This window comes from Jeotgalicoccus nanhaiensis (genome assembly GCF_015235105.1).
In the GTDB taxonomy this organism is placed as follows: domain Bacteria; phylum Bacillota; class Bacilli; order Staphylococcales; family Salinicoccaceae; genus Jeotgalicoccus; species Jeotgalicoccus nanhaiensis.
The window spans coordinates 57672-115342 of record NZ_JADGLW010000003.1 but is presented as its reverse complement, the minus strand read 5'-3'; the positions used below and the strand labels follow the sequence as shown (position 1 = coordinate 115342).

Below are 57671 nucleotides of genomic sequence, written 5' to 3'. Positions count from 1 at the left end.
AAGACGATATTAAGATTGAAGTAATCGACGGCGGGAGCGGCGGTTTCTTAGGTTTTGGCAGACGCGATGCTGAAGTGAAACTGACAATCATCAATCCGGAATTAAAAACATACGGTTCCATCGATGCGATGCTTGAACAGCGGTCTCGGAAGGTGCAGAGACAGCTTGAAGAAGCTGAAGAACCGGCAAAGCCTGAACCTGCAATAACAGAAAAGATGCCTGAAAGAGCGGAAGCTCCAAACCAGGAAGCTCCGGCAGCTGAGTTTCGTCCTGAAACTGAAGACGGTGCCGAGGATGAAGAAACGCTGTACGAATCCTCGATTAATAGTGCGGCGGATGACACAGCAGCTTATATTTCCAGCGTCGTACGTGAAATGAATATTCCAAACGACATTGAAGTGAGTGTTAAAAACACAACGGTCACAATTGAATTTCATGCAGAGCTTGCAGCTAAAATTATCGGCAAACGCGGGCAGACTTTAAACGCGCTGCAGGAACTCGCGCAAAACTACTTCAATACGATATATAAAAGTTACGGCACAGTCCTTCTGGACGTAGAAAATTACCGTGCAAAACGGCGCGAAACGCTGGAGAGTCTCGCTATTAATATGTCGAAAAAAGCAATGCGCACGGGCGAACCGGTTAAAATGGAACCGATGCCTTCATTCGAACGTAAAATAATGCATCATGTCTTAAGCAGGGTAAAACATATAGATACGTATTCAGAAGGACGGGAACCGAACCGCTACGTCGTGATAACTAAGAAATAAAAGGAGTTTTTAACATGCAATTTGAAACGATCTCAAGCATCTCCACACCGGTTGGTGAAGGGGCGATTGCCATCGTTCGTTTATCAGGTGAAGATGCGATTGAAATTGCAGACCGTCTGTATAAAGGGGCGAAAAAGTTAAGCGATACTGACAGCCACACGATTAATTACGGACATATTATCGATCCGAAAACTGGTGAAACGGTCGAAGAAGTTATGGTGGCTTTAATGCGCGCACCGAAGACTTACACGAGAGAAGACATCGTGGAAATTAATTGCCACGGCGGTATTCATACAGTGAACCGTGTGCTGCAGCTGACGCTGAACAACGGTGCGAGAATGGCGGAACCTGGTGAATTTACGAAGCGCGCCTTTTTAAACGGCCGGGTAGACTTATCGCAGGCTGAAGCGGTCATGGACTTTATCCGCGCGAAAACGAACGAAGCATCTAAAGTTGCGAACCAGCAAGTGCAGGGACGCTTGAAAACGTATATTGAAGAACTCCGTCAGAGCATTTTAAATATTCTTGCCCAGGTCGAAGTGAACATCGACTATCCGGAATACGATGACGTCGAAGAAGCGACGACATCATTTCTGCTGTCTGAAGCGAAAAAGGTCAGTGATAATATCGATAAACTGCTGAAATCGAGTACGGAAGGTCGTATTTTACGCGAAGGTTTAAGCACGGTTATCGTCGGCAAGCCGAACGTCGGAAAAAGTTCTTTATTAAACTACTTAATTCAGGATAATAAAGCAATCGTTACTGATGTTGCGGGCACGACGCGCGATATTTTAGAAGAATATGTTAATGTCAACGGCATTCCGTTGAAACTCGTGGATACCGCCGGTATCCGCGAAACGGATGATATCGTTGAAAAAATCGGTGTGGAACGTTCGCGTGAAGCACTTAAAGACGCGGAACTGATTTTATACGTGATGAACAACAACGATGAGCTGACACCGGAAGATCTCGAACTACTCGAATCTGCGGACGATAAAAAGGTCATCGGTATCGTAAATAAGCTCGACCTCGAAAATAAACTGGATATTAATTATCTGGAGGAACATTTTAAAATACCATTAATTAAAACATCCATTATAAATGGTGAAGGTGTCGACGATTTGGAAAACGAAATCCAGGAGATGTTTTTCGAAGGCAGCCTCTCATCGACGGATTCGACTTACGTGTCGAATAACCGTCACATTAATTTGCTCGAGCAGGCAAAAACAGCAATTGAAGATGCAATCTCTTCGGCTGAAATGGACGTGCCCGTGGATATTATCCAAATTGATCTTATAAAAACATGGGAACTGCTCGGAGAAGTTATCGGAGAAGACGTATCGGAACAATTAATAGATAAACTCTTTAGTCAATTCTGTCTAGGGAAGTAAATACAGGAGGTTAAATAATGACCGGCAATATTAAATATGATGTGATAGTTATCGGCGCAGGTCACGCTGGTGTTGAAGCGGGGCTTGCAGCAAGCCGTAAAGGATTAAAAACACTGATGCTGACGATTAATCTGGATAACATCGCATTTATGCCATGTAACCCTTCAGTCGGAGGTCCGGCAAAAGGAATCGTCGTGCGCGAAGTGGATGCATTAGGCGGCCAGATGGCCAAAGTAATAGACAAAACTCATATCCAAATGAGAATGCTGAATACAGGTAAAGGACCTGCGGTGCGTGCACTGCGCGCTCAGGCTGATAAAGTCCTCTATCAGCAGGAAATGAAATCGGTGCTTGAACAGGAGCCGAACCTCGACATACTGCAGGGACTGGTTGATGAACTCATTATAGAAGATGACGTTATCCGCGGTGTGAAAACGAATGTCGGCACCGTATACGATGCTGATGCAGTAATTATTACAACAGGGACTTTCCTGCGCGGTGAAATTATTTTAGGCGACTTAAAATATTCAAGCGGACCGAATCATCAGATTCCGTCACTTGCGCTTGCAGATCAGCTGAAAGAGCTCGGTTTTGAAATTATCCGTTTTAAAACGGGAACACCGCCGCGCGTTAACGCGGATTCTATCGATTACTCGAAAACTGAAATCCAGCCGGGGGACGATGTACCGCGCGCTTTCAGCTTCGATACGACAGAATTCATTATGGATCAGCTGCCATGCTGGTTAACATACACATCACAGGAAACACACGAAATTATTACAGCAAACCTGCACCTGTCTGCTATGTATTCAGGTGTGGTTCAGGGAACAGGTCCGAGATACTGTCCTTCAATTGAAGACAAGATTGTCCGTTTTAACGATAAACCGCGCCACCAGATTTTCCTTGAGCCGGAAGGCCGCAACACGAAGGAAGTTTACGTCCAGGGCTTATCAACAAGTATGCCGGAAAGTGTGCAGCGCGATATGGTAACGAGCATACCGGGACTTGAAAATGCACGGATGATGCGCGCAGGCTACGCAATTGAGTACGATGCATTAGTACCGACCCAGCTGTGGCCGACGCTTGAAACGAAGAAAATTAAAAATCTTTATACGGCAGGGCAGATCAACGGCACGAGCGGTTATGAAGAAGCAGCCGGTCAGGGTTTGATTGCGGGCATTAACGCGGCGAACAATCTACTCGGTAAAGAAGAGTTAATTTTAAGCCGTACAGATGCATATATCGGCGTACTGATTGATGATCTGGTAACGAAAGGGACCAATGAACCGTACCGCCTCTTAACATCACGTGCAGAACACAGATTGCTGCTCCGTCATGACAACGCGGACATCCGCCTGACTGAAATCGGTTATGATAACGGCCTGATCAGCGAAGAGCGTCTGGCTCGTTTCAATAAGAAAAAAGCAAACATCGACGCGGAACTGGAACGCCTGCAGAAAGTGCGCATTAAACCGAATGAGCACACGCAGAATATCGTTTCAGAGCGCGGCGGCACAGCGCTGAAAGACGGCATTCTCGCTGCGGACTTATTAAGACGTCCGGAAATGGATTATGCGTCAATCATGGAAATTTTAAATGAAGAGATTACGCTGAACCAGGAAGAATACGAACAGGTTGAAGTACAGATTAAATACGATGGTTATATTAAAAAATCATTACAGCAAGTCGATAAAATGAAACGTATGGAAGAAAAGGCTATACCTGAAAACATCGATTACGATGCAGTGCACTCAATCGCGACAGAAGCGCGCATGAAACTGAAAGAAGTTAAGCCGCTGAATATCGCTCAGGCATCCCGTATTTCAGGAGTTAATCCGGCAGATATTTCCATTCTGCTTGTCTATATCGAACAAGGTAATGTGAAAAGGGTAGAAGCATGAACGAAACAGAATTCATAAACACTTTAAAAGATAAAGGAATTGAGCTGTCCGCGGTACAAATCGGCCAGTTCAAGACCTATTACAAGATGCTTGTAGAATGGAATGAAAAGATTAACTTAACTGCTGTAACCGAACTCGAAGAAGTCTATTTAAAACACTTCTACGATTCCATTACACCGCTTTTCTACGCGGATATTGAAGAAGGCGCGAGCCTTTGCGATGTAGGCGCAGGTGCCGGTTTTCCGAGCATTCCAATGAAAATTATCCGTCCGGACTTAAAAATTACAATCGTTGATTCTTTGAATAAGCGCATTACGTTTTTAAATGAATTAACTGCTGTGCTCGGCCTCGATAAAATACACCTGGTGCACGACAGAGCGGAAACGTTCGGCCAGCACCAGGCGAGACATATGTTTGATGTGGTAACGGCACGTGCTGTTGCCCAGCTGAATGTCTTATCTGAGCTGTGTCTGCCGCTCGTCCGCACAGGCGGCCAGTTTATTGTGATGAAAGGCAAGAAAGCGCAGGAGGAGCTCGATGAGAGCAAATTTGCGCTGGACCTGCTCGGCGGAGAACTGACAAAGATTCATCAGCTGTCGCTGCCTGAGGAAGAAAGCGACCGTTATATTATGATCATCGACAAAAAACGTAAAACACCTAAGAAATACCCGCGCAAACCGGGTACGCCTAACAAATCCCCATTAAAATAAAAGGATGGTGGAATGTGTGAAAAAACCATTTTCAAAATTATTTAATCTAATAGATAAAAGCGAAACGCGTTCTGATGATGATTCGCTGGTGACTGTGTCTGTAGAACATATCGTCCCGAACCAGTACCAGCCGCGTACTGTATTTAATCATCAGCGCATTGAGGAACTCGCACATTCCATCAAAGCGCACGGACTGCTGCAGCCGATTACCCTGCGTCCTATCGAAGAGGGCATGTATGAAATTATTGCAGGCGAGCGCAGGTTCAGAGCCTTGAAACATTTGGGTTACGAAGACACTCAGGCAATCGTTAAGTATTTAACAGACCAGGAATCAGCAGCAATTGCTCTGATTGAAAATATACAGCGGGAAAACTTATCGAGTATCGAAGAAGCGAGAGCTTATAAACAGCTGCTCGCAATGGATGATATTACACAGAAAGATCTCGCAGAGAGTATCGGGAAAAGCCAGTCTTTTATCGCCAATAAATTAAGGCTTTTGAAGCTCTCTAACGACGTTATAACAGCGCTCGAAAAAGATGATATCACCGAAAGACACGCGCGGGCACTGCTTATACTCGATAACGATACCCAATGCGACGTTTTAAAAAATATCGTTAAGGATAATTTGACGGTAAAAGAAACAGAGCTCGCTGTGAAGAACCGGAAGAAGGTCCGCATCGAGCAGATTAACTTTAATGACGATGTTGCTTTTATGCTGAATGACTTTGAGCGTGACATTAAGAAGCTGCAGGACAAAGGTATCGATGTCAATATTGAGACGTCTGAAACCGATGAGCTGCATGAAGTCACGATACGTATATACAAATAGTGCTCACACATGACAGTGTGAGTTCTTTTTTGACTTACAAACAGTAAGGTTGCTGTTATAATTGAACTGTATTTTAACTATATAAAGTCGGTGAGATTACGGTGGAAATTATAGAACTGCCCCTTAAGGATATCCGCAAAAATCCATACCAGCCGAGACAGACTTTTGACGAAGATAAGCTGGAAGATTTAAAAAACAGTATTTTAATTCACGGCGTAATGCAGCCGATTACCGTCAGAAAGTCGGTAAAAGGCTATACGCTGGTTGCAGGAGAGCGGCGGCTCCGGGCCAGTATGAAAGCGGGACTAGAGAAAATTCCTGCGATTATTACCGGCATGTCCGATAAGGAAATGATGGAACTTGCGATTATAGAAAACCTGCAGCGGGAAGATTTAAGTGCGCTTGAAGAGGCGGAAAGCTACAGGGAACTTATGACCAAAGCAGAACTCACTCAGGATGAACTGTCGCAGCGGCTCGGCAAATCGAGATCTTATATCGCGAATATGCTCCGGCTGTTAAATTTGCCGGCTGCGGTAAAGCGGGCTATGAACGAGCAGAAGCTGAGCAGCGCGCACGGCAGAACCCTGCTGTCGCTGAAAGATCCGCTGTTAATGGAACAGGTGGCAGAAGAAGCGATTAAAGGGAATATGAGTGTACGGTCGCTTGAAGCGTATGTGAAAACGTTCGATAAAAAGAAAAAAATTAAAAGAACGGCTAAAAAGCTGAAATTTTTACAAGGCTATGAAAATCAGCTGAAAGAATATTACGGTACAAATGTGGAAATCAAAAAAGTAAAAAATAAAGGAATGATTCAGCTGGAGTTTACGTCTCAGGAAGAGTTTGAGAGAATCCTTGCGATGCTCCAGAAAAAATAAAGAAAGAGGCTTTAATATATGCGTTTTTTAACTTTACTTAGTACAGCAGATTCTGAAGACCCGATAGGGTTTGTACAGGAACTTATGGAGAAATTTAAGGATCCTGAGATATGGGCTACTATTGGCAAGAATATTTTATTTGCATTAATTTTTATAATTGCCGGATATATTTTAACTAAAGTTATGAACCGGCTGATTGATAATTTCTTTAAATATAAATCAAAATCCCGCCTGAAAGGTTCGGATAAGCGCAATCAGACCTTAATTAACGTGCTGCAGAACGGGGCCACCATTTTTATTTGGTTCTTCGTTATCGTAGGGGTGCTGGAACTGTTCAGCATTCCGGTTGCTACACTCCTTGCCGGTGCCGGGGTCGTTGGTCTGGCCATCGGTTTTGGTGCACAAAGCTTAGTGAAAGATATGATTACCGGGTTCTTTATCATTTTGGAAAACCAGTTCGATAAAGGTGATTTCGTCAGGGTAAATACTTCAGGTACTACTGTTGCCGAAGGCGAAGTGTTATCATTAGGATTGCGCTCATCCCGTATTCAAGGCTACGAAGGCGAATTGTATATGATTCCGAACGGCACGATTAACGAAGTCATTAACTTTTCACGCTACAATTCAATCTCATATCTCGACATGAACTTTTCTATTCAGGAAGATCTGGATAAGGTCGAAGAGACGATGAATCAATATTTCGAAAGCCATTGGCGCGAAGAGGAAGTGCTCGTCGAGCAGCCGGCAATATTAGGCGTGCAGGATATTCAGCAGGGTGAGGCTACAATCCGAGTTATGCTGACCACCCAGCCGATGGAGCATTTCGGTGCGACGAGACGCATGCGCAGACGCCTGAAACAGTATCTCGAGTCACAAGGAGTATTTGTATCTGTACCTACTATGGACATTAACGATTTCGATCAAAATGATGCCGGGGAGTAAGTAATTATGGAGAAAAAATACGATTTAAATAATATTGTAGAGATGAAAAAACCGCATCCCTGCGGCACAAACAGTTTCCAGATTGTGCGGATGGGTGCGGACATAAAAATCAGATGTACGAATTGCGAACGGACGATTATGATGCCGCGCAGAGATTTTGATAAACGACTTAAAAAAGTAATTATAAACTAAAGGAGCAACTATTATGTCTTTAACTGCAGGAATTGTCGGATTGCCGAACGTCGGTAAATCAACACTCTTTAATGCAATAACGAAAGCGGGCGCACTTGCTGCCAACTACCCGTTCGCAACAATTGACCCGAACGTCGGTATCGTTGAAGTGCCGGATGAGCGTCTGAATGTTTTAACACAAATTGTCGAGCCTAAAAAAACAGTCCCGACAGCATTTGAATTTACGGATATTGCCGGAATTGTAAAGGGAGCGTCAAAAGGTGAAGGCCTTGGAAACAAGTTCTTAGCCAACATTCGCGAAGTCGATGCAATTTGTCAGGTCGTCCGCGCTTTCGATGATGATAATGTGACTCACGTCTCAGGTAAAGTCAATCCGCTGGATGATATTGAAGTCATTAACATGGAATTGATCTTTGCCGATCTTGAAAGTGTTGATAAACGTCTGCCGAAGGTGGAAAAAATGGCGAAGCAGAAAGATAAAGATGCGATGGCTGAAGCAAAAATTCTGACGAAAATTAAAGAAGGACTGGAAGAAGGAACACCTGTCCGCGCACTTGATTTTTCCGATGAAGAAATTAAATCAGTGAAGCATTTCCACCTGCTGACTCAAAAACCGACACTGTATGTGGCGAACGTTTCTGAAGATGATTTATCATCACTTGAAGACAACGAACATTTATCAGCAATTAAAAAATATGCTGAAGAAGAAGGTTCGGAAGTTATTGTGATTTCAGCAAAAGTGGAAGAAGAAATCGCAGCTCTTGATGACGATGAAAAAGAAATGTTCTTAGAAGAACTCGGCCTCGAGGAATCAGGACTTGATAAACTCGTCAGAGCTTCTTACGATCTCCTTGGTTTGGCAACATACTTCACTGCAGGAGTGCAGGAAGTCAGAGCCTGGACATTTAAAAAAGGCATGACGGCTCCGGAATGTGCCGGAATCATTCATACCGATTTCCAAAAAGGATTTATCCGTGCTGAGACTGTTGGTTACGAAGACTTAGTAGAAGCGGGTAACGAAGCAAAAGCGAAAGAAGCAGGTAAAGTCCGCCTTGAAGGTAAAGATTACATTATGAAAGACGGCGACGTCGTTCACTTCAGATTTAACGTTTAATATAATAAGTGCTGCGCAGTCTATTTTAGGATTCCGCAGTTTTTTTTGTGGGCTCCGGATACATATGAGTTTTTGTCATGGCAATCCTGTGAGTTCCGGATACACATGAGTTTTTGTCATGGCAACCCTGTGAGCCCCGGATACACATGAGTTTTTGTCATGGCAACCCTGTGAGCTCCGGATACATATGAGTTTGTATCATGCCAACCCCATGAGCTCCGGATACACATGAGTTTGTGTCATGGCAACCCCGTGAGTCTGGGATACACATGAGCTCGTGTCATACCAATCCCGTGAGCTCCGGATACATATGAACCCCTGTCATGCCAATCCCGTGAGCTCCGGATACATATGAACCCCTGTCATGCCAATCCCGTGAGCTCCGGATACATATGAACCCCTGTCATACCAATCCCAACAAAAACCCCCGCAAAAAAATCACAAACACCGCAAAAATTTAAAGACAATTACAGCGTATCTATTGTAAAAAACTTATTTTATTGCTATAATTTCTGATTGTGAGTAATGAAAATTATTCCTTGCTGAAAATGTGTGTTTTCGGCCGCAAAGACCATAAGGAGGTGCAGAAGATGAGATCATATGAAATTTTATATGTAATCCGCCCGGATATTGAAGAAGAAGCTAAAGCAACGTTAGTTAAACGTTTTGATGAGGTTCTTACTAACAATGGCGCGGAAATCGTCGAATCTAAAGAGTGGGGTAAACGCCGTCTGGCTTACGAAATCGAAGATTTCAAAGATGGATACTACCAAATCATTAAGTATAACGGTGACAGTGCCGCTGCTGATGAGTTTGACCGCTTAGCGAAGATCAACAATGACATTATCCGTCATATCGTTGTTCGTGACGAACAAGCTGAAGATAAAAAATAAGTTAAATATTGAGTGGAGTTGATTACATGCTAAACCGTGTAGTTTTAGTTGGTCGCTTAACAAGAGACCCTGAACTTAGAGTCAGTCAAAACAATGTTGCTGTCGCTACTTTCAACTTAGCTGTAAACCGTCCTTTTACCGGTGCGAATGGTGAGAGAGGCGCTGACTTTATCAACTGTGTCGTTTTCCGCAAACAGGCAGAGAATGTTAATCAGTATGTTAAAAAAGGCAGTTTAGTTGGTATCGACGGCAGAATTCAAACTCGTAACTACGAGAATAAAGACGGGCAAAGAGTATATGTAACTGAAGTTGTGTGTGAAAGTGTTCAGTTCTTAGAGCCTAAAGGCAGCGGTAATCAATCTCAAGGCAATAATGATTATAACTCTGCTGACTCTTATCAAAACGCGTACGGCGGCAACCAGTCGACTGGCAATCAGTCAACAGGACGCAGCCAGCAGCGTCAGGATAACGCAGAAGAAAATCCATTTGCAAACTCTAAAGGTCCAGTAGACATCAGCGATGATGATCTACCATTCTAAATAAAATATAACAATCCAGACTTTGTTATCGTGTGTTTTATTAATGTGTGTGAAATGTGTGAAAAACCTGAGATACTGTATCTCAGGTTTTTATTTTAATTTTGGAGAAAATCATAATACATAAGCAACTTTTATCGTCTTTATAATTATATATTGGTGTAGTTTTGAGCTCATAGTGTTTATAATAAAATATATACAATTTTTTATGTAGGAGCGAAATCGCAATGATTAGAAAAAATGTCCTCGGATGGGCACTTTTACTATCGCTGTGCGTGATTTTAGCAGCTTGTAGTAATAATGACGAATCTTCTGATAATGAGTCGGAAACTGACGAAACCCAGGAAACCGAAAAGAGTACAGAGGAAGAAGCTGAAGATGCAATAGAAGAGGCAGATCAATCTGTCGGAGAAGAGCCGGTCGCTGAAGAGGATGAAGTTGTACATATTACTGCCGAGCAGAGCCTCGAAGATGTAATGGATGAACTGATCGCCCTCTTTGAAGAAAATAACGAAGGTATTAAAGTTGACGTTCAATATGGTCATACAGAAAAACTGACTGAAGATTTAATAGAAGGCAATGACCAGGATATGGATATTTATTTCTCAAGTGATGATGCAGGGTACGAATCGCTCGTCGAAGCGGGTATTTTAAATCAGCTTGCAACTAAATATCTGCTCATCAATGAACTTGTACTTGTTACAGGAACTGATAATGAAGATATCAACCGATACAACGATATTTTTAATAATGATGATGTCTCATTGACAATTGTCGATCCGGAGCATTCTTTATCCGGTACCTATGCTGAAGAACTCCTTAATCAGGAAGAGGAAAAAAATCTGAACGCCGACAGCATCGAAACAGCAGCAGATGCAGAAACTGCTGTTAAAAACATAGCACAAGGCGATACAGATGCAGGATTCCTCCTCAGAACAGATATTTCAGACGATGATGGTCTGCGTATAATTTCACGTGCGCCGCGTTCAATTCTGGAACCGTTTGTTTACGGACTAGGCTTGTCCGACAGCGTTGAAGACGGCAGTGCTGCCCGTGCCTTCTACGATTATTTACAATCGTCAGAAGCTCTGGAAATCTTTACGAATTACGGATATATCGTTTAATATATAATATTTAAACAGGCCCTTTAGTGATAAAGGGCCTGTTTTTTTAATGCGTTTACTTTTATAAACTAAAAGTCTAATATTGATTTAAATACAGGTTTTGAGAGGACAATCGACATGAATCACTTTAATAAAATGAGACTGGCTGTGTTTTTTTGTTCATTATCAGTACTCATCATTTTGTCGGCGTGCGGCAGTGACGAAACAGACGGCGAGGAGGAGTCTGTTACATTAATGATTTCAGCAGCAGCAAGCCTGACAGATGCACTCGAGGAAGCAGCAGATGTCTTTCATGAATCGCACCCTGAAATTAAAGCAGATTTTAACTTTGGCGGCTCAGGCGCTCTGCAGCAGCAAATTTCACAAGGAGCGCCTGCAGACCTGTTCTTTTCTGCATCAGAAAGTGATTTTAATATGTTGATTGATAACGGCAGTATCGCTGAAGAGAACTCGGTCAATCTGCTGAGGAATAGTCTTGTGCTGGTTGCGCCGGCAAACAGCGGTAATGTAAAGTCCTTTAATGATATTACAAAAGCCGATCAAATTGCTGTCGGCACACCGGAGTCAGTACCGGCAGGAAAATACAGTATGCAGACATTTAATTCTCTTGGGATTAAAGAAGATATTGAACCTTTACTCGTATATGCAGAAGACGTTCGTGCGGTGTTAACTTACGTAGAGCGCGGTGAAGTTGATGCGGGACTGGTGTACAGAACAGATGCCCTGACGAGCGACAAAGTTGAGATTGTTGATACGGCTCGGAAAGAATGGCATGAACCGATAGTTTATCCTGCAGGCTTAATTACTGAGTCAGAAAAAGCTGAAGCGGCAGAAATATTTTACGAATTTCTGCAGTCGGAAGAAGCTTTAACAATATTTGAAGATTATGGTTTTACCCGTGAGTAACTACGGCATCACAGCAGAAGAATTTCTGACACCGGTCCTTTTGTCACTGCGGGTTGCGTTCATTGCCCTGATACTATCATTTGTCTTCGGAACATTAATCGCGCATATTATGACGCGGAAAAAATTTAAAGGAAAAATCATTTTAGAAACAATTATTATGCTGCCGATTGTGCTGCCGCCGACGGTGGTCGGTTTTATTCTTATTGTGATTTTCGGGAATAACAGCATCGCGGGTAATATTGTTGAATGGATCTTCAGTCAGTCGATTATTTTTACCTGGTATGCCGCAGTGCTTGCAAGTACAGTAGTATCATTTCCACTGATGTATCAGGCTGCGAAAACCGGATTTTTAAGTATCGATAAAAATATAGAAGATGCAGCGAGAGTCGACGGGGCTGGAAATTTTCAGGTGTTCATGAAAATTACACTGCCGCTGGCATCCGTGCCGCTGATGACCGGTGCTATACTGAGCTTTGCCCGTGCACTCGGAGAATTCGGAGCGACTTTAATGATTGCAGGAAACATACCCGGACGCACACAGACATTGCCGACTGCTATATACGTGGCGCTTCAGTCAGGCAATATGCAGCTCGCCTGGCTCTGGGTCATTACAATAATTGTGATTTCATTTATAATGCTGCTGTTTGTGAGGACGAAATCAACAGATTGAATATTGAAAGTGGGAAACCCGGCTCGGTGGAGCCGGGTTTTTCTTGTTTTAAGGATTTGGATCCCTTCATGGATTTAGTGACGGGTTCCGTGTTATGTCGAATCCCTTTATGACTTCCTCGGAGGAATCCAAAGATAAAAAAACAACTATCTTTTTATATAAGATAGTTGACGCAGCAACCAGAATATAGTATCTTTTATTACATGATAGTCAAACAAACGGCTGTCTTTTTAAATAACTAACTATCTTTTAATATAACATAGTTAGATTAGGAGGTCAGTGATGTCGGTCAGCGATCAGATAATGAAAGGCCTGTTGGACGGTGCGATACTGGGGTTAATTTCCCAGGGTGAGACGTACGGTTATGAAATTACGAAAAAGCTGGAAGACCATAATTTTCCGGATATCAGTGAAGGGAGTATTTATCCAGTGCTGCTCAGGCTGAGTAAAAAAGGTTATGTGAGCACACGGATGGTCAAGTCGGATACCGGCGGACCTAAAAGAAAATATTATTCCATCAGTGAAACAGGAAGAGAAGAATTGAAAATATTTAAGGATAAATGGGAAAAACTAAACTCAGGCATGAATAGTCTGGTAAGAGGTGAGTAGTATGTTAAGTAAAGAAGCAGAAAAATTTTTAACAGAGTTTAGATTAGAAATGATGGCACATGGTAAACAGGATGAAGCGATTGATGATATGGAAGCGGAGTTGGAAGACCACTTGATTCAGGCGGAACAGGACGGAAAATCAGTCAAAGATGTAACAGGCGGATCAGTTAAAGAGTATATTAAAAATATTTCTGGAGAGATGCCTGTTGTGAATAATATAAAACGGTATATTACTTTGTTTATCGTGTATCTTGCCGGCATATTGACAGTCCCTAGTTTAATCAGTGGTGATTTTGATTGGACTTTAAGTAATATTCTTTATTATGCAGCTATAATTATACTGGGTCCCTTACTTATTTATTACGGTTTTAAATATGTACTGGTTAACTTTGCCAGCTTTAAGTCAGAGAAAATTGAACTGAAAGGCACTATATTAATCTTTGTTTTCAGTTTCTTGTATATGGGACTTTTAGTCGGATCTCTATTGCTTGTAAGAAATTATCCGCTCGTGACTTTCTTCGACCCATCAAGCAGCTTTAACATTACAATAGGATTTATCCTGCTTGCAGTTCTGGTCATCGGTTCTTTAATTATGAGGCAGTGGTTCTACGCGTTTCTTGCATTCGGCCTGGCAGCACCGGAAATTATCGCACAGATATTTGCTGACGGCGGACCGCAGAGTGAAAATTATATTATCATTTCAAGCATTGTCTTATTAGTGTTTGCAACATTATTATTCGTTGGAATGTATCTCAAAAACCGGAAGGATGCACAAAAAAATAATTGACTTTTTACCACAAAAGTTGTAATATATATCGTGCACATACACACATTATAAAACACACGTTTAGTAAATAACTAAGTTATGGATTATCAAATTCGATCCACACAGTCGAATACAATAATCTGTAGAGGAGGGCTTACTATGGCAGGTCCAAGAAGAGGCGGTCGTCGTCGTAAAAAAGTTTGTTATTTCACAGCAAACGGCATTACGCACATCGACTACAAAGAAGTAGAACTTCTTAAAAAGTTCATTTCTGAACGTGGGAAAATTCTTCCTAGACGTGTAACAGGTACTTCAGCGAAGTATCAGCGTCAGTTAACTGGTGCTATCAAACGTGCACGTCACATGGCATTATTACCATACGTTAAAGAAGAGCAGTAAGAAATTACTGAACTCCTGATATCTCTGATATCAGGAGTTTTTCTTTTATACCGGGCTATGCTGTCAGTTCAAAGCTTTCCGCAATTAAATCTTTAATGCTATTAATACTGTTTACCTCATTTTCTTTAGTCGCTTATTTTACTTTGCGGCATTTTACTAATAAAAACGGCGGAAAAGTCTGGAGTTTCTGCACTCTTTCTTCTGAATAATTGTCAAAGACTTCAGGTGAATCTCCGAGATCTTTAACTGCCTCTATTGTTAAACCGTTCTGGATAAGACTGTTTAAAATTGTATCTATTTTATGATGATATTTTTTAATAACAATCCCGTTACGCCATTCGGAATCCCGAAGGCTTTCCTTAAAATAATGGTCAACACGCGCGTATATCCCATGCTTATCTTTCATGACAAGGTCTTCTTCAGTGGCGGTCTGAATCGGGTGTTCAATCGTAAACAGCAGATGACCGTTATCGTTAAGAAGGCTGTACAGTTTTTTAGCGAGAGCATCAAAATCCTCAATATAATGAAAAACTAGTGAAGAAACAACGACATCATATTTGCGGTTGAATACTGCCGATAAAATATCTCCCTGTATAAAGGTAACGTCCTTCAAATCATTATCTTTCCGGCAATGGGCTGTCATTTTTTCTGAAGCATCAAGACCTGTCATAGTCTTCGGTTCGAACCTTTGTATGTATTTTAATAGATGGCCAAAACCGGAGCCGATATCAAGAACGTGTTTATTGTGAAGAGCCGGCATATGGCGTTTAATTTCCGGAAACTCAACAATTTCATTATAGCTTAAAGGAGAATAGCGTATTTCTTTATACATATTAAAGAAAATTTCTTCATCGTACTGATCGTTCATTCTCATTCCTCCTTAAAAAATCTCCTATAAAATTTATAGGAGATTACGCTGTTGATCTTCTTATTTGCTGTCTTCTGTTTCCGTCAGCTCTTCCTTCAGGTTAACGATCGTAAATGATTTGCCTTCCAGTTCTACGGTGCGTCTGCTGCCGTCTTCATGAATAATCTGTGCAGCATCTGTATAACTGTCATGTTTTTTCTTCGCTTTGTCTTTCGTTTCTTCCGGTATTTTTTCAATTTGAAGCGGCTGTTCTGACTGCAGCCCGTAAGCTTTCATCGCTTCGCTCTGAGTTTCGATGTCGCCAGCCGCTGCTTCTTCCTGCTTCGCTTTCTCTTCTTCTGTACGTACGAGCAGTAATATTTCTCCATTGTCGACAGCGTTTCTGAACTTCGTATGGTCTTCTCCTGTCAAATTCAATTGTTCTGCAACGCGCTCTTTCGAGTTTTCATCTAAAAACTTCGCAGCAACCTTATCCCACATCGTACCGTCTGCTTTTTTAAACGGAACACGTGTGTATCTTAGAAATGCTGCGTCAAAACGATTTTTGGCAACGACCGTCATATTATTATCCTTCACACCTTCTGCACGGAGATTGTAGATTTTATCGCTGAGTTCATTGGTATTTGAATATATTTCAACTGTTGTCATACTCAATCCTCCATCACGTTCTTTTATTTTCTTTATACCCTAATTGAATTATGCAAAACTTTTATTGATATTCATTATTGACATATATTTCAAATTAACTATATTTGTAAATAAGGGGGAAATTTATGCAAATAAACAATTCAGCAATTATATCGCGCCGTATAGAATACGGTATGTCTCAAAAGTCTTTAGCACTAAAAACTAGAGTGCCAAGTTCAACGATTAGCCGGCTCGAAAAAGGGGAGAATGTCGGCTTTATCTACGTTGTAAAAATAATGACGGCACTGGACTTAACCATTGAAGATATAACCATTAAATTGACACCTGCTGTGGATATGAAAATAGTGAAAGAGCTTGATAGGATTAGAGATCACTCTGCTCTGCATTTAATTGAGGGAGTGCTGAACAAATTAACGGTTCAGGAATGGCGGAGCAATAAGAAACTGTCTATCTATTACGACTGGCATAAAGCGATTTTATTTAAGCAGGAAGAAAAATATGAAGATGCACTTAAGTGTCTCGACAAGGCACTTACTTTGATTGAAAATAAAAATTCTCTGGAATATTTAAAAGCGGATTTGTACATGGCGAAAGGGAATATGCTCTACTGTTCTAAAAGAAGTGGACAGGAATATTACGTGAAGGCCGGTCAGATATACAGCAATAACGTCGATAAAATACATTACAGAACCGGCGTCAAATTGTACACTAACGTCATGTGGGGATATTGTCAGACCAAAGAATACGATAAAATCTTATCCTATGCTTCAAGAGCCAGGTGCCTGCTTAAAAAGAATGAATCGACTTTTCTGCTCGATAAAATTGAAGAAATCGAAATGAAAGCTAAAAATGGCCTGGATAACGACTGAATTGTATAGAGAATCCAAACAATTTACCATATATGGGAACAGCTGTATATTTATATAGTATTCTGACAATTTAATTTAGTATAATTAAGCTACTCTGATACATACAGACGAAAACAGAGAAAAAAATATAAAGAGGGTAAGGTAATGAAGAGTATTTTTAAAAAGACACTAATGTCACTCGGACTCATCGCACTTTTATTTTTTTCAAATACGGCAGCTGATGCTGAAGAATTTCTTCAGCATAATAAAGATGACTGCTTTATTATGGTATTTTAAATGGGCAGCGTGATGCCTCCTGACAGTCTGGACTTTATCAGTACGGCAGGAAAAATTCAGCTGATCAGTTTATTAGACAGTATGCAGCAAAGAAGTGCTGATAAGGATTATATCGATTACTGTGAATACTGTCTCGATATCATCAGGCAGGGAATTGAAATGAATTATAATGAGGTGCTGGATTTCATCGGAGTGACAGGGGAGCCTGTGCCTGCTGAGGTTTCGGTTGAAGTCATATTCTTAATGGAAATGTTCGACCATATTTCTCTGTCGATGTCTAGACTTCCAGCTGCAGAGGCACATGATGCGGCACTTGAATACTACACGAAATTCTGTGGCTTTGAAACGTCCTTATCCGCCCATTTAGCTTATTACATATTTCTCATCAGAACTAATAAGCACCGTGTGCCTGTTTTTAAAGAAGCACTGCCGTTAACCTTAAGTCATTACCGTGAAATGATGCTGAAGTATGAACGGTATAAAAGAAATATATACTTATCGCAGGAGATGATAATGGATATTTGTATACCTCGCGAGCAGCAGATTAAATTTATATTATAAAAAAATCCGGAGATAATCAGAGATTATCTCCGGGTCCTTTTTCTACGTCCGCCTCAGTACTGTTGCGGTTCATTTCGCGGTTTAGTGATTTATCGTCGAAAGCCAGCAGAAACTGTCCATCCTGGATTATCTTCAGATATGTTTCCACTAAGTCAGCATTGAGTCCCGAAGCATAGAGAAAATCTTCCGCTTTTACATTTTGTGTGAAAAAATCTTTAAAAGACAGACTGTTTGAATGAGGATTGTACGTGCAGCCCATGTAATCGGTCCAGTCCGGTTCAAGGTCTGCCAGTCCTAAAATATTAAAGTCTTCTTCATAGTAGTTTTCTTCCTGTTTCAAAAGGTCAATTCTTTCTAAAATCTCATCCAGTGAATTATACTTTTCAATGTATTGCATTACGTCCACCTCTAAATAAATAGTATGTTAATCATCTATTCCCCGGAGATAATTTCTCAAACTTTTGCTCTGTTATTAAATTCATAAAATTCCGAACATTAAGAGCGTCTTTCATATCTCATGATAGTGTTTTATAATAAGACATATTTATTAAGTTAACTTTATTGTTTGACAGTTCGTATTTTGTTATAATAGGGAAATTAATATTTTATACCAGATGCAGCATACGACAAATTATTATAACCAGGAGGCAGTTTTTTATGTGGGAAGATAAGTTTAAAAAAGAAGGACTTACATTTGATGACGTATTACTTCTACCGGCTCATTCAGCAGTATTACCTAAAGAGGTTGATTTAAGTGTCGAATTGGCACCGAATCTGAAGTTAAACATTCCTTTAATCAGTGCGGGAATGGATACGGTGACTGAATCTCAAATGGCGATCGCAATTGCGCGTCAGGGCGGTCTTGGAGTTATTCATAAGAACATGTCTATCGAACGTCAGCGCGATGAAGTAGAAAAAGTTAAGCGTTCCGAAAACGGTGTAATTAAAGATCCGTTCTTCCTGACGAAAGAAGAGCAGGTATTCGCGGCCGAACATCTGATGAGCAAATACAGAATTTCGGGTGTGCCTATTGTTAATAATCCACAGGAGAAAAAACTGATTGGTATTATTACGAACAGAGATATGCGCTTTATCGAAAACTTTTCGATGACAATCGACGAGGTTATGACCAAAGATAATCTGGTAACTGCGCCTGTCGGTACGAAACTGGAAGATGCAGGTCGCATTTTACAGCAGCACCGCATCGAAAAATTACCTTTAGTGGATGACAATTATGTACTTAAAGGGTTAATTACGATTAAAGATATAGAAAAAGTTATCGAATTCCCGAATGCTGCAAAAGACGATCAGGGAAGACTTCTTGTTGCAGCGGCAATCGGTATTGCAAAAGAAACAGAAAAACGTGCAGAAGAATTAATTGCAGGCGGCGCAGATGCACTTGTTATCGATACTGCACACGGTCACTCGCAAGGTGTGCTGGAGGCAATTAAAGATATCCGCAGCAAGTTCCCGGAAACGACTTTAATCGCAGGAAACGTCGCTACAGCTGAAGGTACACGTGCGCTGATCGAAGCGGGCGTAGATGTTGTCAAAGTTGGTATCGGTCCCGGCTCAATCTGTACGACACGCGTCGTTACAGGTGTCGGCGTACCGCAGGTTACAGCGGTGTACGATGCAGCGACAGAAGCACGCAAACACGGCAAATCGATTATTGCAGACGGCGGTATTAAGCTGTCAGGAGATATCGTGAAAGCCTTGGCTGCAGGCGGACATGCTGTAATGCTCGGCAGTCTGTTAGCAGGTACTGCGGAATCTCCGGGAGACACTGAAATGTTCCAGGGGCGCCGCTACAAAACATACCGCGGTATGGGCTCACTCGGTGCAATGGAGCAGGGTTCTAAAGACCGTTACTTCCAGGAAGACACTGAAGCGAAGAAATTTGTTCCGGAAGGTATTGAAGGACGCACGGAGTACAAAGGACCAGTATCAGAAACAGTTTACCAGCTTATCGGCGGTCTTCGTTCAGGTATGGGGTATACTGGAAGTGCAGACCTTAAAGCACTAAGAGAAGAAGCGCAATTCATTAAAATTACAGGTGCAGGTCTGATCGAAAGTCACCCGCATAATGTACAAGTCACTAAAGAAGCACCAAACTACAGCATATAAGGAGTAATTCTTTCATGGAAATGGCTAAAGAGCAGGAACTTATTTTAGTAATTGATTACGGCAGTCAGTATAACCAGCTGATTACGCGCCGTATACGTGAACTTGGCGTGTACAGTGAACTGCACAACCCGAGTATTACAATCGAAGAAATTAAAGAACTTGAACCCAAAGGAATTATTCTGTCTGGCGGACCGCGTTCAGTATATGCAGACGATGCATTTACAGTAGACCCTGAAGTATTTGAACTCGGCATACCGGTCCTCGGTATCTGCTACGGTATGCAGCTGATGATGCAGCTGAACGGCGGAGAAGTCGTGAATTCAGATCAGAAAGAATCCGGCGTGACAGAAATGAACTTAAACAACGAAGTGGATATCTTTAAAGGCTGGGAGAAGATTGAATCAGTCTTAATGAGCCACGGCGACAAAGTTACACGACTCGGTGACGGCTTCTCGGTTATCGCTGAAACAGTATTATGTCCGAATGCTGCAGTTAAACACGATGAAAAACCATTTTATGGTGTTCAGTTCCATCCGGAATCAAAACACACGCAAAACGGCGAGCAGTTCCTGAAGAACTTTATCCGTGATATTTGTGACTGCACAGGAGACTGGACGATGGATAACTTTATCGATATCGAAATCGATAAAATCCGTGAAACAGTCGGAGACAAAAAAGTCTTATGTGCGATGAGCGGCGGTGTAGACTCATCAGTAACAGCGGTACTTCTTCATAAAGCAATCGGCGACCAGCTGACATGTATTTTTGTCGACCACGGTCTTCTTCGTAAAGGTGAAGGCGACATGGTAATGGAGCAGTTTGGTGAAGGCTTCAACATGAACATCATCAGAGTAGATGCGAAAGACCGTTTCATGTCGAAACTTAAAGGCGTATCAGATCCGGAACAGAAACGTAAAATTATCGGCAACGAATTTATTTACGTATTCGATGACGAAGCATCTAAACTTACAGATGTGGACTACCTTGCACAAGGCACGCTGTACACTGATATCATAGAGTCAGGTACGGAAACAGCAACGACAATCAAATCGCACCACAACGTGGGCGGACTGCCTGAAGATATGCAGTTCCAGCTGATTGAACCGTTAAACACGCTGTTTAAAGATGAAGTACGTGAACTTGGTATTGAACTCGGAATTCCAGAACACTTAGTATGGAGACAGCCATTCCCAGGTCCGGGACTTGGTATCCGTGTTCTTGGTGAGATTACAGAAGAAAAACTTGAAATCGTCAGAGAAAGTGACTGGATTTTAAGAGATGAAATCGCAAAAGCAGGACTTGAAAGAGATATCTGGCAATACTTCACGGTGCTGCCGAATATTCGTTCAGTCGGTGTGACAGGAGATTACAGAACGTATGACTATACGATTGGAATCAGAGCTGTAACAAGCATCGACGGTATGACGAGTGACTTTGCGAGAATTGACTGGAACGTGCTTGAGAAAATCTCTAAGCGTTTAGTTAATGAATCCAAACACATCAACCGCGTGGTTTACGATATTACGAGCAAGCCGCCGGCTACGATTGAGTGGGAATAAATAGACGAGAGCCAAAAACCTTGATATAAGGTTTTTGGCTCTTTTTTATATCATTTAGGCTTTAACAGGGTATCGTACTATTAAAATATATAGATGACATTATTTTAATAATAATATTGGAGGTCGTCAGTTTGAATTTAACAAGTATACCCAGAAGAAATTATACAAATGGACCCACACCCATTGAATACTTAGAAAATCTTTCCAAGCTTTTAAATGGTCCTGATATTTATATAAAAAGAGATGATCAGCTCGGTTTAGCCGGCGGAGGGAATAAAAAAATTGGAATTTTGATTGCTGATGCTTTAAAGAATGATGCTGATACGTTAATGACTTGAGGAGCTGTGCAATCTAATCATTGCAGGCTAACTTTATCGGCAGCGAAGAAAGAACAATTAGACTATCATCTTGTACTGGAAGATAGGGTGTCTGGCAGTTACGACGAGTGTACCGTTAATAAAGACACCGAAAGTATCCTGCGGGATGAATATAGAAGTCGGCATGCCATTATTTTCCTCTAAAAGGGATAAGTTTTTGGAATAGAGCTCGTTCTCCATTATTTTATATCTTTCCCTGTCTTATAATTAAAACTATAAGTATGATATGTTTAATGAAATAAAAATGGTGGTGAATGTGTGAAGCAGCAGGGATTATGGTTAACTTATGGACTTGTTTTTTTAATTACTGCAATTTGGGGTTTGAACGTTGTATTCTTAAAAGTGCTCGTAGAAAATTTACCGCCTCAGACGATGACAGCTTTTCGTATTATGATAGCCGGTATTACAGCAATAATCATTGTTTACTTCGCTAAATCACTCAGGGGATTAACGATAAGAGAGTGGATCTTTACACTATTCGGTATGACTTTCGGTGTTATTCTGCATCACCTCACACTGGCTTTGGGACTTGTAACAACAGCAGCCTCAACTGGATCGCTGATTTTATCGTTAGTCCCTTTGGCAACCGCCGTTCTCGGTATGATGTTTTTAGGTGAGCAGCTGACAAAAATGAGAGTATTGGGTTTCATATTAGCATTGGCAGGCGTCTTCTTTATTCAGGGCGGCTCACTTTCAGGACTTAAGTTATCTTCAGGTGAGATATTTTTGTTTATTTCGATGTTTTCTCAGGCAATCAGTTTTATTTTCATTAAAAAAGCGACTGCAACACTGGACTCAAAAGCTGTCACAGCGATTATGAACTTAGCGGGATCAATCGGCCTGCTTCTTATTGCTCTTGTTTTAGAACCTGGACGCTTATCAGAAATGACGACAGCTTCTGCAGGAGTGTATGTCGTGCTCTTTGCTTCGGGTATCTTTGCGACGGGAATCGGACACATGGTATTTAACTCGGCAATACAAAAGATTGGTGCATCAAAAACGGCAATTTTTAATAACTTTGTTCCATTCTTTGGTGTCCTGTTCTCTGTGATTTTTCTAAACGAAGTGATTGAACCGTCCCAACTGATTGGCTTTGTATTTATCGTGGCGGGTGTGCTGTTTGGTACAGGTTATTTGGAAAAAGTGTGGCTTAAAAGAGTAAATAGGTAAAATCGTATGTTGCATTTAAAAAAACCATTTATTATCGTCAAAAACCTTTATAATCCGAACGTTTTATAATTTATATAAAATTATATTCGTTATCTAACTTGATTAACTCAATTTTAACAAGTAAAATATGAAACAAGATAAATTGATTATAGGAGTGTATTCAATTGGATTTAATTTACCGGGGTAAGACCAAAGACGTTTACAAAGATAATAATGGCGAAATTGTTTTATATTTTAAAGATGATATGACGGGTAAAGACGGTGTATTTGATCCGGGCGAGAATCAGGTCGGTTTAAAAGTTGAAGGATCTGGAATTGCGGGCCTTCAAATGACAAGCTTTTTCTTCGAAAAATTAAATGCAGCAGGTATCCCGACGCATTACGTAAGTGCAGATGTTGAAAACCGCGAGATGAGAGTTAAAAAAATATCTGTTTTCGGAGAAGGGCTGGAAGTAATCTGCCGTTTTAAAGCAGTAGGCAGTTTTATCCGACGTTACGGAGATTATATTGAAGAGGGTGCTGAACTCCCTGCTTATGTTGAAGTGACTTTAAAGGACGATGAAAGACAGGACCCGTTTATTAATGAAGCAGCGCTTGAGGCGCTGAATATTTTAAGTGCGGATGAGTACAAAGAAATCGCGGACTTAACGGTTAAAATTAGTGAAGTGGTAAAAGATGAGCTTGCTGAAAAAGGACTGGATTTATACGACATCAAACTGGAATTCGGCCGTGACGAAGAAACAGGTGAAGTGCTGCTGATTGATGAAATTTCAGGCGGCAACATGCGCGTGTATAAAGACGGGGAATATATTGAACCGTTGAAATTGAATGGATATATGTTTGATAAGTAATATTGAACTTTACAGATTTAAATTTTTGGCTGGGGTTGGCGTGAGATCGTTTCATATGTACCCAAAACCTTTGGGGTTGGCGTGACATCGTCTCATGTGTATCCCAAACCTTTAGGGTTGGCGTGAGATCGTCTCATGTGTATCCCAAACCTTTAGGGTTGGCGTGAGATCGTCTCATGTGTATCCCAAACCTTTAGGGTTGGCATGACATCGTTTCATGTGTATCCCAATTGCTTTAGATACAATATCTCTCTTAAAACTGATGAAAATCATAATAATACCCTCCAACTTTCACTGCTAAGCGATTGTTGAAGGGTTATTTTTTGTTTATCTATCTTCCAATACTTCAAGATAATCTTCTACAAGATATTTGTAACCGTAATTGGCTATATAATAAATTGTTTCTGCTTTTTTATACGGGTCGTTTCCATCCTCAGTAGGGAACTTCTCTTCAAATGCCATATCGGCCATTTTCCTCAGCAGAATTTCCGGTTTAAAAATTTTAAGATTTACTCTTATATATTTTCCATCTGACCGGCTCGAATCCAGGACTGATATTTCATTATAAGATGGTCGCCAGTCGGTAATGTTCTCATAAAACACTTTATATTTTTTATTATGGGTGTGTAATACAAAGTACTCTTTGTTTTCCTGATAGGAAGTATTATACGCTCTTCTCAGCACCAGAATAATCAGCGAGAAGAACAGCGTCATCACTCCAAATACAAGCATCATCTCTGTTTCCTGAATCAGTATACCCATGATTGTGCCCAGTATTGAAATGATATTAATACAAATAATGACAAACAATATTACCCGTTCCCATTTGCCGGGTTTTTGTACAGCGCCCTCATATTCAGGTTTATATATTTTCTGTCTAAGCAGCTGAACTGATATAAATACAGCGAGCACAATGATTGGTATAACTGCAAAAGTGAATATCCCGCTGTCCATAACATTCTCTCCAGTGTTAGCAGATATTAGTTATCCAGCTTCAGTTTCTTCAGCTGTTCTGCCAGTGCATTATTTATCGGTTCTTCTTTCTGATTCACATATTTATTAACGGTTTTCTTATCCACACGGCCTTTATTTTCTTTTTTCTTCCGCGCTTCAAAGCTCGACATTTTTTCACGGTGACCGCAGACACATCTGAAAACCTGCCCGTCACCTGAGCCGCTCAGCGTCATTTTCTTCTTACATTTTGGACATCTGGCGTTCGTTATTTTTTCTACGTTGCGTTTATATCCGCATTCTCTGTCCTGGCATACGTGCATCGTGCCTTTTTTGCCTTTGACTTCCAGCAGCGGTTTGCCGCATTCAGGACAGTCTCTGCCTGTCAGATTATCGTGCTTGAATTTCTTCTCGCTCGCCTTGATTTCTCTGACAATCTCTTTCGTATGTTCTTTCATATCTTCGATAAACTTCTGTCTGTTCATTTTACCTTTTTCAATCTGTTCAAGCTGGGTCTCCCATTCAGCAGTAGTGACAGGGGATTTTAAGATCTCCGGTGCCAGATCTAAAAGCTGTTTTCCTTTTGAAGTGAGTTTAATTGCCTGGCCGTTCTTCTCGAGATAGAAAGTATTGAACAGTTTATCGATAATATCTGCCCGTGTTGCGACTGTGCCAAGCCCGCCGGATTCTGCCAGTGTTTTCTTATGTTCTTTGTCCATCTGGAAGTATTTCGCAGGGTTTTCCATAGCTTGAAGCAGTGATGCTTCCGTGAAACGTGCAGGCGGGGTTGTTTCGCCTGTTGTTTTCCTGATTTTGTTTACAGTCAGTTTATCACCTTGTTTTACATCAGTTGTAATGTCAGATGATTCTTCTTTATAAACAATTTTGAAGCCCTGATTTAATACTCTGTTGTATTTTGCTTCGAGTTGTTCACCGTTGATTTCAGCAGTGACAGTTGTCACTTCATACTCATACGGCGGCAGCAGCACACTTATAAATCTCTGAACAACTAATTCATAAATCCGTTTTTCGCGTTCTGTAAAGTCAGCAAGGAAAACCGGACTTTCAGTTGGAATAATAGCATGGTGATCGCTTACCTTGCTGTCGTTGACGAAGGAGCTGTTTGTTTTAAGCGGTGCTCTTAAAACACGTGCGGCAACTTTACTGAACTGACCGATGCCGCTGACTTCGACTCTCTCTTTTAATGTATCCACGATATCTTCCGAAATAAATTTAGAGTCCGTTCTTGGATAGGTTAGTACTTTGTGACGTTCATACAGAGCCTGCATCGTCTGCAGTGTTTCTTTTGCAGACATACCGAATATCTTATTGGCATCTCTCTGCAGTTCTGTCAGATCATACAGACCAGGAGCGAATTGTTTCTTTTTCTTCTTTTGAACGTCTTTAACAATTAATGATGCAGCATTCAGCTTTTGGCTGACTTTATCGATTTGATTTTCATCGAAAGTAGAGTAGCCTTTGCCGTCTGTCCATTTAAAAGTCAGTTTATCCGTAACGACATCAAGTCCGTAGAACGTTTTCGGTTTAAAGTTTTTAATTGTCTCTTCCCGCGCCTGAATAATTGCGAGTGTTGGTGTCTGTACACGGCCGCAGTTAAGCTGGGCGTTGTGTTTTGTTGTCAGTGCGCGGGTCGCATTTAAACCGACATACCAGTCAGCTTCACTTCTTGCAGCGGCTGCCTGATAAAGATTAATGAATTTGTTTCCAGGCTGAAGACTTTTAAATCCATTCGCAATCGCTTTATCAGTAACTGAAGAAATCCAGAGACGTTTTACCGGCTTATTTACTTTCGCATAATCGAGAATCCAGCGGGCAACGAGTTCACCCTCACGTCCGGCATCTGTTGCGATGATAATCTCATCAACATCCTGACGTTTCAGTTGCGATTGCACAGCTTTGAATTGTTTCGTTGTTTTAGGAATATGAGTCAATTTCAGCGGGGCAGGGAGCATAGGTAAATCGTTGAGTTCCCACTTTTGATATTTTGTATCATATTTTTCAGGGTCCTGGAGCGTCACTAAATGTCCAAGTGCCCAGGTCACAATATATTTACTGCCTTCTAAATAACCATTACCTTTTTTACTGCAGTTCAGCACACGGGCAATGTCACGTGCTACTGAAGGTTTTTCAGCAAGTACAATACTTTTTGCCAAAAATATTCATCCTCTCGTTCATTCAATGTATTTATTAATTATACTCGTTTTACAGAAAAAAACATACTGCAGGAAGATTTCCTGCAGTATGTTCGCTTCATTATTTAATATTATTTTTCTTCATACGACCATTCCCACTTTTTGCCATCTGACATGAAGTGATAAACATAATTGTCATCCGATATTTTAAAGTCATATTTGCCGGCTTGCACCGGATTTTCATTTAACACTTCAGGATTGTTGTGAACAAGATACAACAGTTCATCGTCTGTGAAGTCTTTCGTTAATTCATCATATGACCAGTTCCAGTAGGTGCCGTCATATGAGAAATGGAATTCATAATCACCGTAGATAAAGTTATAGTTGTAAGGCTCTTCCTGTACCGGTGCAGCATCAAGTGCAGCCGGTGAATACAGTGCCAGTTTAGCCAGATTTTCCTTTGTGACATCTATATCCATAGCATCAACTTTTTGATGAGGCACCATTGCTTGTGAGTCATTCTCTGCATTAGCATTTTCATTAGGGCCGTCCATCTGAAGTGCTTGTTCTATTTGAAAAATCTCTGCGACTGCTTCGTTAAACTCTACTTGTGATATTTCTCCACTGTCTTTAGACTCTGCGAGCCCATTAATTCTGTTCTGTCCTTCTTGTGACATCCAAGTAGGGTCAAATCCGGTATTTGCCCAGCCGTCACCATCCGGATCAGTTTCTGCCGGCAGCACTTCGCCCCAGACAGTTTTGGCACCTTCTTCTTCATCCGCCTGTGCTGTGCCGCTTAGTCCCGTGAATGTTAATGTCCCTGCTACTAAGAGTGAGCCTAATAAAGTTACTTTTTTCATTGGAAAACACCTTCCTGAAATTTAACTGTTATTTATTCTCGTAAGACCATGTCCATTCTTCACCGTCTGATGCGAAATGATAAACGTATTTGTCATCCGATATTTTAAAGTCATAAGCGCCATCTTTAACCGGTGCTTCGTTTAAAATCTCGGGGTTATTGTGAACGAGATGAATTAGCTCTTCATCAGTGTATTCTTTGTTTACTTCCTCATATCCCCATGTCCATGAGTTTCCATCGTAAGAAAAATCAAACTCATATCCGTCGTATACAAAGTTATAGTTGTATGGTTCATCTTTTACAGGTGCCGCATCTAATGTTTTCGGTGCATTAAATGCAACACTGGCCAGATTCTCTTCAGTTGTTTCAATACCGCCGTAGGGTCCGTTAATCAGTGCGTGTTCTTCATCAAAAATGTCTGTGACTATTTCGTTATATTCAACCTGTGTAATCTCACCAGCCTGACGTTGGTCTGTCAGTTCTGAAATTCTTTCTCTCTGGTTATCCGGCAGCCAGTCCAGACTGTATCCGCCGTTTGACCAGCCGTCGCCATTCAGATCGCTTTCTGCATCTACTACTGTTCCCCAAACGGTTCTCGCGCCATCGTATTCAATTTCGTCCGCCTGTGCTGTGTTATTGACTCCTGTAAACGTCAATGCGCCTGCGACTAATAATGAACTGAATAAAGTTACTTTCTTCATGAAAATCCCCTTCCTGAATATCTAACTTTATTTCTTACGGCCAAATTACCACAGGAAGCTTATCATTGCAATTATGTTACACATATTTCTAAAATATTACGTAGAGATGTCGAAAGATCTGCGTAGTTGTATAATTAGCCGGTATGTTTTTATTTACTCATTTAAACTTGAAAAAGCATCACTTTCTTTCAGAGTGATTGCCAGATCAATACTGTTTTTGAACATCGTGGTGCTAGCAGCACCATGTGTAATGACGACAGGAGCTTTAGCACCTAAAATAAAACCACCGCCGGCATCTTCATTTGTATAGCGCCGGATGCTTGAATGAATAAATGCTTCAACGGTTTTGCTCATATCATCATTTAAATCAGCATTGATAATCAAATTTTCCAGCAGTTCATTTAATATACTTTCAGCCATGCCCTCCACCGACTTAAGCATGATATTTCCAGTAAATCCATCTGTCAGTATAATGTCATGTGTGCCATTCATAAGAGTGTGTGGCTCAACGTTTCCGGTAAAATTGAACTCTTTAGAGTCTGACAGCAACTGGAATGCTTCTTTAGTAAAATCATTGCCTTTCGAGTCTTCTTCACCAATATTCAGCAGCCCGACTCTTGGATTTTCTGCACCAAGCATTTGTTCAGCAAGTTTGCTTCCAAGTTTTCCATACTGTACTAAATGTTCAGGTTTTGTAGAAATGTTGGCACCGGAATCAATTAGAAAATAATGGGGTGACACTTTGGACGTTGTCGGTAATATCGTCACGGAAGCAGGCCGTTTTACTTCAGGGAGTTTGCCGATGATAGACAGGCTGCCTGTGAAAATTGCGCCACTATTTCCAGCCGATACAAATGCATCGGCAGTACCGTCAGCAACTGCTTTAAGTGCTTTAACCATAGATGAATTTTGTTTCTTTCGAATTGCTTTTAATGGATGATCTTCATTGTTTATTTCCTCATCAGACATGATAATTTCTATTCTGCTACAGTCTGCATCGTGAGGGATTTCCTGTTCAATTCTTTCTTGGTCTCCGTAAAATAAGCAGTAGAGGTCTGTTCTTTCAGCTAATATGAGGCATGCGCCTGCTACCGTTTTTTCAGGCCCATAGTCACCGCCCATACAATCAACTGCGAGCTTAATCATCGGATTTAACTCCTTTGATCGTTGGCATTAATCCAAATGATAAAGCACCTTTACCCAAATGAGAACAAAAAGCAGTACCAATTATGGAGATATTAATTTGCTGATTTTCGAGTATGCTCTGGACAGCTTTTTTTAACTTGTGTGCTTTGTTTTCATCCAGGGTATGACCGATACTGACAAGTATTTCCTGGTTGGGATACTGCTGTTGATATTTAGCTGCAATGTTAGCAAGCTTTTCATTTCTACGTTTATTTGTCCGGAAAGACTCTTTTAATACAGGAGTATTTCCCGGGACATATTCCAATACGGGTTTCGTTTTGAGTGCTGAACCCGCGACTTCATTTAAAGCCTGTCCTCTGCCGCCTTTAATTAAATTATCATTCTCTTCTAGAGCAATGAAAAACCGGCTTTCAGAATTTAACCATTCTGCAGTTTCTTTAATTTCATCAAAAGAATATTCCTGATTTATCATAAGTGTAATTTGTTTAATCAGCTGCTCCATATTGACTGACAATCCGACAGCGTCAAAATTCACTATGTTAAGTCTATCTCGATATTGATTGCTTACTGCCTCTGCAGTTTGGAATGTCCCGCTGACACTTGAACTTAAGTACACGCCAAAAACAGTATCGTAACCTTCTGCAATAATTTGTTGAAAAGAATTATGGTAATCTTGAATATTTGGTTGTGCTGTTTTAGGCTGTGGCACATCTGCCTTTATCCATTCGTCAAAGAAGTTTTTCAGATGAGATTCATCTGTTGAGTCAACAATTATTTCATCGTTCGGAAGAGCTAAGGTGAAATCAACTTTGAATAAATTATTTCTCATTTGTAACGGTGATTTTAAATAAGCTGAACTGTCATAAAGTACTGCTGCTTTCATAAGAATATCCCCTTGTTGTTAATATTTATTCACTCCATCGTTTGAACAATAGTGAAGCATTGTGTCCGCCAAATCCCATAGAATTGGACAGAACATACTCCAGCTGCTGCTTTCTTCCTGTCAACGGAACATAATCTAAATCGCACTCCGTATCCCGATTTTTAAGTCCAAGTGTCGGAGGGATGAAACTATTGAGGATCGCCTGAATGCTGACAATCGCCTCTGTGCTTCCTGCAGCTCCAAATAAGTGGCCAAAATAGCTCTTTGTACTGGAGATTGGAACATCATACGCAGATTTTCCTAAAGCATATTTAATTGCATTTGTTTCACCGGAATCGTTCAGGACTGTACTGGTTCCGTGTGCATTGATATATGAGATATCTTTCGGAGAAATGTGGGCCATGCGTATTGCTTTTTTTATTGCTGTTCCTGCACCTTTACCGTCTGAAGGTGGAGCTGTTAAGTGATAAGCATCTGTTGTTGCACCATAGCCGGTAATTTCTGCATAAATTTTTGCACCGCGTTCAACTGCGGAGTCGAACGATTCCAGCATTAGAATTCCTGCACCTTCACCTGGAATAAAACCATCGCGTTCTTTATCAAATGGACGAGAGGCCAAATCAGGATTTGTTTGAGTCGACATCGCTTTCAGTACTGAAAAACCGCTGAAGGTTGAATCGTTTAAAGTACCTTCAGCACCTCCGGCCAAACAAGCTGTCAGCTGTCCCTGTCTGATTTTCATAAATGCTTCCCCGATAGAGTGTGTCCCGCTCGCGCAGGCAGTTGAAATAGACATTGAATCCCCTTTTAATCCGAAGCGCATAGCGATATTTGCTGCTGCCATATTAACCGGTGTCTTAATGTGAAAAAGAGCCTCAACTTTATTGGGTCCTTTTTCATTCATTCTAATTATATTATCCTGCATAGCGATATAACCGCCGCTGCCGGAACCGACAATTACACCGGTGTCATATTCATTATTTTCATTGATTTTATAGCCGCTCATATTAAAAGCTTCATCTGCTGCAGCAATTGCATATTGAGCATATAAATCCATTTTTCTCGAGTCCCGTCGAGTCATTACTGTTTCAGGGTCGAAATTTTTAACTTCAGCTGCAATTATTGTTTTATAGTTTTCAGGATTAACCCTGGTAACAGTTCTGAAGCCATGATTTCCGTCTTCAATATTGGCCCACATATCAGCCAGATTTATTCCAATCGGGGTGACTGCACCCATTCCGGTTACCACAACACGTCTCATATATTTCATCCCTTTTAGTTATATTTTTCGATGAAGCAACCTAATAATTCATCGTTATCTTATCATAAAGTATTTCCAGCTGATAATATCTGTTGGAAATACAATAAATATATGTATATAAAAGTCTGATTTACGGGGTATGTACTCTGTATAACAGACTTTTTTGTATGAATAAATGATATATTTATATATGCACATAGTGTGGTTTATAGCTTATTTAGTAATTTTGACAACTTTGTGAATGCGTATTAAACTTGCTATGACATTACGTTATGTTTTAATCAAAGAAAAGAGGGGGATAATTTCCATGGTCAAACATACATCAGGTAATAATGAACAAAATGAAAAACAATTTTCACGCCGTGACTTCCTGAAGACGACAGGTGTGGCAGCCGGCGGTATTGCCGGAGGTGCACTTTTAGGCGGTTTAACAGGTTTCCAATTCGGTTCTGATCAGCAATCTGAAACAGCGGAAACGGATACCGGCGGAGACACTGCATCGGGCGGCGAAGGCGGCGCTGATGCACCTGAATTCGCAGCACGTACTTTCATCAGCAGGCAGGAGGATTTTGCAGCTCTTGCAGCAGCAACAGAGCGGATTTATCCGGAAGATGATAATGGGCCAGGTGCTATTGAACTCGGTGTTCCTTATTTCATCGACAGACAACTTTACGGTACATGGGGAACGAATGGAACGGATTACCGCATGGGACCTTTCGAGCCAATGGCATCCGATACACACGGCCGTCAGGAGAAACTAACCCGTGGTGAAATGTTCATACTCGGAATCAGACGTTTAAGAGAATATGCAGTTGAAGAACACGACGAAGAGTTTGTGAAGCTGGATGGAGATACACAGGATGAAGTTCTGAAGGCATTCGAATCAGGAGATGTCGAAATTCCAGGCATGCGTGCGGAAGCATTCTTTTCCCTCCTTAGAAACACAACGATTGAAGGCGTCTATGCCGACCCTGTATACGGCGGCAATAAAAACATGGAAGGCTGGAAGATGATTCAGTATCCGGGACCGCGTATGGGCTGGATGGATAAGATTACTTCTGAGGAGTTCGTAGAACTGGAGCCTGAAAGTCTGAGAGCATATCAAGGAGGCGGAATGTAATGGCCAAAAAACTCGAAAAAGTTGAAGCTGTTGTTGTCGGCATGGGCTGGGCTGGCGGTATAGTCAGTGCAGAACTTGCCAAAGCAGGTAAAAAAGTAGTAGGCCTTGAAAAAGGTAATCACGCAACGAGAAGTGACTATATCGGTGTAAAAGACGAACTGCGGTTCGATAACCGTTATGAAATCATGCAGCCATTACGAGGTGATACGGTAACATCACGAAATGAAATTGATGAAACTGCCCTGCCGGTCAGAACGATGGCAGATAACCAGCTGGGTGCAGATCTCGGCGGTGCGAGTGTACACTGGGCAGGAGCGTCTTACCGTTATTGGCCATATGAATTTGAAATTCGCAGCCAGACAATCGACCGTTATGGAGAAGATAAGATACCAGAGGATATGAACCTTCAGGACTGGGGAATTACCTATGAAGAACTGGAACCTTATTATGAGAAATGGGAAGATACGGCAGGAATTTCAGGTGAGCAGGATCCGCTGGCACCTGAACGAAATAAACCGTGGCCAAACCCTCCTTTAAATGAAACACCGTCTCTAAAAATTTTCAAAGATGCTGCGACGAATCTTGGTTTGCATCCATTCCAGATTGCAGCAGGGAACATGTCGCAAAACTATGAAAACCCGGATGGAGAAAAGTTAAATGCATGCATGTACTGCTCATTCTGTACGAGAGCAGGGTGTGACTTTGATGCGAAATCAGACCCTCTTGCTACGGTTATTCCAACAGCGATGAGACACGACAACTTTGAACTTCGCACACGTGCAAACGTGCGCCGTGTTCTTTATGATAAAGATACTAAAAAAGCTACAGGCGTCATGTATGTTGATGAAACAACAGGAGAAGAATATGAGCAGCCTGCCGACGTTGTTGCGTTGTGTGCGTTTGCATTTACAAATAACAGACTGTTAATGCTCTCCGATATCGGTGAACAGTACGATCCAAAAACACGCAAAGGGTTGATTGGACGCAACTTTAACGGACAGCACAACTCTGCTTTTCACGGGGTGAGAGGTTTCTTTGAAAATAAGAAGTTCAATCTTTATATGGGAGCAGGGGCATTAGGTGCTGCAGTAAATGACTACGCGGCAGATAACTTTGACCATTCAGATCTCGACTTTATCGGCGGCGGAGCAATTGAACTGAGACAATATGGTTTCGGAGCGATTTCAAGCAGTAATAACTACACGAGAGAAGTATCAAACTGGGGTGCGGATTATAAGGCGGAATCACTGAAATATGCCTACAGTGCGCTTCAGATATGGTATACCAGCATCGCGATGTCGTACTGGCACAACTACCTGGATCTTGATCCGACGTATAAGGATGAGTATGGAGATCCGTTGCTGCGTGTTACTTATAAATTTGGTTCAAATGAACGTCCAATCGCACAATTCGGTGTAGACAGATGCCATGAAATCATGGAAGAAATGGGCGCTGACATCATTGAAGATGATGAAATCGCAGAAGAATTTGACCATGTATTTTCAGGCGGACACTATACAGGCGGTGTGGTAATGGGAGACGATCCGGAAACATCTGCTGTAAATAACTACCTGCAGATGTGGGATGTTGATAACTTGTTTGTCGTCGGCGGTTCAGCCTTCCCGCAATTTGGCGGACACCACCCGACACCGACAATCGGTGCACTCGCTTACAGAGCAGCTGAAGGTGTTGAGCGCTTCCTCGACGAGGGCGGCCAGCTTGCAACGGCTAAAAGCAAAACAATGAAAGCATAAAATTCGAAGACTTCCTGACTGCATAGCCGGGGAGTTTTTTTCTGCTGTAATGTATAATTGAGGCAAATACTTAAACACAAAGGGGATTTACAATATGTTTAAAAGAGACGGTACAATTTCATTCCTGACAAAGCTTTTATCAATTAACAGTCCGACAGGCTACACGACTAATGCGGTCAGCTTTTTACGGGAAACAATTGAAGACATCGGCTACGAGACACTTACGACACCGAAGGGGAACCTGATTGTTCAGGTAGACGGTGAAAATACTGAAGTCACTAGAGGTTTGAGCGCCCACGTGGATACTTTAGGTCTGATGGTCCGTTCAATTAACTCAGACGGCACTTTGTCACTGACTAAACTTGGCGGCCCTTTAACACCGACACTGGACGGGGAATACTGCGACATTATTACGCGCGATGACAAGGTATATACAGGCACGATTCTGTCTAAATCACCGTCAATTCATGTATTTAAAGACGCGGCTACAAAAGAGCGGGATATCGATAACCTCATTGTAAAATTAGATGAACGTGTTGAAAGCAAAGAAGACGTGCAGAATATCGGCATTCAGAATGGTGATATTATCGCTTATGATCCGAAAGTCGTCGTTACGGATTCAGGCTTTATAAAATCGCGTTTCTTAGACGATAAAGCATCAGTTGCAATTTTAGTCAGTATTTTAAAAATGATGAAGCAGGAAAATGTAACGCCGTCGACAAATCTGAAATTTATCTTCTCGACTTACGAAGAAGTGGGTCACGGTGCTGCATGGATTCCAGAAGATATTACAGAACTGCTGGCAGTGGATATGGGGTGCATCGGACTTGATCTTGAATGTACGGAATATGACGTGTCGATTTGCGCGAAAGACTCGTCAGGCCCATATGATTACGATATGACGACTAAACTGATTAATTATGCAAAAGATAAAGAATTGAGTTATGCCGTGGACATCTATCCGATGTACGGCAGCGACGCATCAGCAGCTATGAGCGGCGGTGCGAACATTAAAGCTGCGCTGATTGGGCCAGGAGTGGCAAGCAGCCACGGCATGGAACGTACGCATACCGATGCGTTGGAAAATACTTTCGAGCTGATAAGAGAATATATTCAGAATTAACGATATTGAAGGAAGGATTGAATCTTTAAATAATTACTAAGGTGTTGTTAGTGTGTCAAAAAGTACATTTATAACAATAATACTGTCCAGTTCAGTGTTTATATTGATTGTTACAGATTTTTATCATAGAATTCCGTGGTATATCCAATTTGGACCAATAATACTGGCATTCATGATTATTTTTATCGGTGCTATTTTTGAGAAGAAAACAGACAAATCCGAAACAAAAGACACTGCTGAAGATAAGCAAACGTCTAGAAAGCAGTGGCTGCTTTCAATGATTACTGTTTGGCTGGCAATCATAGCGATGAATATTTTTGTTGGAGAACCGGACATGAAAGCATTTAATATTCGACAAGCAGAATTTTGGCTATTTTTGGTTGGATTGCCGCTGCTATCACAATTTAACTTTAAGAAAAGTACAGACGGGACTTAAAAATCTCTAACCAGTTTTCTCAATGAGGAAGCTGGTTTTTCTTGCGCTGAAGCGGACCTTAGCATTTATCATCTGAACATAGAGTAAAGAATAACATTAACCAGATGTGGATTGGAGTACAACGCCGTTGTATAAACTGGACAAGTGAGACCCAGCTTTAAAAATAAATAGAATGCTTTCAGAAGGACCATAACGCTTAATGTGTTATGGTTTTTTATAATGAGGGTATAAATGAAAATATGAAGAGTGAGGAAGAAAAATGAAGTTAAAACCATTGAAAATAGCAGGCGAATTAGAAATCGTTTCTTATGAAGCAATTGTGAATGATGAGGATCAGATATTTGATGGTATTGAAATTAACGATGCTGAATTTCTTGATACTGACCTTAGAAGATTAATCTCATATAACTCCGTAATTAAGAATAGTAATTTATCGAATAATGAATTTGATAATGCAGATTTAACTGATACAAGATTTGTTAACTGTGACTTTTCAAATACAGTATTTAGCGGTGCTTCTGTCCATAATGTTGAATTTGTTAACTGCAAAATGATTGGCGTCAGTTTCGATGAATCCAGAATTAAAAACGTTAAGTTTTCTGAATCACTGTTAAACTTATCGGGAATAAGCGAATCTAAACTTGAGAATGTGCTGTTTGAAAATGCGAGAATGGTTACAGCAGATTTCTTTAATAATAAATTTAAAAATATCGGTTTCGACAATTGTGATTTGTCAGAAGCCAGATTTGTTGATACGCCGCTTAAAGGTATTGATATCAGTTCATCTCATTTTGAATCATTAAGTATTAAACGCGAAGATTTGGAAGGATGCATCGTTTCGAGTGTGCAGGCGATTCAGATGGCAGCATTGATGGGACTGGTAGTGAAAGATGATTAAATAGAACTTGCAGCAGGTGCAGGGGGGAAGTCATGTCTTATATATTAATGGGCATCTTAACCGTGAGTATGTTCATTGCGGCATTAGCATTAAAAGATAAATGTGAGGTTACAAAAATTATTGGTGCGCTGTCCTGGATTACATTAAGTTTATATTTTATCGTTGAACTTTTGGTCATTAGAGCAAGTACTGTACCGTATAATTTCTTAAAACAGCCGATGAGTGATTTAGGTGTAACTATATGTGGAATAGATACATATGAGCTCGCTGCTTATGAAATTTGTTCACCAGCTCACTTGACGATGAACTGGACGTTTACTTTAACCGGAATAGCAGTTTTTACCGGTGCAATTTTTCTTCATAAATTTTGGTCGGATAACAAGAAAACCAAAACAGCGACTGTGCTGCTCGTTATTTTCGGAGTCAGCTACAGTTTTTCAGGAATATTCCCCGCTGATATAAACTTTTTAGTCCACACATTTGCTTCATTGCCGGGAATGTTTGTTCAAATACCTGCTTTAATTATTATTGGATGGGCAATTAGAAGTACAATGCCGAAATTATCAAAATGGACTTATTTCTGTCTGATGCTTAATTTACTGAGTCTGCTGTTTATATTTTTACAACTTGTGTTTCCTGAGCTGCCGGGAGGCTTAATTCAGAGGGCACTTTATGCTTCAATCTGGCTGTGGATGGTTGTTACAGGAGTTATGCTGCTGAATAAATCAATTAAACGTAAATAGGTTTTATGTGAGATTAATTAAGGAGGAATATTAATGACTTCAATTTATTTTACTTCAGGATCTAAAATTTTCAGGGTTTCAGGCAGAGAGCAGGACTGGTCGATTAAAGAGATAGAAACAGGTTATGATGATGTGCGTGCAGTGGCTGCTGATGAATTGTCGGAGACGATTTACATCGGGACTTTCGATGACGGTTTGTTTCGGAGCCGGGATAACGGAGAGTCTTTTGAAGCGGTCGGAGAGGATGCATTACCGAAAAGAATCATGTCGCTTCATATTAGTCCTGTGTCTAAAAGACTGTACGTCGGAACCGAACCGAGCGAACTTCATTATTCAGCCGACGATGGTGAAACGTGGGCCGAAATGACTGCACTTCAGGATCTGCCGTCGAAATCCGAATGGAGTTTTCCGCCGCGTCCTGATACACATCACGTTAAAGATATAGCGAGCGGTATTATGGATGAATCATTTGTTCTGGCCGGCATTGAGCTTGGCGGTATTATGCGTTCAATTGATAATGGCGAATCATTTGAAGATCGTAAAGACGGCTCGCAGTTTGATGTGCATAATGTGATTATTCATCCTGATGATGATAATCTGCTGTATGAAGCAGGCGGAGGTGGTTATGCATGGAGTGACGATAAAGGAGAATCGTGGCAGACTGATAATGAAGGTCTCGGTGATTTTACGTATTTAGTGCATGTCGCAGCTGACCCGGGTGATAAAGACACTGTTCTTGTCTCCGGTGCAAGAGGACCGGCATCCGCTTATATGCCGGAAAGGGAAAAGACGGAAATGAAAATTTTCCGTAAACAAAAAGATGAACCGTGGCAGAAAGTCACAGAAGGGCTGCCGGACGGCAAAGGTACGATTGTGACTCACCTTTTAACATCATCTGATGTACCGAGTGTTTTTTACGGCGTTAATAATAAGGGTGTCTATCATTCAGTTGACCGCGGTAAAACCTGGATGAAAGTGCCGGTCGATTTCCCGGCAGAAGTCACAAAGAATAAAATTAACTCAGCCTGTCTGACTAATTAAACTGAACACAAAACAGCCGTCTCATATTAATATGAGACGGCTGTTTTAAGTAAGTGGAGCCAAGGGGGCTCGAACCCCTGACCTTTGCACTGCCAGCGCAACGCTCTCCCAGCTGAGCTATGGCCCCTTAAAATTGCATTATATACATTGTAGGCTATCTTCAGCTTTTACTCAATATAATTCCTGAATTTTATTATTCCATGGCATTTGTCAAAGAGTATACTATATATATTTTCAATATTAAGATATTTAATATAAAGTAGAAGGAAAGCATGAATAACAAAGTTTCCCGGGAAATATACCGGCTACGATTTTATTGTAAACAAAGGGAGTTATGCATATGGAACAGCAAGAATACTTATGGGAGTCACCAGCACAGCTTGAAGCGCTGCTTTATGAGTTAACGGAGTGGAGAAGTTTATCGGGAACAGAGGGAGAGATTGATTTCCCTTATAAGCTGACGGAGAAATTTAAAGAGCTGGATTATTTTAAATCCAACCCGGAAAACATTAAATTATTTGATGCGAAAAAAGACAGGAATGCATTCACAGCCCTATATAAGACAGATAAAAGCTCCGATACTGTCGTGCTGATCAGTCACTTTGATACAGTTGGTATTAAAGAATACGGTCAGCTGCAGGAACTCGCATTCAGTCCTGAAAAACTGACTCAGGCCTTTTATGACAATCCGGATTTCTTAACGCCGGATGCTAAAGAAGATTTATATACAAATGAATATATATTCGGACGCGGCACTATGGATATGAAAATGGGACTCGCGCTGCACATGCACTTAATTGAACAGGCAGTGCGTGAAGAATGGCCGGTCAATTTACTGCTTGTAACGGTGTCTGATGAAGAAGTCAGTTCTGCAGGCATGCTCAGTGCAGTGCCCGGTATTCTCGAAATATCCAAAGCACGCAAACTAAATATAAAATTGTTCTTAAACGGGGAACCATCATTTACACAAGAGCCGTATGATGAAAATCATTACATATACTCGGGTTCAATCGGTAAAATATTGCCGGCAGCACTGTTTTACGGTGTGCCGACTCATGCGGGTGAGCCGCTGAGCGGCATCACATCACATTTCATCGGTTCATATTTAACGAAAAAGATGGAATTCACGAATAAGTTTCAAGAAACTTTTGACGGTGAAACAACCCCGCTGCCGGTCTGCCTGCAGGCCAATGATTTAAAAGATAATTACGATGTGCAGACATCTCATCACAGCTACGCCTTATATAATGTGTTTACACTGTCTCAGACGGCAAAAGATGTCATGCTGACGTTTAAAGAGATTGCTGAAGATGCGATGCACGAGTGCAGGACAGACTATGAAAAAATATGTGAGGCCAATAATGTAAAAGCGCTGAACTGCATCAGGGTGCTGGAGTATCACGAAGTACTCGATTACTTTATCGATAAATACAGTAAAGATGAAGCAGATGAATTAATCCGGAAAGTGGTCGAAAGTAATGGTGCAGATGAGCGGAAGATTACCCTGCTGATTGCGGACCAGCTGATGGAGTATTGCCAGGAGCTGGCACCGGCAACAGTACTGATGTTTGCTCCGCCATATATGCCGGCAGTAAACTCTTCCGATGATGAATTAGTGAAAAAACTGATTGAAGCGGCTAAAAGTGAAATGCTGAGCAAATACAATTATGATGTAACGAGCAAACATTACTTCAACGGCATCTCAGATCTCAGTTATGTGAACTATAACCCCGAAGATAAGGGCTGGCAGTCATTTAAAAATAACGCGCCGCTATGGGGAGAAACATATTCAATACCTTTTGAAGCTATGCAGCAGCTGAGTGCGCCGGTGATGAATATCGGGCCGTACGGGAAGGACGCGCATAAGATGACCGAACGGCTGCATAAGAAAAATGCATTTGAAATGATGCCGGCAGTGCTCAGAAAAATTATAAATAAAGTTTTTAACTAATATCTTGATAATAAAGAGAGTAAAAAGAGGGTATATAGTCAGCAAGATTATTACGATATAAAATTAAACCCATCCTAAAGGAGGCAGTACCTATGGCTCATTTAAAAACCGTATGGAACGGCAGTACGAAAGGAACAGGTAAAATTACAGCTGATAAGATGGATACGCAGATTGCAATTCCGACAGTGTCAGGAGGAAGCGGAGAAGGTGCTAATCCGACTGAACTGCTGGCTGCTTCTGCTGCATCATGCTATGCAATGACACTGATTGCTTTGACTGCAGCACGAAATTTGCCGGTTAAAAATCTTACGATGGCAACGGATGCTGTTAACTCAAAAGATCAAGGGCTAAAAATTGTGCATTATCCCGAAGTGACCATGCCGGAAAATGCTACTGAAGAAGAGATTAAATTTGCAGAACGCGCATTTAATACAGCTGATATGGGATGTCATGTGGGTAATCTGCTTAAGAGGGCGGATGCTGAGATTAAAATCGAAGGTAAAATTATATTCGAGTAAAGAAAGAAAATCCTGAATGGATAACTCCATTCAGGATTTTTTTGTAAGCAGCGGCTGCCATTTTATAACTTTTTCAGCTGGCCCTGTATAACAGAAGCTTGTCCGTTATGGGCTGTGCTTTCATGTGTTTCTATTACAATTTCTTCTAAACTAGTTGCATAAACTAGCTGTTTTTTAAGTTAACAATCGTGCGGCCTCTGACTTTGCCGTCGATAATATCGTGAAGCACCTGCGGCAGTTCCTCGAGACTCACTTCGTTGACGACTTCTTTTGTATGAATGTCCAGTTTTAAATCATTCGCTAATCTGTCCCAGACTTTTTTACGTTTTTCCATAGGATAAAAAACGGAGTCCACTCCGAGCCAGTGAATGCCGCGTCCGATGAACGGGAGAACCGTTGTACGGACTTGAATGCCGCCGACAAGACCGAATGTTGCAAGTGCGCCTTCGGGTTTAAGGCTCTTAATAATATATTCTGTTGTCTTGCCGCCGACCGGGTCAATAGCGGCCTGATAGACAGGTTTTATAACCGGTTTGCTATCCTGGTTAATCACTTCATCACGATGAATGACTTTTGCTGCGCCGATTGATTTTAAATAGTCCACTTCATCCATACTGCCGGTGCTTGCAACAACATTGTAACCTGCTGAAGACAGCATATTAACGGATAAACTGCCTGTCCCGCCGGAAGCCCCGGCGACCAGAACATCACCGTTATCAGGATGCATGCCTGTCTGTTCGAGCTTTGTAATTGAAATACCAGCTGTTAAACCGGCTGTACCAAGTTCCATCGACTCTTTTAAAGTCATATCTTCAGGTAAGGGTACGACCCATTCGGCGGGAACACGTGCAATTTCAGAAAAACCGCCTGAAATTCCCGTGCCAATTTTGTAGCTCGTCGCGATGACAGCATCCCCTTTTTTAAACTTGTCATCCTTTGACTCAATAACTTCACCGGCAAGATCAATACCCGGGATAATCGGGAAATACTCCGCAATTTCACCTTTTGCCGCCACCATACCATCTTTATAATTGACGCTGGAATAGTGAACGTCGATTAAAACGTCACCTTCGGTTAAATCTTCTATTTCGAGCACCTTGATGCTCATCTCAGTACCTTCGTCAGTTTTATCAGCAACTAAAGCTTTGAAAGAATCCATTGTAAGCCTCCTAATTAATACTTTACTCATCTTTACCCTTAAGATGAGCATGTTAAATATCCGGGGATTATTTATACCATTTGAATTTATAAGCTTTTATAAGAAAAATAATTCCTGCGCCTATTGGAATAACAAAAGTTAAAGAAATAATTATATATATTGCAAATAAAGATTCAGAAAATCCATCGGTAGCTGAACTTAATTCAATGTACCCCCAAAAAACACTGAAAGTATAACATGATGAAATAGCGATTAAAATAACAATAAGAACGATTATTATTAGACGTAACCAACTTGGTGATTTAGTTCTAATGAGGTGGAAATCTTGTTGAATTATATTTTTAGTCACAGTTCTATAAATTAAAGTGCATTCCTTTATATCGACAGCTTTTTCATAGACTGTATCAAGGTTTTCTGGATTTTGATATTTGATAGTCACAATATTTTGTTCATATGCTTTACTAAGTAGTTTATATTCGTGTTCTCCGAGAGAATCTTCTAAAATTAGAAAAGTCTCTTCTTTGTAATTTGAAAAAAATATTAGAGAATAAAAAGCAAGTGCACTAGCTACTATAGAATAGAAAAATAAAAATGTAATGTAAGTTCTATTTTTATTTTCTAGCATCTCCCATTCTTGACTATATGTTTGAATAAGATCTGAGGATAAAGTGAAAAGTATGATTAATATAGATGAAAATACAAATAAGAAATATAAAGATGTCTTTAAGAACTTTTTAAAAGCTCTATTTGCTTTATTCAAATCTACATCATCGGAGTAGGAAATCTTAATAGTTTTATAAAAAAAAGTTACAATGAGTCCAATAACAGGTATAAATAAACTGAGTGTATTTAAGTTTGATACAATATCATCCAAAGTCATCGTATTAACTCCTTACAATTAGAATTGTATATAAATATAATCATAAATAGTAATGAGTTCAAATCAGAGCCGTAAGTTAATTATATTGGAGGATGAATACTCATTATAAATTAAGTTATTTAATGAAAATTACTATGTATAAATAGGAGAGAACCAGATGAAAGTCATCACAGGTATGGATTCATTTAAAGGCAGTTTATCTTCTGTCGGCGCGAATCAGGCGGTTGAAAAAGGTATAAAGCAGGTGTTTCCGGAGTCTGTTGTAAAATCATTTGCTATGGCTGACGGTGGAGAGGGGACTGTGGAGACTCTGGTCGACGGTATGAATGGGAGCCTAATTGAAGTGTCTGTCACAGGTCCGCTTGGCTCGTCGGTTGATGCGTCTTACGGCTTAATTAAAGATGAAAATCTCGCAATTATAGAAGTCGCATCAGCATGCGGGTTAACATTGTTGTCTAAAGATCAGTTGAATCCGCTTATAACTACAACTTACGGTGTCGGTGAATTAATCAATCATGCTTATTATAATGGTGCGAGAAAATTCATTATTGGTCTCGGCGGCAGTGCAACGAACGACGGGGGCGTCGGCATGCTTCAGGCGCTGGGTTACGAGTTCCGTGATAGTGAAGGTAAAGAGATTCACTTTGGCGGCGGTTTTTTATCTCAAATACATTCAATTAAACAGACCGCTGCAAGCCGCAAGTTTAAAGATTGTGAATTCAGAGTAGCTTGTGATGTTTCAAATATTTTATACGGCGAGCAGGGTGCATCATACATCTTTGGACCGCAAAAGGGTGCCAATAGTGAAATGCTGAAAGTGCTGGATGCGGGTTTAGTGCACTACGCTGACCTGACACAAAAAGAAATGAATATCGATATCGCTAATATTGAAGGCGGGGGTGCTGCAGGCGGACTCGGTGCTGCTTTTCATGGCTATTTAAACGGTCAGCTGGAATCCGGCGTTGAGTTAATTATGGATGTCCTCGGCATTGAAGAGGAGTTAAAAACAGCGGATTTGATTATTACAGGTGAAGGTCAGCTTGATGCTCAGACATCGATGGGAAAAGTGCCTGCAGGTCTCGCCGCTTTAGCGGAGAAGTATACGATTCCGATCATTGCGGTCGGCGGCAGTCTGACCGAAGATGCCTATAACTTAAATCATCATGGAATCGATGCGGTGTTTTCAATACAACGTTCGCCCATTTCTGTTGAAGCCGCTATGGAACATGAACGGACACGTATTAATATTGAAAAAACCGTTGAACAGATTATGAGAGTGTTGAACGTAAAAATATATTAGAAAAACAGCTCTATGAATACTTGTGCAATAAGGATAAGAAATATTAGCGGAAGAATCAGACGGACCCATTTCATATTCAATTTCGGCAGCAGCAGAATTCCAATATGGGAACCGATAATGGCACCGAGTGTCACTGGGATTGCTATATCCCACCGGACCAGACCTTGAATGTAGAACCAGATAAAACCTCCGAAACAGCTTGCAAAAATTATTACCCGGGAAAACTCAGCAGCTTTCTGATAGCCGTAACTGCGATGGAGATAATAGGTAATACTCATGGTCGCAGATCCCGGACCGAATCCACCGTCGTATATACTGATAAAAAAAGGAGCGACTAACTTTGTGCTCTTTGGCTGACGGGAAGGGGTCATTTCATCCATATATTTTCTGCTGATTACAACGATGAAAAAAGAAAAAACAAGCAGGATAGAGGCAATAATATTCATAGTATGTTCCGACAGCTGTGTAGCAAAAAAAGCACCGCATACACCGCCTGCAATACCTGTGATTATTTGTTTGGCAGTCATTTTTAAATCGAGACTCTTTCTGCGGTAAAAAGTCATCACATTGGTAAAGGCCGACAGACCCGTAGCAAATTTATTGGCGGCAATACTGAGATGAATCGGGATTCCAACGATAAGCATGGCGGGAATTGTCACTAAACCGGCAGCCCCGAACATGGAGCCGATAATCGAGGAACCGATACCGATGCTAAACAACAGCCAAAAATCAAAAGTTAAAACATATAAGATAGTCTCCATGAAAACATCTCCATATATTTGAGTATTTGAAATTTATCATATCACTCTTTGTTTTAGAATGAAGGTTTAAATGAGTTGAACAGGGGAACAGGTTTACAAAAAGCTGGAGGGATTATTATGAAGCGTTTGATGTACTTGCCAATGTTACTCGCGATTCTGGTACTCGCAGCATGCAGCGACGGTGAAGCGCCGACACAGGACCCATCGGAAGAAATTGAAGTCACCATGATAAACGGCGATGAAGAAGAGATAGGCACAGCAACTTTCTCTGAAGCGGATGATGGATTAACAATCGCACTGGAAGCTGAAGGACTTGAACCCGGAATGCACGGCATTCATATTCATAATGCCGGAATGTGTGAAGGACCTGACTTTGAAACGGCCGGAGATCACTATAATCCGACAGATGCAGCTCACGGCTTTGATCATGAAGACGGACCTCATGCAGGAGATTTAGAAAATATTGAAGTTGCAGAAGATGGTACGGTTTCAACGGAGATTAATGCTGAGAATGTCTCTATTTTAGATGAAAATCTGGATAATACTTTGCTGACAGAAGAAGGAACTGCATTAATCATTCACTCAGATGAAGATGATTACATGACACAGCCTTCAGGCGATGCGGGTACTCCGGTTGCTTGCGGTGTCATTTCAGAAGCTAAATAATTTTAAATGAAAAAAGGCCGGATAATCCTGAAGATGGATTATCCGGCCTTTCGTTAGGCTGAAGATAGTGTTGGGGTTGATATGATCGGGTCTCATGTGTATCCCAGGGAGCTGGGGTTGATATGATCGGGTCTCATGTGTATCCCAGGGAGCTGGGGTTGGTATGATCGAATCTCATGTGTATCCCAGGGAGCTGGGGTTGATATGATCGGGTCTCATGTGTATCCCAGGGAGCTGGGGTTGGTATGATTGGGTCTCATGTGTATCCCAGGGCTCTGGGGTTGATATGATCGGGTCTCATGTGTATCCCAGGGAGCTGGGGTTGGTATGATCGGGTCTTATGTGTATCCCAGGAAGCTGGGGTTGGTATGATCGAATCTCATGTGTATCCCAGGGCTCTGGGGTTGATATGATCGGGTCTCATGTGTATCCTAGGGAGCTGGGGTTGGTATGATTGGGTCTCATGTGTATCTCAGGGCTCTGGGGTTGGTATGATTGGGTCTCATGTGTGTCCCAGAGTTCTGGGGTTGGCATGATTGGGTCTCATGTGTATCCCAGGGCTCTGGGGTTGATATGATTGGGTCTCATGTGTATCCCAGGGAGCTGGGGTTGGTATGACAGACTCTCATACCAATCCAAACACTCTCACCCCCTAAAAATCATTCCTTATTCAGCGTCCTGTCCTTCATGGTAAATCTTCTCTAATGCTTCTTCGAATAATTCGACAGGCTGCGCGCCTGAGATAGAATATTTATCGTTTACCAGGAAGAATGGCACGCCCTGTACTCCTAATTGTGATGCCTGCGAGATGTCGACATTGACGTCCTGTTTATACTGGTCGCTGTTGATAGTACCGCGCACAGTATCACCGTCTAAACCGACTGATTCTGACAGACGGACGAGTGTTTCTTCATCATTCAGCACCTCGCCGTTTGTGAAGTGTGCATCGTAGAGTGCTTTAAAGAAGTCAGTTCCTTTGCCTTGTTCTTTAGCATACTGGAACACGCGGTGAGCGTCGAATGTATTCGTTAATTTAGCGATATCATAATTAATTTCAACGCCTGCTTTTTCACCTGTTTCTATTACTTGTGAAAACATGTCTTTAGCGCGTTCTTCAGGAATGCCTTTCATTTTAGCGAAAGTTTCTGCATACGTTTCACCTGGAGTATATTCAGCATCCGGCATCAGCTGGAAGCTCTTGTATTCAATTTCAACTTCGTCTTTATGTGCGAATGTCTTAAGAGCGTTATCTAAATTCGCCTGTCCGATAAAGCAGAATGGACATACGAAATCTGACCAGATTGTAATTTTCATTATTTTTTATCCTCTTTCTCTTCGTTGATTGGACCGCATACGCCGGTCTCGAAGTCACATACCATACCTGAAGTGCCAAAATCTAAAGTCTCAATTCCTTTAATTTCTTTTGGCTCTTCTTTTAAGATATTGTTCTCATTTTCTTTTACACTCATGATTAAAACTCCTTTCATGTAAAACGGATCTTTCACTGTCTTTAATTTTAACAGGGTGTATGAAATTACTCGATAAAACTGCCTGTTAGCCGTGTACCGCTTCAATGACTTTATCAGGGTTGAAGCCGGAAATAACTGTGCCCTTAATAATCGTCTGAGGTACTGTGAATTTACCTGTTTTCGCAATCAGTCTGACGGTCGAGACCGGATTGATATCGACTTTGATTTCTTTATATTCTATATCCATTGAATTTAAAAGATCTTTCGCCATGCCGCATACTGGACATGTCGCAGATGTGTAGATTACTGCTTTTTCAGTCATAATGTTTCCTCTTTCATTTTCCATTAGTTACTTAATTTTAACAGGATAGCTGTGCAATAACGAAAAAACTGCCTGCTGCAGAGCAGCGGCAGTGGAAAGCCTTATTATCTTTCAAAATCAATTTTCTCTTCTGTACCAAGGTTAATCATCGTTTCCGCAGGTTTTGTTCCCGCAATCAGTTTCCCGTTTCTGTATGAATGCGTCACAGCTGCCTGTTTGCGGATAACATCGAATTCATTATCTGCATTCAGCACGATAAAGTTTGCAGGTTTGCCTGCTTCTATACCATATTCATCTTCTATGTGCAGAGTTTTTGCACTGTTTTTTGTAACCAGATCAATTGAGTTGATAATTTCTTCGTAACCCATTAATTGTGCTGCATGAATGCCCATGTGAAGCACCTGCAGCATGTTTCCTGTGCCGAGCGGATACCATGGATCAAAGATATCATCGTGGCCAAAACAGATGTTCATGCCTGCTGCCTGGATTTCTTTCACTCTAGTTAATCCGCGGCGTTTTGGATACGTATCAAAACGGCCCTGAAGATGAATATTAATCAGCGGGTTAGATACAAAGTTGATATTGGACATTTTAAGCAGGCGGAACAATTTAGCTGTATACGCATCATTATAAGAGCCCATTGCTGTTGTATGACTCGCCGTCGTTTTCTTGCCGTAGCCGCGCTGATATGCTTCATTTGCGACAACTTCCACGAAGCGCGACTGCTCGTCATCGATTTCATCACAGTGAATATCGACCAGCTTGTCGTATTTTTCTGCTAAATCGAAGGCGATTTTCATCGATTCCACCCCGTACTCTCTGGTGAATTCGAAGTGGGGAATACCCCCGACTACATCGGCACCGAGTTTTACTGCTTCTTCCAGCAGTTCTTTGCCGTTCGGGTACGATAAAATTCCTTCTTGCGGAAAGGCAACCAGCTGAATGTTTACGAACTCTGCAAGTTCTTCTTTTACTTCAATCATTGCTTTTAAGGCGGTCAGTTCCGGATCAGTAACATCTACATGTGTACGGATGTGCTGAATACCCTGGGCAATCTGCCATTTAATTGCTTTTTTCGAGCGGGTTTTAACATCTTCGAGTGTTAATGATTCCTTGCGCTCGGACCATCTCTGAATACCCTCAAACAAGGTGCCGCTTAAGTTCCATTCCGGTTCACCGGCGGTCAGTGTTGTATCCAAGTGAATATGCGGTTCGATAAACGGCGGCAGTACAAGTGATCCGTTTACATCTAGAGTATTCTCGGTGTCTTTAACTTTATTTTGTGTAATATTTTTAAATTTTCCATTTTCAATTGTGATGTTCCATAATCCTGTCTTTCCTCTGAGTGAAGCATTTTTAATAATCACGTACAATCTCATCCTTTGTTTTTATTGGAGCTTTAACTGAAACTGTTTCTTTATATGTTGCAAGTTTCATACCTGCAACGTAAATGACACTGCTTCCAAGTAAAGCGTTAAGCGGAGGAATTCCCGGTGCGAAATTTGCTAAAGCAATACCTGCAATCCAGGCGAAGAGAGCAACGCGGTTTAACGATTTAAATTCTACTATACTGTATGCTGCATATTTTCCGCGTCTGACAATAAAGTAATCTGCGAGTATAATTGCACCGATTGACGGCAAGGCAGAACCCAGCAGTGTTAAGAATCCGACAAAGTTATTGTACAGCCACATCGCTGCGATGGTTCCTAATATACCATTGAATACGACGATATATTTTTTAGGGAGCTTGAAAATATTTGCAAAACCCAGACCTGACGCGTAAAGTGCGCTGTCGTTTGTCGTCCAGATATTTAAGCCGAGTACAATAATGGCCGGAATCATTAGCCCTTGGAGCAGCATCACTTCTGAAATATCAGCAATACCAAATGCCATAGCACCGACTGCGCCGAACAGGAACATCAGTGAGTTCCCTAAAAAGAAAGCGATTATGCTTGAGCTGACTGCAGATTTAGCTGATTTTGCAAAACGTGTGAAATCGGGAGTCAGTGTTCCGGCACTGATAAAGGATCCTACACAGATAGTCAGCGCGAGAGCAATACTGATTGACTGTGAAGGTTCATAAGCAAAGAGAGCTTCCATGCCGCCCATTGAATTGACAGCATCGGTCACAGAATAAGAACCAAATATTGCGATAGTCGGCACACTGATAAAACCGAGAAGCGCGAGAGCTTTTAAACCGAAAATTGACGAGATAGTCATCAGCGCACCGAAGACCCCGATTAACACAAATACGTTAATCCCTGTAGCAATCGACACAGGTACAGCAAACATAGCAAGACCGACACCAAACCAGCACACCTGGGTGGATGCGAGCAGAAAAGAAGTAATATAAGAGCCGTGCTTACCGAAAGCATAACGAGCAAGAAGATGAGTCGATAACCCGGTTTTAGCAGCGATATAAGCGAGCGCGCCTGTGTATAAACCGAGTATTAAATTACCGGCAAGAACAATCAGAATAAAGCTCGTAAAAGACAGCCCTTCACCTAATGTTCCGCCTGACCACATACTCGCTGAGAAAAAGCTCAGTGAAAGCATAACGGCTAAAATATTCCAATTATAAATACCCGTCTTTAATGTAATTAACCAAATTATAAAAGGTAATTGGAGCAGTACTTAATTTAAATGCATAAAAATACAATTTGCATAATTTATATCTATGGTAGTATAGTAATATATTTTTAAATTTATAGAATATTCAGATGTTAAAAGGGGTGTTGTTTTATGGTCAAAGAATCGGATAAAAGAAAGCGGAAGAAGCGGGAGTTTCCAGATACATATGTCATTGTTTTTGCGGTGCTGTTAATGGCAGCAGCAGCAACATATATTGTGCCGGCCGGAGCGTTTGACAGGGAGGAAACAGATGGGGTTACAACTGTAATCTCGGGGACATTTGAGAATGTTGAATCTTCGCCGGCAGGCTTCATGGATATATTTATGTCAGTCCAGACAGGGATGGTTGAAAGTGCCGGATTGATATTTTTGGTATTGTTTGCCGGCGGTATGTTCGAAATTATCAACAAATCCGGTGCGATACATACAGGAATCTATTCAGCAATCGACACGATGAAAGGGAAGGAATTTCTGCTGATTGCAACGATAATAATTTTATTTGCTTTGGGAGGAGCAGTGGGAGCTCTCGCGAACTCGGTAATTCCTTTTGTTGCCATAGGAGTGCTGCTCGTTAAAGCATTGAAACTTGATGCACTCGTTGCAGTCGCAATTACATTTAACGCGGCATTTGTCGGTTTTTCTGCAGGTTTTCTTAATCCCTATACAGTGGGAATAGCCCATAATATATCAGAACTTCCGCTGTTTTCCGGCATGGTATTCAGGCTAATTGCTTTTGTCCTTCTGGTTGGTGTGACAATCTGGTATACGTGGCGTTACTGTAAGAAAATATTAAATGACCCGTCGAGAAGCCTAATCGGTATAGAGCAGGATGGAGAAAGTGAACTGAATTTTGACGAAAATTTTTCCGGCCGGCATAAGCTGATTTTAATTTGGACTGGTGCAGCTTTAATATTTTTCGTCTTTGCGGTAGTTAAATTTCAATGGACAACAGATCATATGGCAGCATTTTTTGTTATTATAGGACTGATAGCAGGCATAATAGCAGGAATGAATTACAATACAATAGCTATTACATTTTTAGAGGGCTGTAAAAACCTTGTATATGGTGCACTGATTATCGGACTGGCCAGAGCTGTGCTCGTAATCATGGAAAACGGTCAAATCCTAGACACACTCGTGAATGCATTATCTGAGCCTCTATCGGCCTTGCCGCCGGTAGCAACAGCAATCGGAATGTTTATCATGAACTCTGTATTTAATTTCTTTGTACCCTCCGGAAGCGGGCAGGCAGCAATTATGATGCCGATTCAAACACCGCTCGCGGACATGATAGGTATTACACGTCAGGTCAGTGTTCTCGCCTTTCAGTTCGGTGATGGTTTTTCAAATGTATTATATCCGACATCAGGTCCGCTCATGGCCAGTCTCGCTGTAGCAGGAGTTTCATGGATTAAATGGGCAAAGTGGTTTTTCCCGCTGTTTTTAATATGGACGGGAATAGCGTTTGTGCTTCTGACAGTCGCCGTGCTGATTAATCTCGGACCATTTTAAATGACAGGATAAAAAAAACGAAAGATAGTCGTAACGAAAAGATAAATACAAAGGCAGGTGACAGCACATGGATATATACAGCTATCGTAATGACAAACTGGAAGCATCACCGGAAGAAGTATTTGCAGTCATAAATGATGACAGGCAATTAAAAAATATATTCAGTATTCTTAAAGATATTCAATATAGTACAAAAGGAAAACGTGCTAAAGGAACTAAATTCAGAATAACGCTCGGCGTTAGAGAGAAGACTTACCGTTTCAGAAATGAGATCATCGAATACGCTGATAACAATAAGATTATAATGAAAACCAGGTTAAAACAGGGCGTTATAACAACGTTATTTAACGTGGAATCCAAAGGTGAATACTCTGAACTTACCGTGAAATCATCTATAGAAAGCAGCGTAGGTGTCAGAATGTTTGTACTGACAGCGAAACCTGTTGTTAAATCAGTGATGAATAAGGAAATGAAGAAATTTGAAGAAGCAGTAATCAGTGAAAATTAAATAAAGTTAATTTATTTGGGAAAGCTTCCTGCCGAATTTAGACAGGAAGCTTTTAAATATGAATATTTTACTGTAATTAAGGAATATACGAAGTACAATAGAAGAACCGCTTAGTACCGTGAAAGCATTTAAATAAGATAAAGCAGAGGAATTTTAAGATGAAGAAAAAATCAAAAAATAAACCAAATACACCGCGTCATGAAGAGTGGACAGTAAAGGAACAGACTGAAGTCCTCGAATTTCTATTCAAAGTCATGCCGTCAAAAAGCCGTAACGCTGTAAAAGGTATTTTAAAGCGCGGCCAGATTGTGGTGAATGATAAACCGACTACTCAGTTTGACGATATCCTGAAGCCGGGAGACCTTGTGCAGATACGCACGCGTGTGGCTTCAGGTGTAAAATTAAAAGGTATGAAAGTACTTCATGAAGATGATGCTGTCATTGTTATCGACAAAGACAGCGGTCTTTTATCGATGGGCTCAAAGAAAGAAAAACAGATGACTGCTTACAGGCAGCTGATGGAATATGTTCAAAGTATTCATCCGAATAATCGTGTATTTATTGTACACAGACTGGACAGGGATACCTCAGGAGTTATGATATTTGCGCGCAGTAAAATGATTCAGCAGCGCCTGCAAAAAGCATGGACTGAAACAGTGCAGGAACGTTCATATATTGCACTTGTTGAAGGAACTGTAAAAAAAGACGGCACCATCACTTCCTGGCTGACAGAAGATAAGACATATATGATGCATTCGAGTCCGAAACCGAATCACGGGCAAAAAGCAATTACACATTATAAAGTGTTGAAAACAAACCGCAAATTTTCATTATTAAAAGTAAACCTCGATACAGGCAGAAAGAATCAGATTCGCGTGCATATGCAGGACCTCGGCCATCCGATCGTCGGCGATAAAAAATACGGTTCTGCTATGAATACCATTAGCCGTCTGGGACTGCATGCGAATGCGATTAAATTTAAACATCCGGAGAGCGGCAAGATTATGAGATTTGAATCGGAGGTACCTGCATCGTTTACAAGAGGGTTTAAGTAGAAAGCGGAGGAAACCATGCAAATTTTCAGAGTACATGAAAATCATAAAATCAGTGCACAGTTTCTCGATAACCGGCGTTTATCTAAGCAGGTGCTTGAGATGTATCAGATTATCAGAGTATGTCTTGGTGAAATGAAAATTATTGAAACGAACACCCGCTATCTTTCTCATCCAATTGTAAAGTCAATTTATAATGAAGGTCACCCTTATCTAATTGATGCATATAAGTTTCTTACAATACTTGATGAAGAACATCAGCGGCGGGGCGGAAAGCGGTCGATTGAATTCAAAAAAGATTTGGAAATGCTCGGTGAGACAGTTAAAGAACATAAATCTCAATTTAAGTCTGATAAAATTCCTCCCTTCTTTGTTTATGGAGATGAAAAGTTAGAGGGTGAAACAGTTTACGAGCATTATAAAAAATTATTATTTGCTAAGTGGCAAAAAGATAAAATCCCCCCTCGCTGCAATATAAAGTGAAATCAGATAGAAACTTTTTAAGTTTGCATCTGATTTCTGTAAAGAAGTGCTGCTGAACAGGTTTATTAGGAAAAAAACAGGGAAATATTTTTGTAAATATACACTGGTTGGAGATATAAAACGCATTCATACTTTTGTACCGTTTTAATTTAAAACTATCCATGTTAGCATTATTAGTTGTCCAATGCATTTAATGCACTGAAGTAATATCCATCCCCTTTGTCGTGCGGATTTATCTTTATTCGCAGAAAGCGCAGGTTTGGCGAAAGTTTAAACCCTGTTACAATCATCTTTCAATTTTCTTTTTTTAGTGGAGATGTTCAGACATTTACCATCTTTTTTCTCACAAAAAAGCAGTATGTTTTACAATTTTCAGTCGTCTGCAATATGGAGTCTGCTCTATATTTGTTTGAGTATGTCTTTGTACAGGACGTCAAAACTAAATCAGGAGGCTATTTCATGAAAAACAGAAGATCATCCGTTACTTCCGTCTTCTATATTTCACTTGTTATCGCATTTATATTTATTTTATGGGGTGCAATATTCCCCTCCAATGTCGAGTCGGTCTTAGGTGCTATTAACGATTTCATTTCTAATAGACTGGGCTGGGTATACATGCTCGCGATGACCGGTTTTGTTATTTTTGCACTTTATCTGGTTATCAGTCCTTACGGGAAAATCCGTTTAGGCAAGCAGGATGAGAAAGCACAGTACAGTTATTTCACCTGGTTTTCATTCCTGTTCACAGCAGGTATGGGTGTCGGGCTTGTGTTCTACGGTGTCAACGAACCGCTGACACACTTCCATAATCCGCCAATTACAGAAGGCGGTACAGCTGCAGCGCAGCAGGAAGCACTTCAATTTACCTTGTTCCACTGGGGACTTCACCCGTGGGCAGTATACGCAGTAGTGGGGCTGGCTCTTGCGTACTTTAACTTCAGACATAATGCACCGCTCTTAATGAGCTCAGCGCTGTCACCATTAATCGGTGACAGATCAAAAGGCTGGATGGGTACAACAGTTGATGTAATTGCTGTATTCGGAACAATTTTTGGTATTGCAACTTCACTTGGTCTCGGTGCCACGCAGATTACAGCTGGGCTCAGCTACAGCTTCGATGCGATAGAAAATAACTTAATAACACAGATGATTGTCGTTATTATTATTACTATTGCCTTTATTGCATCGGCCGCAACAGGAGTTAACAAAGGTATCCGCTACTTAAGTATGGGGAACGTGGTCATTGCGATTGCCTTAATGGTGTTCGTATTTGTATTTGGTTCTACAGTATTAATGATCGAATCGTTTATGACAAATACAGGTAACTACTTGCAAAACTTAATCAGCATGACCTTTAATATGAACTCATTTGTTGGTGAAAGAGGATTTCTGAATGATTGGACACTGTTCTACTGGGCATGGTGGATCGGCTGGGCTGCTTTCGTCGGCAGCTTCATCGCACGTGTTTCACGAGGCAGAACTATCCGTGAATTCATCATTGGTGTAATGGGTGTTCCGGTATTATTCAGTGCAATCTGGTTCGCAATCTTTGGTGTTGCAGGTATTGAATCCGACAACCTGCTTGGCGGAGGAATATACAGCCTGATAGAAACGCAGGGGAACGAAGTTGCATTATTCGCCTTCCTTGAAAATTACCCGGCAGCACCGCTGATTATGGGTATTGCGATCTTACTGATTGCATCATTCTTCGTCACATCAGCAGACAGCGGTACTTTCGTACTGAGTATGCTGACAACAGGCGGTTCACTAAATCCGCCGCTGAAAGTTAAATTAGTATGGGGCGGTATTCTGGCTGGTACAGCAATGGTGCTGTTACTGTCAGGCGGACTTAGCGCGCTTGAAATGGCCATGCTTATTGCGGCCTTCCCGTTCACCTTTATAGTTATTATGCTTGCAATCTCGCTGTATAAAGCATTACGCAGCGAATACGGCATAATCAAGCTCGAAAAACAGCAGCTTGTTTATGAAGCGGGCTACAGAGAAGAAACTCAAAAAGAACTGGAAGAGAAACGGGAAGCATTTGAAGAAACACTTCCGGATGAACAGCCGCCGGAAATAGAAGCACAGAGCAAAGAAGATAATTAAACTAATTTTAATAAGTGGATGTCAGTTGCTGGACATCCGCTTATTTTTTATGATTACACAACCGGTAAAACGGGCAACTATAAGTATATAAATTTGCAGGAGGTCATATTTTGAGAAAAGCAGCAGATATTGAAATTACGTCTCTAAAACATGCAGACGATGGTATGATACCGAATAATGCAAGCTATCCGCTGCTGCATTATAAAAATGTGATAGAAGAGCATGACGTTACAGAAAAGATATTAAGTGCTAACAACTGGCGGGGTATATGGCAGGGCGGAGTGGCCCCTTACCATCATTATCACAGTATAACTCATGAAGTAATCGTTATAGACAGCGGTACTGCGACACTTCATCTCGGCGGTGAGGAAGGAACAAAAGTTAATGTGCGAGCGGGAGATGCTGTGATTATACCAGCGGGATTTGGTCATAAAAATATCGAGAGCAGCCCGGACTTTTCTGTCTTTGGTGCATACCCTGACGGAAAAGAATACGATTTCTGCTACGGTAAAAAAGAAGAGCGGGAAGAAAAACTGAAGAATATAAGAAAGGTCCCTATGCCTGATAAAGATCCTGTATTTGGCATTGACGGTCCTCTGTTTAAGTATTGGCAAGACGTATAAATTGTTCGGATTTAACAAGGAGTGTAATGACATGGGAATATTTGATTTCTTGAAACAAGATAACGACAAGAATGAAGCTGAACAGCCGCCGCAGGAGCCTTATACTGAATTGTCCACCGGTCTGGATGACTTTCAAAATCCGACATGGCCTCAGGTGGAAAGGGCAGTAAAAGATATAGTGGAAGAAGAAGACAGTTTTGCTACATTATCATTCAACAATTACGACCTTGAAGTAGATGTCATCCAGTGTATTAAAATAGAAGAAGGTTATACTTTCGAAGCACTGCCGGCGAGAGATTCCAAGGAACATGGATTAATTTATCACCTCGATGGGCTCAGTTATGAGGACGTTTTAAAACGGTTTAAAGAATTTTATGAGACTCAAAAAGTAACGGGATATAAAGAATTTTCTAAAGATAAATTTTAAAAAAGACAAAAGCAGAAATCTGCTTTTGTCTTTTTTGATGAAATTAAACAATACCCTGTATTCTTAAAATGATTTCAGCAATAATCGCTGAGCCTAAGTAAGTTCCTAATAAAACAAGCATACCGATAATAATAGTTTTCCAGCCCATCTTTGCAAAATCAGCCCAGGAGTTGCCGATAGAAATGCCTGCATAGGCAAGAATTGGAGTGGTTAGAGCAAGGAGGTTAACTTCAGCTGTCCACTCTGCTATTTTTTCTGCTCCGGGGACACCGGGAATAGTTAAAATAAAAGCCAGCAAGCC

At 41.1% G+C, this 57671-nt stretch carries 61 protein-coding genes, 1 tRNA gene and 1 pseudogene (2 of these 63 cut by a window edge); 43 read left to right on the top strand and 20 right to left on the bottom strand.

All coding sequences use genetic code 11. The annotated features are described in order from the left end of the window. The 17 genes from jag to rpsR form a co-directional block, all read left to right on the top strand. On the top strand, window positions 1-770 hold the 3' portion of the coding sequence (jag, locus tag IR135_RS05135) for an RNA-binding cell elongation regulator Jag/EloR (protein ID WP_135097318.1). 73 nt of this gene lie to the left of the window's left edge; 770 of the gene's 843 nt are visible here — the last part of the coding sequence; its start codon lies off the left edge, out of view; its stop codon occupies window positions 768-770. A 14-nt stretch (window positions 771-784) separates the two neighbouring features. Further along, window positions 785-2161, top strand: a complete 1377-nt coding sequence (mnmE, locus tag IR135_RS05130) for a tRNA uridine-5-carboxymethylaminomethyl(34) synthesis GTPase MnmE (RefSeq protein WP_135097316.1) — start codon at window positions 785-787, stop codon at window positions 2159-2161. Between the two features lie 17 nt (window positions 2162-2178). Next, window positions 2179-4062: a tRNA uridine-5-carboxymethylaminomethyl(34) synthesis enzyme MnmG gene (mnmG, locus tag IR135_RS05125; protein WP_135097314.1), complete on the top strand. Its 1884-nt coding sequence runs from the start codon at window positions 2179-2181 to the stop codon at window positions 4060-4062. Then, window positions 4059-4772 carry a 16S rRNA (guanine(527)-N(7))-methyltransferase RsmG gene (gene rsmG, locus IR135_RS05120; RefSeq protein ID WP_135097312.1) on the top strand — a complete coding sequence of 238 codons (714 nt, stop codon included), beginning with the start codon at window positions 4059-4061 and terminating at the stop codon, window positions 4770-4772. Before mnmG ends, rsmG begins: the two co-directional genes overlap by 4 nt. Window positions 4773-4788: 16 nt before the next feature. Then, window positions 4789-5601, top strand: coding sequence for a ParB/RepB/Spo0J family partition protein (locus IR135_RS05115; protein ID WP_115885573.1), 813 nt, complete (start codon window positions 4789-4791; stop codon window positions 5599-5601). A gap of 101 nt (window positions 5602-5702) precedes the next feature. Beyond that, window positions 5703-6476, top strand: coding sequence for a ParB/RepB/Spo0J family partition protein (locus IR135_RS05110; protein WP_318272282.1), 774 nt, complete (start codon window positions 5703-5705; stop codon window positions 6474-6476). A gap of 18 nt (window positions 6477-6494) precedes the next feature. Beyond that, window positions 6495-7418 (top strand): mechanosensitive ion channel family protein, encoded by a 924-nt coding sequence (locus IR135_RS05105; protein ID WP_135097308.1) that lies wholly within the window; start codon window positions 6495-6497, stop codon window positions 7416-7418. A 6-nt stretch (window positions 7419-7424) separates the two neighbouring features. Then, window positions 7425-7610, top strand: a complete 186-nt coding sequence (locus tag IR135_RS05100; protein WP_115885576.1) for a DUF951 domain-containing protein — start codon at window positions 7425-7427, stop codon at window positions 7608-7610. 13 nt (window positions 7611-7623) lie between these two features. Continuing rightward, on the top strand, window positions 7624-8724 hold the full coding sequence (gene ychF, locus IR135_RS05095; protein WP_115885577.1) for a redox-regulated ATPase YchF: 1101 nt from the start codon (window positions 7624-7626) through the stop codon (window positions 8722-8724). Between the two features lie 590 nt (window positions 8725-9314). After that, window positions 9315-9617: a 30S ribosomal protein S6 gene (gene rpsF / locus IR135_RS05090; RefSeq protein ID WP_115885578.1), complete on the top strand. Its 303-nt coding sequence runs from the start codon at window positions 9315-9317 to the stop codon at window positions 9615-9617. A gap of 26 nt (window positions 9618-9643) precedes the next feature. Then, window positions 9644-10156: a single-stranded DNA-binding protein gene (gene ssb, locus IR135_RS05085; RefSeq protein ID WP_115885579.1), complete on the top strand. Its 513-nt coding sequence runs from the start codon at window positions 9644-9646 to the stop codon at window positions 10154-10156. 224 nt (window positions 10157-10380) lie between these two features. Continuing rightward, complete coding sequence (gene modA, locus IR135_RS05080) at window positions 10381-11277, top strand: molybdate ABC transporter substrate-binding protein (protein ID WP_135097306.1); 897 nt, start codon at window positions 10381-10383, stop codon at window positions 11275-11277. 117 nt (window positions 11278-11394) lie between these two features. Further along, entirely contained in the window at window positions 11395-12183 is a 789-nt protein-coding gene (modA, locus tag IR135_RS05075) for a molybdate ABC transporter substrate-binding protein (protein ID WP_228063431.1), read from the top strand. Next, window positions 12164-12853, top strand: a complete 690-nt coding sequence (gene modB / locus IR135_RS05070) for a molybdate ABC transporter permease subunit (RefSeq protein WP_135097304.1) — start codon at window positions 12164-12166, stop codon at window positions 12851-12853. The genes modA (IR135_RS05075) and modB overlap by 20 nt, the downstream gene beginning before the upstream one ends. A gap of 282 nt (window positions 12854-13135) precedes the next feature. After that, on the top strand, window positions 13136-13462 hold the full coding sequence (locus IR135_RS05065) for a PadR family transcriptional regulator (protein WP_115885582.1): 327 nt from the start codon (window positions 13136-13138) through the stop codon (window positions 13460-13462). A gap of 1 nt (window position 13463) precedes the next feature. After that, window positions 13464-14249 (top strand): hypothetical protein, encoded by a 786-nt coding sequence (locus IR135_RS05060; RefSeq protein ID WP_135097302.1) that lies wholly within the window; start codon window positions 13464-13466, stop codon window positions 14247-14249. A 138-nt stretch (window positions 14250-14387) separates the two neighbouring features. Beyond that, window positions 14388-14627 (top strand): 30S ribosomal protein S18, encoded by a 240-nt coding sequence (rpsR, locus tag IR135_RS05055; protein WP_035810211.1) that lies wholly within the window; start codon window positions 14388-14390, stop codon window positions 14625-14627. A gap of 133 nt (window positions 14628-14760) precedes the next feature. Here rpsR and IR135_RS05050 read toward each other — a convergent pair whose 3' ends face one another. Together IR135_RS05050 and IR135_RS05045 are read right to left on the bottom strand one after the other, a co-directional pair. After that, complete coding sequence (locus IR135_RS05050) at window positions 14761-15495, bottom strand: class I SAM-dependent methyltransferase (RefSeq protein WP_135097300.1); 735 nt, start codon at window positions 15493-15495, stop codon at window positions 14761-14763. A gap of 60 nt (window positions 15496-15555) precedes the next feature. Beyond that, the gene (locus IR135_RS05045) at window positions 15556-16143 is read right to left on the bottom strand and encodes a general stress protein (RefSeq protein ID WP_135097298.1); all 588 of its coding nucleotides are present in this window, start codon (window positions 16141-16143) and stop codon (window positions 15556-15558) included. A 125-nt stretch (window positions 16144-16268) separates the two neighbouring features. On the opposite strand from IR135_RS05045, the gene IR135_RS05040 reads away from it, so the two are divergent. From IR135_RS05040 to IR135_RS05035, 3 genes are all read left to right on the top strand, one after another. Continuing rightward, complete coding sequence (locus IR135_RS05040) at window positions 16269-17012, top strand: helix-turn-helix transcriptional regulator (protein ID WP_135097296.1); 744 nt, start codon at window positions 16269-16271, stop codon at window positions 17010-17012. A 144-nt stretch (window positions 17013-17156) separates the two neighbouring features. Next, the gene (locus IR135_RS11655; RefSeq protein ID WP_265588368.1) at window positions 17157-17288 is read left to right on the top strand and encodes a hypothetical protein; all 132 of its coding nucleotides are present in this window, start codon (window positions 17157-17159) and stop codon (window positions 17286-17288) included. A 12-nt stretch (window positions 17289-17300) separates the two neighbouring features. Further along, window positions 17301-17849: a YfbU family protein gene (locus IR135_RS05035; protein WP_194194250.1), complete on the top strand. Its 549-nt coding sequence runs from the start codon at window positions 17301-17303 to the stop codon at window positions 17847-17849. Window positions 17850-17865: 16 nt separating this feature from the next. On the opposite strand, the gene IR135_RS05030 is transcribed toward IR135_RS05035, so the two are convergent. Further along, entirely contained in the window at window positions 17866-18246 is a 381-nt protein-coding gene (locus IR135_RS05030; protein ID WP_135097292.1) for a hypothetical protein, read from the bottom strand. Window positions 18247-18506: 260 nt separating this feature from the next. On the opposite strand from IR135_RS05030, the gene guaB reads away from it, so the two are divergent. The 5 genes from guaB (at window position 18507) to IR135_RS05005 (ending at window position 23933) form a co-directional block, all read left to right on the top strand. Beyond that, window positions 18507-19976, top strand: a complete 1470-nt coding sequence (guaB, locus tag IR135_RS05025; protein WP_135097290.1) for an IMP dehydrogenase — start codon at window positions 18507-18509, stop codon at window positions 19974-19976. Window positions 19977-19990: 14 nt separating this feature from the next. Then, a complete protein-coding gene (guaA, locus tag IR135_RS05020) occupies window positions 19991-21535 on the top strand; it encodes a glutamine-hydrolyzing GMP synthase (RefSeq protein WP_135097288.1) in 1545 nt (514 codons plus the stop codon). Between the two features lie 131 nt (window positions 21536-21666). Next, a complete protein-coding gene (locus IR135_RS05015; RefSeq protein WP_135097286.1) occupies window positions 21667-21873 on the top strand; it encodes a hypothetical protein in 207 nt (68 codons plus the stop codon). 297 nt (window positions 21874-22170) lie between these two features. Then, window positions 22171-23082, top strand: coding sequence for a DMT family transporter (locus IR135_RS11735; protein WP_135097284.1), 912 nt, complete (start codon window positions 22171-22173; stop codon window positions 23080-23082). Between the two features lie 164 nt (window positions 23083-23246). Then, entirely contained in the window at window positions 23247-23933 is a 687-nt protein-coding gene (locus IR135_RS05005; RefSeq protein WP_135097282.1) for a phosphoribosylaminoimidazolesuccinocarboxamide synthase, read from the top strand. A 327-nt stretch (window positions 23934-24260) separates the two neighbouring features. Here the strand turns inward: IR135_RS05005 and IR135_RS05000 are convergent, their stop codons facing one another. From IR135_RS05000 to fabF, 7 genes are all read right to left on the bottom strand, one after another. Further along, the gene (locus tag IR135_RS05000; protein ID WP_135097280.1) at window positions 24261-24887 is read right to left on the bottom strand and encodes a hypothetical protein; all 627 of its coding nucleotides are present in this window, start codon (window positions 24885-24887) and stop codon (window positions 24261-24263) included. A gap of 26 nt (window positions 24888-24913) precedes the next feature. Next, on the bottom strand, window positions 24914-27058 hold the full coding sequence (locus tag IR135_RS04995) for a DNA topoisomerase III (RefSeq protein ID WP_135097278.1): 2145 nt from the start codon (window positions 27056-27058) through the stop codon (window positions 24914-24916). A gap of 110 nt (window positions 27059-27168) precedes the next feature. After that, entirely contained in the window at window positions 27169-27897 is a 729-nt protein-coding gene (locus IR135_RS04990) for a hypothetical protein (protein ID WP_135097276.1), read from the bottom strand. Window positions 27898-27925: 28 nt separating this feature from the next. Further along, window positions 27926-28597: a hypothetical protein gene (locus tag IR135_RS04985; protein ID WP_135097274.1), complete on the bottom strand. Its 672-nt coding sequence runs from the start codon at window positions 28595-28597 to the stop codon at window positions 27926-27928. 153 nt (window positions 28598-28750) lie between these two features. Beyond that, the gene (gene plsX / locus IR135_RS04980) at window positions 28751-29743 is read right to left on the bottom strand and encodes a phosphate acyltransferase PlsX (RefSeq protein WP_135097272.1); all 993 of its coding nucleotides are present in this window, start codon (window positions 29741-29743) and stop codon (window positions 28751-28753) included. Further along, window positions 29736-30626, bottom strand: a complete 891-nt coding sequence (locus IR135_RS04975) for a DegV family protein (RefSeq protein WP_135097270.1) — start codon at window positions 30624-30626, stop codon at window positions 29736-29738. The genes plsX and IR135_RS04975 overlap by 8 nt, the downstream gene beginning before the upstream one ends. 25 nt (window positions 30627-30651) lie before the next feature. After that, window positions 30652-31887, bottom strand: coding sequence for a beta-ketoacyl-ACP synthase II (gene fabF / locus IR135_RS04970; protein WP_167753365.1), 1236 nt, complete (start codon window positions 31885-31887; stop codon window positions 30652-30654). 307 nt (window positions 31888-32194) lie between these two features. On the opposite strand from fabF, the gene IR135_RS04965 reads away from it, so the two are divergent. The 7 genes from IR135_RS04965 to IR135_RS04935 all read left to right on the top strand — a co-directional run bounded on the left by IR135_RS04965 (window position 32195) and on the right by IR135_RS04935 (window position 39002). After that, window positions 32195-33007: a gluconate 2-dehydrogenase subunit 3 family protein gene (locus tag IR135_RS04965; protein WP_135097267.1), complete on the top strand. Its 813-nt coding sequence runs from the start codon at window positions 32195-32197 to the stop codon at window positions 33005-33007. Beyond that, complete coding sequence (locus IR135_RS04960) at window positions 33007-34761, top strand: GMC family oxidoreductase (protein WP_135097265.1); 1755 nt, start codon at window positions 33007-33009, stop codon at window positions 34759-34761. Before IR135_RS04965 ends, IR135_RS04960 begins: the two co-directional genes overlap by 1 nt. Window positions 34762-34855: 94 nt before the next feature. Further along, a complete protein-coding gene (locus IR135_RS04955; RefSeq protein ID WP_115885600.1) occupies window positions 34856-35884 on the top strand; it encodes a M42 family metallopeptidase in 1029 nt (342 codons plus the stop codon). Between the two features lie 52 nt (window positions 35885-35936). Then, the gene (locus tag IR135_RS04950; protein ID WP_135097263.1) at window positions 35937-36320 is read left to right on the top strand and encodes a hypothetical protein; all 384 of its coding nucleotides are present in this window, start codon (window positions 35937-35939) and stop codon (window positions 36318-36320) included. 259 nt (window positions 36321-36579) lie between these two features. Beyond that, complete coding sequence (locus IR135_RS04945) at window positions 36580-37218, top strand: pentapeptide repeat-containing protein (RefSeq protein ID WP_135097261.1); 639 nt, start codon at window positions 36580-36582, stop codon at window positions 37216-37218. Window positions 37219-37250: 32 nt separating this feature from the next. Next, window positions 37251-37961: a DUF998 domain-containing protein gene (locus IR135_RS04940; protein ID WP_135097259.1), complete on the top strand. Its 711-nt coding sequence runs from the start codon at window positions 37251-37253 to the stop codon at window positions 37959-37961. Between the two features lie 33 nt (window positions 37962-37994). Beyond that, entirely contained in the window at window positions 37995-39002 is a 1008-nt protein-coding gene (locus tag IR135_RS04935; RefSeq protein ID WP_135097257.1) for a WD40/YVTN/BNR-like repeat-containing protein, read from the top strand. A 54-nt stretch (window positions 39003-39056) separates the two neighbouring features. Here the strand turns inward: IR135_RS04935 and IR135_RS04930 are convergent. Then, window positions 39057-39129: transfer RNA gene (locus IR135_RS04930), tRNA-Ala, on the bottom strand. A gap of 213 nt (window positions 39130-39342) precedes the next feature. Between IR135_RS04930 and IR135_RS04925 the strand changes: the two genes are divergently transcribed. Both IR135_RS04925 and IR135_RS04920 read left to right on the top strand, forming a co-directional pair. Further along, entirely contained in the window at window positions 39343-40953 is a 1611-nt protein-coding gene (locus IR135_RS04925) for a M20/M25/M40 family metallo-hydrolase (RefSeq protein WP_135097255.1), read from the top strand. A gap of 92 nt (window positions 40954-41045) precedes the next feature. Continuing rightward, complete coding sequence (locus IR135_RS04920) at window positions 41046-41471, top strand: OsmC family protein (RefSeq protein WP_135097253.1); 426 nt, start codon at window positions 41046-41048, stop codon at window positions 41469-41471. Window positions 41472-41634: 163 nt separating this feature from the next. Here IR135_RS04920 and IR135_RS04915 read toward each other — a convergent pair whose 3' ends face one another. Beyond that, window positions 41635-42630: an acryloyl-CoA reductase gene (locus tag IR135_RS04915; RefSeq protein ID WP_135097251.1), complete on the bottom strand. Its 996-nt coding sequence runs from the start codon at window positions 42628-42630 to the stop codon at window positions 41635-41637. A gap of 67 nt (window positions 42631-42697) precedes the next feature. Then, entirely contained in the window at window positions 42698-43510 is an 813-nt protein-coding gene (locus IR135_RS04910; protein WP_135097249.1) for a hypothetical protein, read from the bottom strand. 157 nt (window positions 43511-43667) lie between these two features. On the opposite strand from IR135_RS04910, the gene IR135_RS04905 reads away from it, so the two are divergent. Further along, entirely contained in the window at window positions 43668-44810 is a 1143-nt protein-coding gene (locus tag IR135_RS04905; RefSeq protein ID WP_135097247.1) for a glycerate kinase, read from the top strand. Here IR135_RS04905 and IR135_RS04900 read toward each other — a convergent pair. Continuing rightward, the gene (locus tag IR135_RS04900) at window positions 44807-45571 is read right to left on the bottom strand and encodes a sulfite exporter TauE/SafE family protein (protein ID WP_135097245.1); all 765 of its coding nucleotides are present in this window, start codon (window positions 45569-45571) and stop codon (window positions 44807-44809) included. The genes IR135_RS04905 and IR135_RS04900 overlap by 4 nt on opposite strands. Before the next feature lie 117 nt (window positions 45572-45688). On the opposite strand from IR135_RS04900, the gene IR135_RS04895 reads away from it, so the two are divergent. Next, a complete protein-coding gene (locus tag IR135_RS04895; protein ID WP_194194249.1) occupies window positions 45689-46237 on the top strand; it encodes a superoxide dismutase family protein in 549 nt (182 codons plus the stop codon). Between the two features lie 666 nt (window positions 46238-46903). Here the strand turns inward: IR135_RS04895 and IR135_RS04890 are convergent. From IR135_RS04890 to codB, 5 genes and pseudogenes are all read right to left on the bottom strand, one after another. Continuing rightward, entirely contained in the window at window positions 46904-47551 is a 648-nt protein-coding gene (locus IR135_RS04890; protein ID WP_135097243.1) for a DsbA family oxidoreductase, read from the bottom strand. After that, a complete protein-coding gene (locus IR135_RS04885) occupies window positions 47551-47706 on the bottom strand; it encodes a hypothetical protein (RefSeq protein WP_167753364.1) in 156 nt (51 codons plus the stop codon). The genes IR135_RS04890 and IR135_RS04885 overlap by 1 nt, the downstream gene beginning before the upstream one ends. Window positions 47707-47791: 85 nt before the next feature. After that, on the bottom strand, window positions 47792-48028 hold the full coding sequence (locus IR135_RS04880; RefSeq protein ID WP_135097239.1) for a glutaredoxin family protein: 237 nt from the start codon (window positions 48026-48028) through the stop codon (window positions 47792-47794). Between the two features lie 104 nt (window positions 48029-48132). Then, window positions 48133-49395 carry a cytosine deaminase gene (locus tag IR135_RS04875; protein WP_135097237.1) on the bottom strand — a complete coding sequence of 421 codons (1263 nt, stop codon included), beginning with the start codon at window positions 49393-49395 and terminating at the stop codon, window positions 48133-48135. Further along, window positions 49385-50602: pseudogene (gene codB, locus IR135_RS04870) on the bottom strand (cytosine permease); the annotation flags it as partial. The pseudogene codB and the gene IR135_RS04875, both read right to left, overlap by 11 nt. 168 nt (window positions 50603-50770) lie before the next feature. On the opposite strand from codB, the gene IR135_RS04865 reads away from it, so the two are divergent. From IR135_RS04865 to IR135_RS04835, 7 genes are all read left to right on the top strand, one after another. Further along, window positions 50771-52171: a YfcC family protein gene (locus IR135_RS04865; RefSeq protein WP_135097233.1), complete on the top strand. Its 1401-nt coding sequence runs from the start codon at window positions 50771-50773 to the stop codon at window positions 52169-52171. Window positions 52172-52238: 67 nt separating this feature from the next. Further along, a complete protein-coding gene (locus tag IR135_RS04860) occupies window positions 52239-52679 on the top strand; it encodes an SRPBCC family protein (RefSeq protein ID WP_135097231.1) in 441 nt (146 codons plus the stop codon). A 158-nt stretch (window positions 52680-52837) separates the two neighbouring features. Next, window positions 52838-53734, top strand: a complete 897-nt coding sequence (locus IR135_RS04855) for an RluA family pseudouridine synthase (RefSeq protein ID WP_135097229.1) — start codon at window positions 52838-52840, stop codon at window positions 53732-53734. 15 nt (window positions 53735-53749) lie between these two features. Continuing rightward, window positions 53750-54214, top strand: coding sequence for a pyrimidine dimer DNA glycosylase/endonuclease V (locus tag IR135_RS04850; RefSeq protein ID WP_135097227.1), 465 nt, complete (start codon window positions 53750-53752; stop codon window positions 54212-54214). Between the two features lie 459 nt (window positions 54215-54673). Further along, window positions 54674-56320, top strand: a complete 1647-nt coding sequence (locus IR135_RS04845; protein WP_135097225.1) for a BCCT family transporter — start codon at window positions 54674-54676, stop codon at window positions 56318-56320. Between the two features lie 110 nt (window positions 56321-56430). After that, window positions 56431-56943, top strand: a complete 513-nt coding sequence (locus IR135_RS04840) for a cupin domain-containing protein (protein WP_135097223.1) — start codon at window positions 56431-56433, stop codon at window positions 56941-56943. Window positions 56944-56974: 31 nt separating this feature from the next. Further along, a complete protein-coding gene (locus IR135_RS04835) occupies window positions 56975-57370 on the top strand; it encodes a hypothetical protein (protein WP_135097221.1) in 396 nt (131 codons plus the stop codon). Window positions 57371-57413: 43 nt separating this feature from the next. On the opposite strand, the gene IR135_RS04830 is transcribed toward IR135_RS04835, so the two are convergent. Continuing rightward, window positions 57414-57671, bottom strand: the 3' portion of a protein-coding gene (locus IR135_RS04830) for a hypothetical protein (protein WP_135097219.1). It continues 198 nt past the right edge of the window; the window shows 258 of its 456 coding nt (coding positions 199-456); its start codon lies beyond the right edge, outside the window; its stop codon occupies window positions 57414-57416.

Bases quoted from the DNA above. Each gene is read 5' to 3' on its own strand.
- mnmG (WP_135097314.1), top strand. From the start codon at position 2,179: ATGACCGGCAATATTAAATATGATGTGATAGTTATCGGCGCAGGTCAC.
- plsX (WP_135097272.1), bottom strand. From the start codon at position 29,743: ATGATTAAGCTCGCAGTTGATTGTATGGGCGGTGACTATGGGCCTGAA.
- IR135_RS04910 (WP_135097249.1), bottom strand. From the start codon at position 43,510: ATGACTTTGGATGATATTGTATCAAACTTAAATACACTCAGTTTATTT.
- IR135_RS05065 (WP_115885582.1), top strand. From the start codon at position 13,136: ATGTCGGTCAGCGATCAGATAATGAAAGGCCTGTTGGACGGTGCGATA.
- IR135_RS04975 (WP_135097270.1), bottom strand. From the start codon at position 30,626: ATGAAAGCAGCAGTACTTTATGACAGTTCAGCTTATTTAAAATCACCG.
- IR135_RS04960 (WP_135097265.1), top strand. From the start codon at position 33,007: ATGGCCAAAAAACTCGAAAAAGTTGAAGCTGTTGTTGTCGGCATGGGC.
- IR135_RS05045 (WP_135097298.1), bottom strand. From the start codon at position 16,143: ATGACAACAGTTGAAATATATTCAAATACCAATGAACTCAGCGATAAA.
- IR135_RS04880 (WP_135097239.1), bottom strand. From the start codon at position 48,028: ATGACTGAAAAAGCAGTAATCTACACATCTGCGACATGTCCAGTATGC.
- mnmE (WP_135097316.1), top strand. From the start codon at position 785: ATGCAATTTGAAACGATCTCAAGCATCTCCACACCGGTTGGTGAAGGG.
- modB (WP_135097304.1), top strand. From the start codon at position 12,164: ATGGTTTTACCCGTGAGTAACTACGGCATCACAGCAGAAGAATTTCTG.
- rsmG (WP_135097312.1), top strand. From the start codon at position 4,059: ATGAACGAAACAGAATTCATAAACACTTTAAAAGATAAAGGAATTGAG.
- rpsF (WP_115885578.1), top strand. From the start codon at position 9,315: ATGAGATCATATGAAATTTTATATGTAATCCGCCCGGATATTGAAGAA.
- IR135_RS04845 (WP_135097225.1), top strand. From the start codon at position 54,674: ATGAAAAACAGAAGATCATCCGTTACTTCCGTCTTCTATATTTCACTT.
- guaA (WP_135097288.1), top strand. From the start codon at position 19,991: ATGGAAATGGCTAAAGAGCAGGAACTTATTTTAGTAATTGATTACGGC.
- IR135_RS04860 (WP_135097231.1), top strand. From the start codon at position 52,239: ATGGATATATACAGCTATCGTAATGACAAACTGGAAGCATCACCGGAA.
- IR135_RS04895 (WP_194194249.1), top strand. From the start codon at position 45,689: ATGAAGCGTTTGATGTACTTGCCAATGTTACTCGCGATTCTGGTACTC.
- IR135_RS04940 (WP_135097259.1), top strand. From the start codon at position 37,251: ATGTCTTATATATTAATGGGCATCTTAACCGTGAGTATGTTCATTGCG.
- IR135_RS05105 (WP_135097308.1), top strand. From the start codon at position 6,495: ATGCGTTTTTTAACTTTACTTAGTACAGCAGATTCTGAAGACCCGATA.
- rpsR (WP_035810211.1), top strand. From the start codon at position 14,388: ATGGCAGGTCCAAGAAGAGGCGGTCGTCGTCGTAAAAAAGTTTGTTAT.
- IR135_RS04990 (WP_135097276.1), bottom strand. From the start codon at position 27,897: ATGAAAAAAGTAACTTTATTAGGCTCACTCTTAGTAGCAGGGACATTA.
- ychF (WP_115885577.1), top strand. From the start codon at position 7,624: ATGTCTTTAACTGCAGGAATTGTCGGATTGCCGAACGTCGGTAAATCA.
- fabF (WP_167753365.1), bottom strand. From the start codon at position 31,887: ATGAGACGTGTTGTGGTAACCGGAATGGGTGCAGTCACCCCGATTGGA.
- IR135_RS04865 (WP_135097233.1), top strand. From the start codon at position 50,771: ATGGTCAAAGAATCGGATAAAAGAAAGCGGAAGAAGCGGGAGTTTCCA.
- IR135_RS05030 (WP_135097292.1), bottom strand. From the start codon at position 18,246: ATGCAATACATTGAAAAGTATAATTCACTGGATGAGATTTTAGAAAGA.
- IR135_RS04855 (WP_135097229.1), top strand. From the start codon at position 52,838: ATGAAGAAAAAATCAAAAAATAAACCAAATACACCGCGTCATGAAGAG.
- IR135_RS04905 (WP_135097247.1), top strand. From the start codon at position 43,668: ATGAAAGTCATCACAGGTATGGATTCATTTAAAGGCAGTTTATCTTCT.
- IR135_RS04835 (WP_135097221.1), top strand. From the start codon at position 56,975: ATGGGAATATTTGATTTCTTGAAACAAGATAACGACAAGAATGAAGCT.
- IR135_RS11655 (WP_265588368.1), top strand. From the start codon at position 17,157: ATGAAGAGTATTTTTAAAAAGACACTAATGTCACTCGGACTCATCGCA.
- IR135_RS04915 (WP_135097251.1), bottom strand. From the start codon at position 42,630: ATGGATTCTTTCAAAGCTTTAGTTGCTGATAAAACTGACGAAGGTACT.
- ssb (WP_115885579.1), top strand. From the start codon at position 9,644: ATGCTAAACCGTGTAGTTTTAGTTGGTCGCTTAACAAGAGACCCTGAA.
- IR135_RS05050 (WP_135097300.1), bottom strand. From the start codon at position 15,495: ATGAACGATCAGTACGATGAAGAAATTTTCTTTAATATGTATAAAGAA.
- IR135_RS04900 (WP_135097245.1), bottom strand. From the start codon at position 45,571: ATGGAGACTATCTTATATGTTTTAACTTTTGATTTTTGGCTGTTGTTT.
- IR135_RS04945 (WP_135097261.1), top strand. From the start codon at position 36,580: ATGAAGTTAAAACCATTGAAAATAGCAGGCGAATTAGAAATCGTTTCT.
- IR135_RS05040 (WP_135097296.1), top strand. From the start codon at position 16,269: ATGCAAATAAACAATTCAGCAATTATATCGCGCCGTATAGAATACGGT.
- IR135_RS05035 (WP_194194250.1), top strand. From the start codon at position 17,301: ATGCCTCCTGACAGTCTGGACTTTATCAGTACGGCAGGAAAAATTCAG.
- IR135_RS04955 (WP_115885600.1), top strand. From the start codon at position 34,856: ATGTTTAAAAGAGACGGTACAATTTCATTCCTGACAAAGCTTTTATCA.
- IR135_RS04925 (WP_135097255.1), top strand. From the start codon at position 39,343: ATGGAACAGCAAGAATACTTATGGGAGTCACCAGCACAGCTTGAAGCG.
- IR135_RS04965 (WP_135097267.1), top strand. From the start codon at position 32,195: ATGGTCAAACATACATCAGGTAATAATGAACAAAATGAAAAACAATTT.
- IR135_RS04890 (WP_135097243.1), bottom strand. From the start codon at position 47,551: ATGAAAATTACAATCTGGTCAGATTTCGTATGTCCATTCTGCTTTATC.
- IR135_RS05000 (WP_135097280.1), bottom strand. From the start codon at position 24,887: ATGGACAGCGGGATATTCACTTTTGCAGTTATACCAATCATTGTGCTC.
- modA (WP_228063431.1), top strand. From the start codon at position 11,395: ATGAATCACTTTAATAAAATGAGACTGGCTGTGTTTTTTTGTTCATTA.
- IR135_RS04935 (WP_135097257.1), top strand. From the start codon at position 37,995: ATGACTTCAATTTATTTTACTTCAGGATCTAAAATTTTCAGGGTTTCA.
- IR135_RS05060 (WP_135097302.1), top strand. From the start codon at position 13,464: ATGTTAAGTAAAGAAGCAGAAAAATTTTTAACAGAGTTTAGATTAGAA.
- IR135_RS04920 (WP_135097253.1), top strand. From the start codon at position 41,046: ATGGCTCATTTAAAAACCGTATGGAACGGCAGTACGAAAGGAACAGGT.
- IR135_RS05100 (WP_115885576.1), top strand. From the start codon at position 7,425: ATGGAGAAAAAATACGATTTAAATAATATTGTAGAGATGAAAAAACCG.
- IR135_RS04850 (WP_135097227.1), top strand. From the start codon at position 53,750: ATGCAAATTTTCAGAGTACATGAAAATCATAAAATCAGTGCACAGTTT.
- guaB (WP_135097290.1), top strand. From the start codon at position 18,507: ATGTGGGAAGATAAGTTTAAAAAAGAAGGACTTACATTTGATGACGTA.
- IR135_RS04985 (WP_135097274.1), bottom strand. From the start codon at position 28,597: ATGAAGAAAGTAACTTTATTCAGTTCATTATTAGTCGCAGGCGCATTG.
- IR135_RS04885 (WP_167753364.1), bottom strand. From the start codon at position 47,706: ATGAGTGTAAAAGAAAATGAGAACAATATCTTAAAAGAAGAGCCAAAA.
- modA (WP_135097306.1), top strand. From the start codon at position 10,381: ATGATTAGAAAAAATGTCCTCGGATGGGCACTTTTACTATCGCTGTGC.